This window comes from Ruegeria sp. 6PALISEP08 (genome assembly GCF_001238295.1).
Classification (GTDB): Bacteria; Pseudomonadota; Alphaproteobacteria; order Rhodobacterales; family Rhodobacteraceae; genus Ruegeria.
This window is the reverse complement of sequence record NZ_LGXZ01000017.1, coordinates 57,672-98,911: the sequence shown is the minus strand read 5'-3', so window position 1 is coordinate 98,911 and position 41,240 is coordinate 57,672. Positions and strand designations below refer to the sequence as shown.

32 protein-coding genes and 1 pseudogene (1 of these 33 only partly in view) are annotated in these 41,240 nt (G+C 57.0%); 9 read left to right on the top strand and 24 right to left on the bottom strand.

The window, feature by feature from the left end:
• From ALB80_RS19730 to ALB80_RS19690, 9 genes are all read right to left on the bottom strand, one after another.
• A partial coding sequence (locus tag ALB80_RS19730; protein ID WP_050605818.1) for an FkbM family methyltransferase occupies positions 1-1,011 on the bottom strand: 1,011 nt, incomplete at its 3' end.
• 20 nt (positions 1,012-1,031) lie between these two features.
• Positions 1,032-2,186, bottom strand: a complete 1,155-nt coding sequence (locus ALB80_RS19725) for a glycosyltransferase family 1 protein (protein ID WP_050605817.1) — start codon at positions 2,184-2,186, stop codon at positions 1,032-1,034.
• A complete protein-coding gene (locus ALB80_RS19720) occupies positions 2,183-3,373 on the bottom strand; it encodes a hypothetical protein (RefSeq protein WP_157054282.1) in 1,191 nt (396 codons plus the stop codon). Before ALB80_RS19720 ends, ALB80_RS19725 begins: the two co-directional genes overlap by 4 nt.
• A 56-nt stretch (positions 3,374-3,429) precedes the next feature.
• Positions 3,430-4,683: a bifunctional 2-polyprenyl-6-hydroxyphenol methylase/3-demethylubiquinol 3-O-methyltransferase UbiG gene (locus ALB80_RS19715; RefSeq protein ID WP_050605815.1), complete on the bottom strand. Its 1,254-nt coding sequence runs from the start codon at positions 4,681-4,683 to the stop codon at positions 3,430-3,432.
• 303 nt (positions 4,684-4,986) lie between these two features.
• Positions 4,987-5,880 carry an NAD-dependent epimerase/dehydratase family protein gene (locus ALB80_RS19710; RefSeq protein WP_050605814.1) on the bottom strand — a complete coding sequence of 298 codons (894 nt, stop codon included), beginning with the start codon at positions 5,878-5,880 and terminating at the stop codon, positions 4,987-4,989.
• Positions 5,880-6,917 carry a GDP-mannose 4,6-dehydratase gene (gene gmd, locus ALB80_RS19705; RefSeq protein ID WP_050605813.1) on the bottom strand — a complete coding sequence of 346 codons (1,038 nt, stop codon included), beginning with the start codon at positions 6,915-6,917 and terminating at the stop codon, positions 5,880-5,882. Before gmd ends, ALB80_RS19710 begins: the two co-directional genes overlap by 1 nt.
• Positions 6,918-7,173: 256 nt before the next feature.
• Positions 7,174-8,646, bottom strand: a complete 1,473-nt coding sequence (locus ALB80_RS19700) for a glycosyltransferase family 1 protein (RefSeq protein WP_083445388.1) — start codon at positions 8,644-8,646, stop codon at positions 7,174-7,176.
• A gap of 212 nt (positions 8,647-8,858) precedes the next feature.
• A complete protein-coding gene (locus ALB80_RS19695) occupies positions 8,859-10,142 on the bottom strand; it encodes a glycosyltransferase family 1 protein (RefSeq protein WP_050605811.1) in 1,284 nt (427 codons plus the stop codon).
• A gap of 52 nt (positions 10,143-10,194) precedes the next feature.
• Complete coding sequence (locus ALB80_RS19690) at positions 10,195-11,613, bottom strand: mannose-1-phosphate guanylyltransferase/mannose-6-phosphate isomerase (RefSeq protein ID WP_050605824.1); 1,419 nt, start codon at positions 11,611-11,613, stop codon at positions 10,195-10,197.
• A 211-nt stretch (positions 11,614-11,824) separates the two neighbouring features.
• Here ALB80_RS19690 and ALB80_RS19685 point away from each other — a divergent pair.
• Together ALB80_RS19685 and ALB80_RS19680 are read left to right on the top strand one after the other, a co-directional pair.
• A pseudogene (locus tag ALB80_RS19685) lies at positions 11,825-12,502 on the top strand (IS6 family transposase).
• A 221-nt stretch (positions 12,503-12,723) separates the two neighbouring features.
• Positions 12,724-13,779 carry a site-specific integrase gene (locus tag ALB80_RS19680; RefSeq protein WP_050605823.1) on the top strand — a complete coding sequence of 352 codons (1,056 nt, stop codon included), beginning with the start codon at positions 12,724-12,726 and terminating at the stop codon, positions 13,777-13,779.
• A gap of 28 nt (positions 13,780-13,807) precedes the next feature.
• On the opposite strand, the gene ALB80_RS19675 is transcribed toward ALB80_RS19680, so the two are convergent.
• Positions 13,808-14,824, bottom strand: coding sequence for a ParB N-terminal domain-containing protein (locus tag ALB80_RS19675; protein ID WP_050605810.1), 1,017 nt, complete (start codon positions 14,822-14,824; stop codon positions 13,808-13,810).
• 77 nt (positions 14,825-14,901) lie between these two features.
• Positions 14,902-16,314 (bottom strand): AAA family ATPase, encoded by a 1,413-nt coding sequence (locus ALB80_RS19670; RefSeq protein ID WP_253276933.1) that lies wholly within the window; start codon positions 16,312-16,314, stop codon positions 14,902-14,904.
• A gap of 401 nt (positions 16,315-16,715) precedes the next feature.
• Here ALB80_RS19670 and ALB80_RS19665 point away from each other — a divergent pair, with 401 nt between their 5' ends.
• Positions 16,716-17,723, top strand: a complete 1,008-nt coding sequence (locus ALB80_RS19665; RefSeq protein ID WP_050605808.1) for a replication initiator protein A — start codon at positions 16,716-16,718, stop codon at positions 17,721-17,723.
• Positions 17,724-17,727: 4 nt separating this feature from the next.
• Here the strand turns inward: ALB80_RS19665 and ALB80_RS19660 are convergent, their stop codons facing one another.
• From ALB80_RS19660 to ALB80_RS19650, 3 genes are all read right to left on the bottom strand, one after another.
• Complete coding sequence (locus ALB80_RS19660; RefSeq protein WP_050605807.1) at positions 17,728-17,931, bottom strand: hypothetical protein; 204 nt, start codon at positions 17,929-17,931, stop codon at positions 17,728-17,730.
• A 393-nt stretch (positions 17,932-18,324) separates the two neighbouring features.
• Positions 18,325-19,695, bottom strand: a complete 1,371-nt coding sequence (locus tag ALB80_RS19655) for a nucleotide sugar dehydrogenase (protein ID WP_050605806.1) — start codon at positions 19,693-19,695, stop codon at positions 18,325-18,327.
• 172 nt (positions 19,696-19,867) lie between these two features.
• Positions 19,868-20,962 (bottom strand): NAD(P)-dependent oxidoreductase, encoded by a 1,095-nt coding sequence (locus ALB80_RS19650; RefSeq protein WP_157054281.1) that lies wholly within the window; start codon positions 20,960-20,962, stop codon positions 19,868-19,870.
• A 278-nt stretch (positions 20,963-21,240) separates the two neighbouring features.
• Here ALB80_RS19650 and ALB80_RS19645 point away from each other — a divergent pair, with 278 nt between their 5' ends.
• Complete coding sequence (locus ALB80_RS19645) at positions 21,241-22,293, top strand: Gfo/Idh/MocA family protein (protein ID WP_050605804.1); 1,053 nt, start codon at positions 21,241-21,243, stop codon at positions 22,291-22,293.
• A gap of 583 nt (positions 22,294-22,876) precedes the next feature.
• Here the strand turns inward: ALB80_RS19645 and ALB80_RS19640 are convergent.
• From ALB80_RS19640 to ALB80_RS19630, 3 genes are all read right to left on the bottom strand, one after another.
• Positions 22,877-23,821, bottom strand: coding sequence for a hypothetical protein (locus ALB80_RS19640; RefSeq protein ID WP_157054280.1), 945 nt, complete (start codon positions 23,819-23,821; stop codon positions 22,877-22,879).
• A gap of 14 nt (positions 23,822-23,835) precedes the next feature.
• Positions 23,836-24,729: a glycosyltransferase family 2 protein gene (locus tag ALB80_RS19635; protein ID WP_050605802.1), complete on the bottom strand. Its 894-nt coding sequence runs from the start codon at positions 24,727-24,729 to the stop codon at positions 23,836-23,838.
• Positions 24,730-24,908: 179 nt separating this feature from the next.
• A complete protein-coding gene (locus ALB80_RS19630; RefSeq protein ID WP_050605801.1) occupies positions 24,909-26,048 on the bottom strand; it encodes a glycosyltransferase family 1 protein in 1,140 nt (379 codons plus the stop codon).
• Between the two features lie 176 nt (positions 26,049-26,224).
• Between ALB80_RS19630 and ALB80_RS19625 the strand changes: the two genes are divergently transcribed.
• Positions 26,225-27,367, top strand: coding sequence for a glycosyltransferase family 4 protein (locus ALB80_RS19625; protein WP_050605800.1), 1,143 nt, complete (start codon positions 26,225-26,227; stop codon positions 27,365-27,367).
• A gap of 164 nt (positions 27,368-27,531) precedes the next feature.
• Positions 27,532-28,797 carry a glycosyltransferase family 4 protein gene (locus ALB80_RS19620; RefSeq protein ID WP_050605799.1) on the top strand — a complete coding sequence of 422 codons (1,266 nt, stop codon included), beginning with the start codon at positions 27,532-27,534 and terminating at the stop codon, positions 28,795-28,797.
• Positions 28,798-28,819: 22 nt separating this feature from the next.
• On the opposite strand, the gene ALB80_RS19615 is transcribed toward ALB80_RS19620, so the two are convergent.
• The 6 genes from ALB80_RS19615 to ALB80_RS19590 form a co-directional block, all read right to left on the bottom strand.
• Positions 28,820-30,349: a GMC oxidoreductase gene (locus ALB80_RS19615; RefSeq protein ID WP_050605798.1), complete on the bottom strand. Its 1,530-nt coding sequence runs from the start codon at positions 30,347-30,349 to the stop codon at positions 28,820-28,822.
• A 34-nt stretch (positions 30,350-30,383) separates the two neighbouring features.
• Entirely contained in the window at positions 30,384-31,355 is a 972-nt protein-coding gene (locus ALB80_RS19610) for an NAD(P)-dependent oxidoreductase (RefSeq protein ID WP_050605797.1), read from the bottom strand.
• 92 nt (positions 31,356-31,447) lie between these two features.
• Positions 31,448-32,191, bottom strand: coding sequence for a polysaccharide deacetylase family protein (locus tag ALB80_RS19605; RefSeq protein ID WP_050605796.1), 744 nt, complete (start codon positions 32,189-32,191; stop codon positions 31,448-31,450).
• Between the two features lie 3 nt (positions 32,192-32,194).
• Positions 32,195-33,634: an NAD(P)/FAD-dependent oxidoreductase gene (locus tag ALB80_RS19600; protein ID WP_050605795.1), complete on the bottom strand. Its 1,440-nt coding sequence runs from the start codon at positions 33,632-33,634 to the stop codon at positions 32,195-32,197.
• Positions 33,631-34,605 carry a lysylphosphatidylglycerol synthase transmembrane domain-containing protein gene (locus tag ALB80_RS19595; protein WP_050605794.1) on the bottom strand — a complete coding sequence of 325 codons (975 nt, stop codon included), beginning with the start codon at positions 34,603-34,605 and terminating at the stop codon, positions 33,631-33,633. The genes ALB80_RS19600 and ALB80_RS19595 overlap by 4 nt, the downstream gene beginning before the upstream one ends.
• A gap of 1 nt (position 34,606) precedes the next feature.
• Complete coding sequence (locus ALB80_RS19590) at positions 34,607-35,533, bottom strand: glycosyltransferase family 2 protein (RefSeq protein WP_050605793.1); 927 nt, start codon at positions 35,531-35,533, stop codon at positions 34,607-34,609.
• A gap of 307 nt (positions 35,534-35,840) precedes the next feature.
• Between ALB80_RS19590 and ALB80_RS19585 the strand changes: the two genes are divergently transcribed.
• On the top strand, positions 35,841-37,262 hold the full coding sequence (locus tag ALB80_RS19585; RefSeq protein WP_050605792.1) for a lipopolysaccharide biosynthesis protein: 1,422 nt from the start codon (positions 35,841-35,843) through the stop codon (positions 37,260-37,262).
• Positions 37,263-37,311: 49 nt separating this feature from the next.
• Here the strand turns inward: ALB80_RS19585 and ALB80_RS19580 are convergent, their stop codons facing one another.
• A complete protein-coding gene (locus ALB80_RS19580; protein WP_256364031.1) occupies positions 37,312-38,817 on the bottom strand; it encodes a PepSY domain-containing protein in 1,506 nt (501 codons plus the stop codon).
• A gap of 185 nt (positions 38,818-39,002) precedes the next feature.
• On the opposite strand from ALB80_RS19580, the gene ALB80_RS19575 reads away from it, so the two are divergent.
• On the top strand, positions 39,003-40,043 hold the full coding sequence (locus ALB80_RS19575) for a glycosyltransferase family 2 protein (protein ID WP_371256007.1): 1,041 nt from the start codon (positions 39,003-39,005) through the stop codon (positions 40,041-40,043).
• Positions 40,040-41,240, top strand: partial view of a glycosyltransferase family 39 protein gene (locus tag ALB80_RS19570; protein WP_050605789.1) — the 5' portion only. Its footprint extends 851 nt past the window's final position; 1,201 of the gene's 2,052 nt are visible here — the first part of the coding sequence; the start codon lies at positions 40,040-40,042; its stop codon lies beyond the right edge, outside the window. Before ALB80_RS19575 ends, ALB80_RS19570 begins: the two co-directional genes overlap by 4 nt.

The window sequence follows — 41,240 nt, the reverse complement described above, 5'->3', positions numbered from 1 at the left end:
ATCGTCAATGGCTTGTTCCTGAAAATGGGCAGTCTGACGAATAGCGGCACCAATCACGGCATCATTGCGATGGGTTACCCAGTATCCTCCCTCCACGCCGCGTGACATGACAAGATCCGAGTTCTGCACCAAAGGCTCTGAATATGCACTTGGTGTTGCCGTAACCTGCCGTTTCCCCACATGGCGCAGCAGAAGATTAGCGCGAGTCTGGGCAAAGATCTCATAAGTGTCACGCACAATGTCAGGCACATCAAGCGCATCCAGAGATTTGACCTGAAAGTCTTGCGACGCCTCGATGATGATGTAATCCGGCCGATAGTTTGAATTTGCCACGAGATCGGTCAGAACTTTGACGTCCTCACCTTCGATATCGAGCGACAGGAGGCCAAATTCCTGACCGATGCCATGCTCTTTCAACAGTTCAGGAAGACAACGCACATTGACCTGAACCGCACCCCTTGTTTCGCCCCAAGAGGCTGCGGCGGCGGGATCAAGTGAGGACACATCATCGTTTACGCCAATGGTAAACTCCGCGCTGCCATTATAATCGGACACAGCCGTGCCCACGATTATACAGTTCAGGCCATTAAATTCGGCCTGAATATTGGATAACAGCACCGGGTTGGCTTCAACCAACAGTCCGCGCCAGCCAAAATGTGCCATCAGGTCATATGAGTTGGAGCGGTCTCGACCACGGGCTCCAACATCCACCACCACCGGATCGGCAACACTATGACACGCCCACTCTTTCAGAAGCAGAGCTATTTCACCGAACTGGTCATGCGCGTTGATGAATGGGGCCGACGTTGAAAGAGCACGTTGCGCATATTCGTCCGAGGCAACAAAACGCTCGATCATCGCAGAGGCGTCTGCTTCTCCCGAAAGGAGAGATCTTACATGGCTGTCGATTTCTTCGGATGTCGGCGTTCGCCCAAGCAGCTGTTCATAGAGACTGGTTACGAAAGCAGGCGGGCTGTAGCTGAGAGACTTATTTGCATTGCGTCGAAACATATTTTCAGAAGCTTTCAATTCTAGGCAATTCCACGGGCAGCTTGAGCCAGGCGGCCTCGCACCAGTTTGTAGGTTTTATCATAGTCGAAGGTTTGCGCGCGCGCTCTAGCGGCCTCTACGACTTCTTCTAACGCACCGCTTTTAGCATCGGCCACGAAACGGCGGAAGGCGACATCTAGTGATGTGCTGCTATAAGGGTCGAAGTAATAACCGGTATCACCCAGCACCTCGGGCAAGGATGTCGACACGGTAGACAGGACCGGAAGATCAAAGCCCATGGCTTCAAGGGCAGGCAGGCCGAACCCTTCAAAAAGAGAAGGGTAAAGTAACGCAGAAGCCCCGACCAGAAGCGCGTTCTTCTGTGCCTCGCTGACGTAGTCCATATAAACAATCCGCCCGGATTGAACAGCATCCTCAAGACCCCAGTGCTTGATCTGGGATTGAAGATCTGGCCCCCATCCCTGTCGACCGGCGAATACGACACGGTACGTATCCAACACATCGGAATGCGTAGAGAGCCATTCCAGTACCAGTCCAATATTCTTGCGCGGTTCGATCGTCCCAAGCATCAATAAAAACGGTTCCACCTCGGCTTCACCCAGCAGACTACGGGCAGCCCTGTATGCTATTTCGTCTGTACTGTGCCCCAACAGACAAACCGTAATATCGTCACGCGGTACATCGAAAACCCAATTCAAGTCACGAGCAGTTGCCTCGGAAATGCAGAACATGTGATCACAGATGCTTACCTGCTGGGAAATCCCCTTCGAATGGTATTCCACCGTATGCGAAGTATGACATTCCGGCGTCAGAAGAGGCGAGAAATCGTAAAACATCATCGCCTCCCAATCGAATAGCTTCTCAAGTGGTCGCGCATTCAGAAAAAGCCCGACGGTGCCATCAAAACGTCCCTGACCGCGCAGGATATCCTTGATTTTTTTTGCTTTGGGCAATCTGGGAACGGCCGCCTGAAGCGACTTGCCGCTGCGTTCCGCTATGCATTGATCCACAAGCGCCCGCGGGATCACGTGATCCACAGCGAGGATATGTACCTCTGCATCAGGGTCGGCGACAGCGCGGCGAACAATTTCATAGGTAACGTTTGAAATACCCGTATATTGAACTTCCCAGAGTGGGCTGGCGTCGATCACCCAGGGAACGCGGTGGCCGGTCATGCCAGAACCTCCTTTGCTAGCCTATGGAAGTCCGCTTCGAAACGGGCCTGCCCGAACCTAGAATCGATCGCATGTCGACCTTTCCGCGCAAGTTCCTGGCGTGCATTGCCATCCAAGGATAAAGCCTCACCGATAGCTGAAGAAATGGCTTCCGGTGTCGCGGGAAAATGAGTGAAACGCGCATGTTCAGAGAACGCATTGATTGAACTATCTGCCGTTTCAGGCGCGCATTCGATCCAGATCGCATCGTCTGGGCCAAGATAACTGGCCATGGCGGTATTCCTGGTGGTTATAACGGGGATGTCCTGCAACGCTGTTTCAACCAATGGCAGGTTAAGCCCTTCTGCAGATGGCGCTCCCACGTGGAAATCAGAATGCGCGCGAAGGGCAGCCATGGATTGGTCGTCCAGATGTCCGGCACAAAATAGCACGGCATCGCTTGTTTCGCGGAAAGAATATACCTTATTCAGGATCTCGTTGATGTTACAAATTGTCGTCGCCTTGCCATCAATTACGAGTTTGACCACCAGCAAAAAGTCATGCCCTGCAGCACGCGCCTGCAATACACCTTCCAGCAGTTTGTCGATGCGCTTACGCTTGTCGAAGGGGTTGAGCACTGCAAGCAGTACAGGTTCGGAACGCCCCTGTATCGCATCCCCAAAGGTGGTGACCTTCGATGGGTCGCTTGTATCTTTGCCGGCAAGGAACACGGCGGGCATAGCCATAACTTCCGCATCATCTCCAGGTTCCGTCGGTTTTATCGGAGGTGGTAAGGTTATCGCCTGAGACAGACCCGCGGCATGAAGGTTATCGCGCGTGAAATCAGTCCAGCACAGAATGCGGTCCGCCCGCTTCAGAACTGCAAGTTGATCATAAAAAGGTGAAATATCCGGTGTTCCACGAAAGAACTCGGGGAATTCCCAGCCGCAAACAAACAGATTTGGAAGATTGTAAAAGGGCCGTAAATGCTCAACTGGTTTGACGGCAATATGCAGGTCTTGCGGTGTGATGTTCATGATTTCTCGCGCAATCGGGGCCTGATAAATCTCTGGGCGCGCAATATTCTTCGAAGAATACCCAGCCTGTACCAGCCCTTCTTCATAGAGACCAGCAATGAGTTTCCATGAATAGTGCGCCTGCCCCAGGGTCAGTACATGAGCCTGAAAAGGCAGACGCTCTTCGTCCAACAAAGAGCTCAGAAATACCGTAGCGGATTGTCCTTCAGGAGTGTTTGGCAGCAAGTTCAGGTGCCTCTCTTGGTCGAATCGTCAGCTTTGGCGACAAGTTCTTCGATTGTCATGACATGCGCAGGTAAATCAGTCGAGCGCGGTCTGTGAGGATCAAAAACAAGAATATTTTCCTCAGGTTCAGGCACTGTGCCCAGATGCTGGTTCGCAGGCCAAGGCAACATCAGATAATCCGGGCTGCTCATCCACTGTCGGAACAGACGCCGAGGGGTTCCATCACCATCAACGATCCATTTTCGGAACATTCCACGCGGTTTACCATTTGTGTGGAACAGTAACCTCCGCAAAGCACGCTTTGGACGGCCACTCACGGGCCGGAACAGCAGACGTTCCAGAATACTACGCTTGGATTGATTTAGGAGTTCCTTCAGTACCTTTTGCTGTTCCTGGGCTTTGCGGCGCAGGGCCGGCAATTCCGCGGCCAAAGGTGCGACCTGCTTCAACTCTTTTCTCAGTGCAGTGATGGCCTTATCCTGGTTGGCCAGCACCTGATGAATATCAGACATGCGCGCTGAAAGGGCCGCATCAAACCGGTGTAAGCCATGGTGAAGGTCCATCCCAAGCTGGAGTGCAAAAGCCTTATCCAAATCGCCGATCTTTGGACCATCGACCTGTGCCACCACTGCATAGTCCAGCGAAACATCTGTCAAAAGACTGATCAGATGGGCAGCCGTTTCGTCTTTTGGCTCACTGCCCTGAAGCCGAAGAACCACATTACGAGAGAATCCGGCGTGCTCAGTGAGAAAACTGGTCAAGATTGGGGGCAGCGGCCGTACATGAGTGGGATCGAGATGGAAGTTTACCAGGCCAACAAGCGGGTTTTCCGGATTGGGCGTTTCCAGAATTAAAAGCCCCCCCGGACGTAAGACACGGCGTGCTTCTTCTACCAGCTCGCGCACTTCATCAAACGGCAAATGTTCAATCAGATGAAAAGCTGAAACGAGCGCAAGCGTGTTATCTGGAAGCGCCCGTATTGCTGTCAACGCCTCCATGCTTTCAACGGCCAACCCCTTGTCGCGGGCAACATCCAGCATGGCCTTGTCGATATCAACGCCACGCGCACTAAGGCCGGCTTCCTCCAGGATTTCAAGCCATTCACCTCGACCACACCCCAGGTCAAGCGCCTGTGCGCCCCCCTCCTGACAGGCAAGCGGAGTCAAAAACGGTTGATACACCCGCAAACGGCTCAAAATATGAGAAGGATCGCCACGAAACTGCGCTTCCAGATCGCGATAGAAGGTGTCCGTCATACTTCCATACTTTCGTCGTTCACTTAGCTTTGTCGAAGATGATTGGCCCTGCTTCAACAGCCCAATCCAATTGTTAGTGCATGATCAGCCGGAGTTCATCCCGGTTCTCATCCAGATTTCGTTCCACTATATTGGCTCTTCCCGCTCAGGACTAAGGCGGTGCAGCTCTGAACAGAGGTTGAGCACTCACACGCCATGGAACGGGCCGGGAACCGATGAGCCCCACAGTATAGCGAAGGCTACAACCTAGGCGCATCCGCTCATAGCTCAAACCGAAAATGGTGCCAGGGTGGTTGGTTCAGGTTACTCATTCAGCATCCATCTCAGCGTCTCTTCCAAGCTGTGACGAACGCCCACCGGGATCAGACTTTCCAGATGCGATGGATCGCCCATCAGAATTTTTATTTCCTGAGCACGCGCAAAGGAAGGGTTGGATACCACTTCGATCTCATGGCCGGTGATGGTTCGGCACATGTTCAGGATCTCTCCTAGCGCCGTTGCCTTGCCCGAGCAGATATTCACGGTCTCACCCCGAGGCGCGTTTTCAAGCAATAACCTGTATATCCGCGCCACGTCGCGCACATCCGAAAAGTCCCGGGCAACATCCAGATTACCCAGTTCCAACTGCGGCAGCTTTTGACTAAAATGAGAAACGATCTTGGGCACAAGGAATTTAGGATCCTGCCCGTGGCCCGTATAATTGAATGGCCGCGCGATCACGATAGGCAGGCAGTCATCAAACAGCCGGGCCATGTGCTCCATGGCAAGCTTTGAAACCGCATAATCATTAACCGGCGCCGGGCGGGCAGTTTCCGGGATGGATGACTCTGTGGCGTTGCCATAAATATTTGCGCTACTGGCCAGAACAACGGCCTTGCTTCCGTGCCCGGTGTTGGCAAGTACTTCAAGCAAGCAACGCGTTCCCATCAGATTGACCTGATAAAAGCTCTCTGCTGTCCCATGCGCCACAAAGGCGACCCCCGCCAAATGCAGCACCGCGTCCGGCGCGACATTTGTGATAACCTGCTCGAGGCTGCGAGCGTCGGTCAAATCCGCTTCTAGGTAATTGGGATCGGGTTCAGGAGCCGGGTGTGTCCCGGTCCCCCAAACATCCCATCCCGCCCTTTCAAGCTCTTTTGCGGCGTAGTGTCCGGTAAACCCGTAACGCCCGGTTATCAGAACTCGCGGAGCGGACATTAGAAGGACACGCCTTTCTCGTTGCGCGCAAGATCTGCTTCGACCATCATTTGGCAAAGATCTTCCAGAGACGTTGTCGCTTCCCAACCAAGCTCCTGCTTTGCCTTGTTTGCGTCACCAATCAGCAAATCAACTTCGGCAGGCCGATAGAATTTGGGGCTGATCCGTACAAGAACACGATTACTTTCGGTGTCCACGGCCACTTCCTTCTCTCCTTCACCTTCGAAACGCAACTGGATCCCCGCACTCTTGAATGCCATGGAGACAAAATCCCGTACGGTCTCGGTGCGACCGGTTGCCAGCACAAACGTGTCAGGTTCATCGGCTTGCAGCATACGCCACATGCCGTCCACGTAATCCCGGGCAAAACCCCAGTCGCGTTTCGCGTCGAGGTTGCCCAGCTCAAGGCAGTCAAGCTGGCCCAATTTGATTTTGGCAACTGCATCAGTGATCTTCCGGGTCACAAACTCCAGCCCCCGCAAAGGGCTCTCGTGGTTGAAGAGAATGCCCGAGCTGCCAAACATATCGTAGCTTTCGCGATAGTTTATGGTCATCCAATGAGCATAAAGCTTGGCGACACCATAAGGGCTGCGCGGCCAGAACGGGGTCGTCTCGCGCTGTGGCACTTCCTGAACCTTGCCGAACATTTCGGACGTGGATGCCTGATAGAACCGGATATTGGGGTTCACGATTCTGATGGCTTCGAGCAGATGCAACGCACCAATGCCGGTAATCTGCGCGGTCGTGTGCGGCTGTTCGAACGAGACGCCCACAAAACTTTGAGCAGCCAGGTTATAGATTTCCTCCGGCTCTACCCGCTGAATAAGCCGGATCATCGTCCCCATGTCGGTCAGATCGAGTTCTGACAGAACCAAATTGGGGTGATTGCGAATTCCCAAATCTTCAATGCGCCAAAAATTCGTGGAAACAACCCGGCGGAAGGTGCCAACGACCTTGTATCCTTTGTCCAGCAACAGCTGTGCGAGATAGGCACCATCCTGCCCAGTAATACCTGTGACGATCGCAGTTTTTGTCACTTCTAATCCCTTTCTGTTTTGTCGATTACCCGTCGGGTGAGACACCTCGACACGAGCAATACTCTTTTTTCTCAACTGCGCCATATGTACATGGCGTTTGTGGTATGATTTCGCTCACTCTTGCTGCTGAACAAGCTGTCTGCAAAGTCCTGGATTGGCGGTTGAATGTTCTGTTCCGAGCATTGAATGCTGAACACAAGCGTTTGATCACAGGTTGTAGTGCCGAAACTCCTGAAATTCTCAAGTACGTATTGAATTATTTGGGTGCGTACATAGCCTGTCCCATATCCTGAGCCACATCGGTCCAACTGCGCAAATGCGCGGTTTGTATTTTGTCTTCCAAGGTTGCACGGCGAGAAGGATCGTTGAGCCTTAAAACAGCTTCTGCAATGCTTTCGATACTCATTGCATCACAGTATTCAACCAGATCCATTCCAACTTCGACAAGCGAACTGTTCTGGGCGACAACCCCCGTCTTTTTATAAGCTAACGCCTCGCCCACAGGCAGACCCCAGCCCTCGTAAATACTGGGCATCAATATGAACTGGCAATTCTTGTAAAGGGCGCGAAGCTCTTCATCTGTCGGGCTCTCAACGATGTTTACATAACCATATACATTGCCAGTCCCCTTCATCAGAAGGTCAAACTCCGCCGTCAACCACCCCCTGCGACCAGCGAATACCAGCTTTGGTATATCAAGATGGCCCTGATCCACCAGATATTTCCATGCCATCGCCGTGCGCCATACATTCTTGCGTGGTTCGATTGTGCCAACACATAGGGCGTAGGGTTCCCCGGTAACTTTCCGCAGTTCGGCACTCAGTTGGCTGGTGTCCTTGAGGTGCGGATATGCGTCAAACGAAATCCGGGACGACACGGGCCCCTGCGTCTGGGTTTCCTCTTCTGCTGCCTCGGTTTTGGACAGCCCAGCCTGCGCCAAAGGAACAGTCGTTGCTGTATGCTGGATATTATGTGCCTGGAAAAAGTGCAAAAGATCGCATCGGGTGGCTTCGGAGATCGTCATGTAGCGGCTCGTATATTCCTGAGAGGTCAAAAGCCAGTCATAGAATATGTAAGGCATGGTCCCAGCCGTAAGCTCCGGGGTCACGATTGGAACCAGGTCATAGACAAGCGTATGCACTTCCATCCCATGCGTCCTGGCCATGCGGAATCCTTGACTCTGGTGCGCCTGCCAGCTGCTGTCCAGAAGAACAAGATGGTCCCCCTCTGTGGCCAATTCGAATAAAGGCAGCTCTGTGCGGCGGGACCCTGAGATGCTTTTGGGTGTTTTCTTCCATCGGGCTGTACGCCACGATTTTGATGACATATCCTTTTTTCGAAAGGGAGCTTCCCTCCGAAGCAAGCTCAGCACATCCAGCTTGGTACGGTGAAAGAAATACTTGGCAGGACTATTTCTGTATCTATCCAGCACTGGAAGATTCGAGTGTGCCGCCTTCCAAGGATGGAAGAGTTGTCTCAGTTTCACCGGTGAGGCGAGTGTATCCTGCCCTATCTCGCTCAGACGCACGCAGCGTTGAACCCCGGACCGCGGATCACACCAACTTAGGTAAATTAGCTTAGGATCACTGAGTTGGGCAAACTCAGTGATCAATTCTACTATAACGCGTTGAATGCCAGAGTAGCGGTCAATTTTTTTGATATAAGTGATCAACCCAGAGATATCGAAAAAAACTCTGTTGCCATCTGTGTTAAACATAGGGGTATTCATAGTTACTCTCCACGCATTCAGCCAGATGAAATGGCTTCATCTTGATGGATAGCCTCGCAGCTTTTCCAAGGTGTATTGGGTTTAACAACTTTGCGCGCCCGCGACTAACACCTCACGAACAAGCGCAATCTGGCCCGAACTCCGGATTTCATGGTGTCGATGTGGCTGCCCTGACCGACCGCATATGGAGGTGAGCAACAGCATTGGCGATTTCAGTATCCCAGTTTTTGCAATACCTCTCGCAAATCCGCAGCAACATCTGTCCAGGTGCGAAGTTGCGGCTTGCGCGCGGCAATGCGTGCACGCAGCTGCCCGGTGAAATCCGGATCCGACAGCAACCTTGTGATGTGATCTGCAAGCTGATCAGCTCGATCCGGATCGAAATAGATACCAAGGTCTCCGCATACCTCTTTCAGAGCCACCGCAGTAGAGCAGAGCGCTGGTGTGCCTAACCACAAAGCTTCGCCCGCAGGCAGCCCCCAGCCCTCCATTCGGCTGGGCAAGATAAGCGCCAGCGCATTCTTGTAGAGATTTACCAAATCCGTCTGGTTGGGGTTTTCGCGAAAGACCACATGCTCGCGGATTGTGCTGCATTCGTCCGACTGCAGATAGGCGGTGGTCTTGTGGCGCAACGCCCCCGCCAGAACCAGCGTGGGAACGTCTTTCCCATCCCGCTTCAGAAGGCGCATCGCCTCGAAGACCACATCCAGATTCTTACGGCCCAGCATTGACCCAACGGTAAGAATATACGGCTGTTCAGGCGCGTCCTGCTCAGCCTGCTCGGTTCCCTCTGGACATTCATGCACAAGAGGTACGGCAAAGACTTCTGGCGCTTCGGGTAGAATACCTTTTTTGGAAAAATCCAAAATCTCTTGCCGTGTGAATTCGGAATTGGCCAACAACGCCTTGGCCCGAGATACCAGCAGCTGGTTGTCCCCGATGAAATTGCGCGGGAAGCTTGCAAGCTGGTGTTCGAAATCGTGCATAGGGATCATGTCATGCAACAATGGTATGATATCGCAAGACACTCCCTTACGATCCAGAGCGCATAGGATTTCAACTATCAGCTTGGGCCGCCCGCAACTCACCAGGGTTTTGCCGGCCATGTTAATGGGCGTCATGCCAGGCGCTATTGCGTCCCAGGCTTTGCGATTCCTGCGCTGGACGAACGGACGAACGACAGCAAGCACCAAATCCCGCAACAGGGATTTGGTGTGATGGTAACTACGCACACGCAGTTGCCGGATTCCGACCGGAACGTTCAGATCCACCCCACCGTCTGCCCGCAGACTCGGGTATATCTCCAGCAGTTCGTCATGACCTTGTGAGAAAACGGCGAACCTGACAGAGGTATCTTGTTTCTTCAGTTCCGCGCCGATCTCGGCAACAACCTTGGCAATCCCATAGTAGCGCAACTTGCCGGTCGAAGCCAAAAGAACCTCTGTAAGGTCATAGACAACCTGCCGCTTTTCAGCTGCATTGAGTTCTTTCACCATTCCCGGTTCCGTTCAGTCATCTGGTCAGTTAAAGCTGTCTCCCCGGATCATTCTAAGTCCGGGAATAGACATCCTCATAACGGATGATGTCATCCTCGCCCAGATAGCTTCCGGTTTGCACTTCGATCAGCACCATGGGCACTTTTCCGGGGTTTTCCATGCGGTGCACGGCACCAAGCGGGATGTATACAGACTGGTTTTCAGTCACCAGTTTAACGTCGTCGTCGACCGTGACCTTCGCAGTCCCCTCGACCACGATCCAATGTTCGGAGCGGTGGTGATGGCTTTGCAGGGACAATGCCGCGCCGGGGTGGACATGGATGCGTTTGACCTGAAAGCGCCCGCCAACGACCAGACTTTCAAACCAGCCCCACGGGCGGAAATCTTTTGGAAATATGGTGGCCTGGTTTGCGCCTTTGGCCTTGAGCGCTTCGACGGCCTTCTTCACGTCCTGCGCGCGGGATTTATCCGCTACCAGAACCGCATCAGGCATTGCGACAGTGATGACGTCCTTCAGGCCGATGCCCACCACTTGCAGATTGTCCGCCTCTGAACGCAAAAGCGTGTCACTGCACTCAATTGCCGTAACGCTGCCTGTCGCCACAACCCCGTTTTCATCCGGACCCGCCTCACGCCAGACCGAGTCCCAATCCCCCAAGTCAGACCAGCCGGCGGAAAACGGCACGACGCTCAGGTTGTCAGCTTTTTCCATCACGGCATAGTCGATCGAGATATCCTCGGCCTGCCTCCAGGCCTCCGGGTCCAGCCGCAGGAAACCCAGATCGGCCTTGGCCGCTTCGCAAGCTGCCTTGACCGGGGTCATCAGCGCTGGCGCGTGGGTTTCAAAGGCGGCGATGATATCGCTGGCCCGGAACAGGAAGATACCGCCATTCCACAGATGTTTGCCATCGGCCACCATCGCCGTGGCAGTATCTACATCGGGTTTCTCGACAAAGCTGTCGAGCTTGACGGGTGTGCTGCCTTCAGGCGCCGCCGCCAGCTTGAGATACCCATAGCCGGTCTCAGGCCGGTCCGGTGTAATTCCAAAGGTCACCAATTGCCCGGCCTGGGCCGCTGACACGCCCGCAACCACAGCGGCGCGGAACGCGTCTGCATCTGGCACAACATGATCGGACGGTGCGACCAGCAGCAAGGCCTCAGGGTCGGACGCAGCCACATGCAAGGCTGCAGCCAGAACCGCGGGCGCGGTATTGCGCCCTTCGGGCTCAATCAGAATCGCACCTGGATCAATGCCCGCTGCCTGCAGCTGTTCGGTCACGATAAACCGGAAATCAGACCCGGTCACCACCACGGGCGCAGCATAACTCTCGCCGGACAGACGCCTGGCCGAAGCCTGAAACAGGGTCTCTTCCCCGGCAATGGCGGCAAACTGCTTTGGATAGGATTTCCGAGACAGCGGCCAAAGACGAGTGCCGGAACCGCCGCAGAGAAGAACAGGAGTGATGGACACGATCAAACAACCTTTGCCAGTAAATAGAGGCTCTCTACTCTCAACTTAACAGCAGTTTTTCAAGGTGGTTCTTTTATCGTGGGATCAGTTTTCTGCAATAAACCGATAAACGCAGGTTCCGTTGTGGGATCTGTTGCAAACTTTTGACCCTTGACCTTCATGGCGTTAGCGCCTGTGTGGCGAACGGCATTATACAGTTGAAGGTTGGCCTATGATTTCTTTCAAAGGTGCGCAATATCCGAAGGATGTGATCCTATTCGCGGTCTTCTTCCACGTTCGATATGGTGTTTCATATCGTGACCTGGAAGAAATCATGGGTGAGCGCGGTGTTTCGGTGGATCACACTACGCTGAACCGCTGGGTGACAAGATACTCTAGCACGATTGCTGAGGCCGCGCGTCGCCGCAGATAATCTTGCGACCGTTCTTGGAGAATGGACGAGACCTACATCAAGGTGAAAGGCGCGTGGGTTTATCTCTATCGAGCTGTGGACAAGCACGGTAAAACGATTGATTTCAAGCTTTCGCAGCGCTGAAACAAACCCGCCACCAAATTCTTTGCCCGAATGCTGGAGGTCAACGGCCCTCTGAAAAAGAATGTCATCGACAAAAGCGGGGCGAACACGGCCGGCATCAAGGCCATAAACAAGATGCCGAAAGGCTTTGGTTGCCCAGTCCCAATTGAAATAGTCAGGCGGAAATACTTGAACAGCATTGTGAAACAGGATCACCGTTTTATCAAAAGACGCACGCGGCCAATGCTGGGGTTCAAGACCTTCGCTTCAGCGGCGGCAACGCTCGACGGAATTGAAGTGGCGCACATGATCCGCAAAGGTCAAATCACACTCGGACTCAGTCCGTTGCGCCAGTTCGCGGAACTTGCCTCTTAAACCTGCTGCTACAGCGCGTTCTCTTCTTCCAACTGAAACTTCGCAACAGAACCGACATCATCATGTTCTGGAGTAATAAGAGACCAGAAATCCATTTACGCGCAAAACTTGATATTTTTGCTCGTTACTTTCAGCATATCTTCAAATTACGACCATACGCGATAAGTATCCCTTATCAGGTGTGATTGATTTCCCGCGGAAACGCGCGCAGAATGGCTGCCATGACAGCCCCTGCACCCTATCTGCCCAGCCCCTCCCCTGCCCTGTCTCAGGCCGATCAGGAGGCGCTGACCGATCTTTATGTCCGAGGCACCCCGGCCAACACGCTGCGCGCTTACGAACGTGACCTGCTTTACATCACCGCCTGGGCCGATGCGGCCTTCAAGAAATCCTTGGAATGGCCGGAGCGCCAAGACATTGCCCTCGCCTTCATCCTCGATCATGCGCGGGATCTGAACGATGCACCACCAGAAGATCGTGCTCGGCAGGCGGCTGAATCTCTGATTGAACAAGGGTTGCGCAAGTCCCTCACCTGCCCTGCCCCGTCGACGCTGGACCGGCGCGTCGCCTCCTGGCTGGCCTTTCACCGGATGAAGAACCTCGCCAGCCCGTTTGACGCCCCACAGGTGAAGCAGGCCCGGGCCAAAGCCCGTCGCGCCGCCGCCCGGCCCCTTGCCCCAAAATCGCAACACCCGATCACCCGCGACGTGCTCGAACAGCTGCTGGCCACCTGCCGCGGGAGCCGTCGGGACTGCCGCGACCGGGCGTTGCTGATGCTGGGTTGGGCCTCCGGTGGCCGCCGCCGGTCGGAACTGACCGGACTGAGGCGCGAAGATGTGTCGTGTAAGGAATTCGACGACAAGGGCTTCGTCTGGCTGTCCCTGCTGGAGACCAAGACCACCCAAAAGGGTGAGACTCCGCGGCTGGTGCTCAAGGGTCGCGCAGCGCAGGCGCTGGTGCATTGGATCGAGGTGGGTCGCATCGAGAATGGTCCCCTTTTCCGGCCGATCTCCAAGGCCGACCGAGTATTGAAACGCCGCCTCAGCCCGGATGCCATTGCGCAGATCGTCAAGCACCGGCTGAAACTGGCCGGGCTGCCCAAAAACTTTGCCTCACCCCACGGTTTGCGCTCCGGTTTTCTAACCCAGGCCGCCCTCGATGGCGCCCCAATCCAGGCTGCCATGCGCCTCTCCCTGCACCGCTCCATGGCACAGGCGCAAAAATACTATGACGATGTGGACATTGCAGAGAACCCGGCGGCAGACTTGTTGGGGTGAAAGAAGGAGCGGTTTCGCGCGCGAAACATCAGGTGTCGCGCGCGTGCAGCCAGGTTTTCAGCTCCGCAAGAAATGCCTCAGACAGTCCCTGGCCGGACAGGGTGACCTGTGCGCCGTTTCGACTCTGTTTCAATTGAATGCTGCCAAATGTCTCTTTCGGGGGTGTCTTGGCAACAGGTGGCTTTCCCCCTTTCGACCCCAAGTTGTTTAATACACGTATCAGAGCTGAAATTTCAGCTTCCCCGCTCTGAGGCTCGGCCTTCAGCAGAGCCTTGGCGATTAAAGAAGCTGCTTTAGCCTCCTCTTTCACGATCTTCGCAATCGACAGCCCCAGCCGCTCAGGAATAACCGAAGCAAACTGCAGATGGTCATCCAGCGCGTGATAGATCGTAACGAACGATCCGATCTTGGATCGTTTAGCCCGGCTGGCTGAAGCGAACAGCCCGCGCAAGGCAGCGGCCTCGTCCGGATAAACCCCCTGCTCGGCGGCCCGCGCCACGATCCGGGCGCGTTCATAGTAGCTCAGCCCGACACGGATTTCGTTTTCCTCGACCATGGCCACATACGCGTCCGACGCGCTCTGCGGCTGTCTGAGGAACGCGCGAACGGTTGCGAAGCGCGCCTCACCCGTCTCCTGCACCAGCGCCCGCAGCGCAGTCATGCGCCGCCAGCCCGAGATCAGGCCATACCGCCCTTCGGTCAATTCCACGACCTCGATCGGTGTTTGCTGCCCGCGTGCCTTCAGGCTTTCCTTCAGCGCCTCCATATCCACGTCATCAGCCGCCATCCGGTCGCGCACCAGATAGGTTTCTTCGATGGCATCCAGCGGCAGATCCTGCACCAGGCGACCTTCGGCCCGAGCGGCACGCAATTCTCCGGACAACTCCTCTAGCGCAGCCTGGGCCGCCGTGGCCCCGGCCACCTGTGCAACCGGCGGCGCGGCGCGGGGTGCCTCTGCAGGGAACATGGATGTCAGACCGGGGGCAGGGCGATTGTCTTCCAGATAATCCGGCCGGGCTGGGGTCAGTCGTTTGCGTTTCGCCATTACTTTCTCCTTCTTCGGCGCGGGTCAGACTCTGTATCGAGGCACGGCAGACGTGTTTCGCGCGCGAAACATCGCGCTCAGAGCGGCAATTCCGGTGTTCCCGCCTCTTCGGCCTGCTGGGCCCGCTCTTCACCCCGCCAGACGCCGATCAGCAGCTTCTTGAACGAAGCATAGGTGGCATCAAAGGTTTCCCGCCCGCGCACATAGGTCTCTCGGTTGAAATCGCGGTAATCCGCCTCGTAGATGCCGTTGACCTGTTCTCCGGCTTGTCCGATCAGCGCCGTGTATCCCTGCCAATGCGGCGACAGGGTGCGGCCCAGATAGGCCTGCATCAGTCCGGCCAGCTCGGCCTGCTGGCTGCCGTCATAGCGGGTGATAACCGTGCGCACCGCATCCCATTGAAAGGCCATCTCGGGCCGCCCTAATGCGCGGGCCGCCATGTTCTCTCCGTCTTCGATGGATTGGAAGGTGGAATGCAGCATGTCAAAGAACCGGCCGGTGGAGTCGAACTCCAGAAACGATGCCCCCATGGGCACCAGCAGAATATCCGAGGCCGAAAGCCCATTGATCGTCAGATAGCCGAGGGCAGGGGGGGTATCGATGAAGATGATGTCATATTCGTCCAGCACCCCATCCTCGTCCAGCGTGTCGGTCAGCGCATCCCACAGCTTCCAGCTGCGGCCCTGCATCCGCCAGACGGGGATCTGGAACTCGGCCCAATAGAGGTTCAACTGAGCGCCAATCAGATCAATATTCGGCCAGTGGGTAGCCTGGATCAGATCGCTGCTACGGACCTTCAGCGCCTCGGACAGGGTGTCATCAATCGGGTGCGGGGCCTCACCCCGGTCAAGACGTCCTTGATTGTCGCGGCGCAGATGGGTGGCGTAATGGCGAGCCAGCAAGGGGAACACCGTCTGCCATTCATCGCTGACCTTGCCGCCGAAGATCGAAGTCATCGAGCCCTGGCTGTCCAGATCAATGACCAGCACCTTGTAGCCATCCAAAGCGGCGGACATGGCAAGATGCGCGCAGGTCGAGGTCTTGCCAACACCGCCCTTGAAATTGGCCACCGAGACAATCTTGGCTGGCAACCCTTCAGGACGGTAGGGGCGGTATTCTTTTGCTTTGGATCCTTCCGAGGCAAAGTGTGTGCGCAGCCGCAGAACCTCATCCAACGTGAACCACTTGGCGCCGCCTTCCGTCTCGGACTGTCCTTGTGGCAAATCCGGGTTACCCTTCAACACCCGCCGAAAATGGGCCGGTGCAACAGGGATCAGATATTTGGTGATCTCCCAGGTTGAAAACAGGCGCAGCATTTTCTGGCCACCTTCTTCCAGACCCCGGTTCGCCAGATCTGCCCGCCCTCGGGCGCAGGCATCCGAAATCTGCGAAAATTCATCGGTTCCGGTTGGCTCACCCAGCTCTGCATAGGCCAGGTCAGGATCAATATTGAAATAGGGAGGAAGCCCTTCGGACGGTGCTACTCGCATTGAAAATCTGCCCATGTGCTATGTTTTGATCAATATACCACAAAATGAAGCATATGGAAGCATTGTGAGCATAAAATCGAATTTTCTAAGCAAAAATAAGGGGTAAAATTTCTTTGAACGGTGTGTTTTGGGCGTGAGGTGAAAAAATATCCAGTTAGAATTCTGTTATCTTATTAGTTACGGTGGAAATCAGTTCCATGTAAGTATAAGAAAAAAAAGAGCTTTTAGTCACTTTTGAACTTAATGGTGAATCTGATCCCACGATAGGGTGACTCTGAACCCACGTTGCAGTGACTCTGAACCCACGTTCCGGCGGCTTTACGCCCCCTGTGGATAACTCTACGGTAAGCGTCAATAAAACCACGAACAAAGATTCGGGCAGGACATATGGGCAGGGCAGTATGAGCGGGTCGGGGGCGTTGTTGCCTGACCGGCACCCAACGGGCGATTTTTTTGTATGCGATATCTTCGATGCGCTGCCCAAGACAGATATGGGCTCGATGGAGCATCCGATGTTTTCGCTCTCGACCCGACCGGACCGGCGCATCCTTAATTACGAACATAACGGGGTCGAGATCACGGTGACGCCGTCGGTGCGCGGTTTGGCGACGATCCACGACAAGGACATCCTGATCTTTTGTATCAGCCAGCTGATGGCGGCGATCAACGCGGGACGGACTGTCAGTCAAGTGCTGCATCTTACGGCGCATGATCTGATGGTGGCCACCAATCGCGAGACCAGTGGCGACGGCTACAAGCGCCTGCGCGAGGCGTTCGAGCGGCTGGCAGGGACCCGGATCACCACCAATATCGCGACCGGCGAGAAAGAGACCACCACCGGTTTCGGTCTGATCGAAAGCTGGGAAATCGTCCGCCACACCCGGGCGGGCCGGATGGTCAGCGTCAGCGTGAAACTGTCAGACTGGCTGTTCCGCGCGGTGCTGGCGAAATCGGTACTGACGCTCAGCCGCGACTACTTCCGCCTGCGCAAACCGCTGGAGCGGCGGATCTATGAACTGGCACGCAAACATTGCGGCCGCCAGCCCGAATGGCGGATCTCGGTCGAGGTGCTGCTGAAGAAATCGGGCTCGGCTTCACCCCGGCGGGTGTTCCGCAAGATGATCCGCGACATGATCGCAGCCGATCACCTGCCCGATTACGAGATGACCGAAGAGCCTGGCGACCTGATCCGCTTCTCGCGCCGCGATCAGGTGGTCGAGGGGCCGGACAAACCAGTCCTGCCGTCAGGTGCTCTGGAAGAAGCCCGAGCAATGGCGCCGGGCCGCGATGTCTATGCGCTGGAGGCGGATTGGTTGGCCTATTGGGCCGCGTCGGGCCGCCCACAGATCAGAAACCCGCAACGGGCGTTTCTGGGCTATGTGGCCAAGAGGGTCGCCGGGCGGGACTAGGCGCTTAGCTGGAATAGGCGGGTTTTTGTTTTTGCCCGCGTGCCTTCACGGCTTTGACAGCGACAACAACGATGAGGGCCGCAATGATGAAGAGCCAGCCAAAGAGGATGTAGCTGCCCAGTGCCATAAGAATGGACGCACCGGAGAACAAAGCAATCCCAGCGGCGCACAGGCCGACAAGAATGGCTATTCCGATAACTCCGATCATGTTCTCCAAGTCCTCCAACTCTGGTCTTGGTCTGGCTAGTCCCCGAGCGGCTGTAGCTATGCCATTGGGTAGATACCCAAGATGATTCCGCGATGAAATCATGGCAAAACTTTGGACCACTAAGGGTTAAAATTTGGTTATTTTTACCTGATGGAGCTTTGCTCCACTACTCGCGCAACACTGCTTATAATTTATTGAGACATGAATATGTCTGAGCAGATAGTTCCTTAAAACTTTTGTGACAGCAATATAGAACGTCCACGCCCCCTGAAAATGTGCAAAGGTCCGCCTATGGCACCGCACTGTCAATCCGCGATCATTTGGATGAAATGGCAGACGAGCGTGCGCTTTGGCCATTGAATGATCAAAGGTTAGATGGATGACCCCGGAGGGTCACATCTTGACCAAACGCCCGCCCGCCACCTTGATCCCGGCTTTTTCAAAAACGTTGCGCGTGTCGAAGACCAGCGCCGCCTCGCGCGCAACCAGATCGTAATCCGGCGCGCTGTGGTCGGTGATTACGGCCACGGCGGCATACCGTTTCAGGTTGTCCGCCGTCAGTGGCTGCGAGGTCCGCCCCGCCAGCTGCGGGTATTCGCCGCCTTCGGGCAGGCGGGGGAAATAGGGGTCATGATACTCGACCTCGGCCCCCAGCTTCTCCAGCTCGTCCAGCAGCACCAGCGCCGGGCTGCGGCGGGTATCCTCGACATTGCGCTTATAGGCGATGCCCATCAGCAGGATGCGCTGCCCGGTCAGGGGCTGCCCGGTTTCCGCCAGCGCGGACCCGTGGCGCGCGGCCAGCTCTGTCGCCATCCGTGCCGCCAGCGTCTCTGGCACCGCGTCATTGCTGGAACGGGCCAGGTTGATCAGCGGCGTATCAGATCCTGCATCCGCGGCGCGCCAGGCCAGATAGGCCGGAGACACCGGGATGCAGGCCCCACCAATTCCGGGACCAGGATAGAAAGGCATGAAGCCAAACGGCTTGGTTGCCGCGGCCTCGATCACTTCCCAGACGTCCACGTCCATTGCTTCAAGTGCGGTCTTCAATTCGTTGACCAGCGCAATATTGACGGTGCGAAAGCTGTTTTCGACCAGTTTCACCGCCTCGGCTGTGGCGGCTGAACTGACCGGCACAGCGCTGGTGACGATGGCGCGATAGAAATCTTCGACCAGTTGCCGCGACAGCGGATCGTCGGCACCGACCACCTTGGGAATGCTGTGTGTGTCGAATTTGTCATTGCCGGGGTCTTCGCGCTCGGGCGAAAACGCCAGGAAGAAATCACTGCCCGCGCGCAGACCGCCCGCCTCGAGGATCGGCTGAACCAGTGTGGTCGTGGCGCCGGGCCAGACGCTGCTTTCCAGCACTACCATCTGACCGGGGCGCAGATGCTGTGCGATGGTTTGTGCGGCAGCCGCGACAAAACGCATGTCCGGATCCTGTGCATCGGTCAGCGGGGTTGGTACGCAGACCAGCACGATATCGGCCTCGGCCAGCGCGGCAGCGTCCTGCGTGGCGCGGAACTTGCCGCTGGCCACCGCCTGCGCGATCCGGTCCTGTGCCAGGTACGAGATGACCTGATCACCCTGATTGATCCGCGCCACCCGGTCGGGGTTGAGATCAACGCCGGTGGTGTCGAACCCTTCGTCATAGGCGGTCAGCGCCAGCGGCAGACCGACATAGCCCAATCCCACCACGGCAACCCGCGCATCGCGCGTGGCGATAAGCTGTTTGAGAGACTGATGGTGTGAGGTTTCGCAGTTCATAATCTATCCTGATCGTACAAAGTCAGACTGAAATCAAAGGCAGGACGGGCAGCAGGAAATCATCCTTTCTTTACGGATAGGGAGGAATCTGAGCGAATCCAACTAATTTATCGGCCCTGTATCGGCGGGTCGTATAGTGTTTCAAAAAATGCCTCAATTATTGATATCTTGATTAATTGTTCATTTTTTTAAAGTTGGCTTCCAGATGGGGTCGCGTGGCTTCAAGCCCGGCTTTCAGATCATAAGCGGGCTCATATCCCAGCCGTATACGGGCATGATCGATCTGGCATTGTCCCGTACCCGAGAATAGCTCCAGCATATAACGGTCAGGATACAGTTCGTTTTGCCGGGGCAGCCGTTGTGTGGCTGTTTGGACCAGTTTTTCGAACCGGTCCCGACCGATCCAGGCGCGCGCTATGGTGCTGACCCGTGCGGCCAGCGACTGTGTGTCTGGTATTTCGCCCGGCTCTTCATCGGGCAGCCGTTCGCGGAGTGTTTCCTGCGGAATGTACCTGATCTGCCCTCGGCCAATGATATCGGCATAGCCGGACAGCAGGGCCGACCAACTGACGGGGGCGGGCCCCGAGATAATGAACCGCTCTTGCTGCAGATCTTCGGGTGCGGCAGCGCACAACATGGCCTGTACCAGATCGTCCACAAATACAGCATTGCACAGCCCTTCGGGTTTGGGCAGCACCACGGTACCAGCGGCAAGCCAACTGGTCAGCTTATCCGTCCAGAGCATACTTCCAGGGCCATAAACCAGTGTCGGCTGCAGGATCGCAGCGGGGCAGTTTCCCTGTAACAGAGCCTGCTCCATCGCAATCTTGGCCCGCCGATACGGGTCAGCTTTGCCGTTCGAGGTCGGACAGCTCTCTGTCAGGCTTTGCTGTGGCCATCCGTCATAGACAACGATAGAGCTGGCATGAACGATCCGCCCAACCCTGGCTTTTTCTGCGGCGGCTCTGAGGGCCTCGAAGGCGGCAAGATTATCCGCTGCTGTGGCGCGCATGTCATAGGCAAGATGGTATAATACATCCTGATCGCGCAGGGCCTTGTCGTGCAAGCTGCGATCCCCTGCCGTTCCCTGTATGACCCGTGCTCCCATCGCGCTGAAGGCTTGCCGACCATGGCGGTTGCGCAACAGGACGGTGACCCGGGCACCGGCATTAATAAGGGTCGGAACAAGCCGCTTGCCGATAAATCCTGTCGCTCCTGTCACGAAGACGGACTTGCCGCCGAGATGATTTGGTCCGGTGGCTGTCATGATCTTTTTCTTCGTCTCAAATTCAGGATCCGGAACAATGTGTTTCAAAGCAGAAGCCTAGCCTAGGGTGGGCGCCTGTGCTACTGCGCAGAGGACGAATTATTGTCATAAGTACGGGGTACGCTGTGCCCCGCGTTTGTTAATGAGGAATTCGATGACGATCGGTATAACCGGCGTGCAGATGTCACCGTGGCGCATACTCCTCAAGAGAATATTGCTATGTGAAGCCGACAGTTCGGGTCCGGGCTGTTCGTGGTCTGTTTTATGAGGAGAAAACCATGCGTATAGGGGTTGTTGGTGGGGCCGGGAAAATCGGCAAACTGCGGGTCGAGACCATTCAGGAATGCCCGGACACAACGCTGGCGGCCGTTCTTGATCTGTCTGAAGAAGCTGCGCGCGGTGTTGCGGGGGACGCTCCCGTGTTCACTGACCTGAAGCGGTTTTTGGAAACGGATATGGATGCGGTTGTGGTATCAACCCCTCCGCATACGCATGAAGACCCATGTGTCAGCGCCCTGAAACAAGGGATGCATGTGCTGGTCGAAAAACCCATGGCCAACAGCGCCGAAACCTGCCGTCAGATGCTGGCCGAGGCAAAGGCCGCAGATCGGGTGATCGCTACGGGCTTCAATATGCGGTATTACCCCTCATTCGCTTATGTGAAAGACACCATAACCAGCGGGGCGATCGGGGACATTACTCATATTCGCGCCTTTGGTGGGCATGACGGGCTGGCCCATTTTACCCATGACTGGGAATACAGGGTGCCGGAATCCGGTGGCGGAGCAATGTGGGATATCGGCATTCACATGACCGATATAGTGCGTCACATGCTGGGTGAAGTGACCTCGGTTTATGGTGTCGCCAGTGAACGTGTCTGGAACCTGCCGGGTTCTGAGGATACCGCTCTTGCCGTGTTCAAAAACTCCGAAGGCATTCCCGCCGTCTATCACGCGACATGGGGTGAATGGCGCGGGTATGATTTCGCAATCGAAGTTCATGGTACGCATGGCATGGTGCAGGGTGCCTATGCACCGATGAAGAATGTTCTGATCACTCTTCCGGAACCCGGCGGCAAAGCGACAACCACAAAACGCCAATATTTTGATATTGCGGTTCGCGAGAAACTGTTCTCGTGGAAAACCACTGCAAAAATTTCGTTTGCCGAAGAGCTTCGGGATTTTCTGAAGCTTTGTGAAGGTGACCTCAGCGTAAGAATTGCGGATGGTAATGCCGGACTTCGGTCGATCGAAATTGCGAATGCCGTTGTTGAAAGTTCACGCACCAACAAGGCAATTGATCTGCCCGTCCTGAAACCTGTACGCCCTTAGGTAGCGTTGAGCGGTTAGCTTACGGCCTGTTCCTCGATCAGGTTGCATATTGTCCCTATCTGGGCGTCAGATGGGCCCGTGAAAGCTGGCAGGTTGAGACCCGTTGCCGAGAGGTGTTAGGATTGAGGCAGGCGCACATTCTGCGTGGCGGCAAGCTTCAGATATGGCGGTTGTTGATATATGCTTGGGAAGAAAGGCCTAGTGTAGACGGAGTCGACTCCGGCTCAGTGCAGAATAGGGCGTTCTTATGAGCGTTTTTTACACTTCTCGACACGACGAGACTACCCCGCTGGTGCGGATCATTTCCCTGGCTGCGCAGCATTTTGGCCTGCTCCAGCAATGCAGTGGTCGGTCTGACACGCGTTTGCAAACTCTTTTTCGAAACGATCGAGAAATGCGCCGCTTGAAGAAATTCAGGTTCCTTTGATCGCTTCTACAACCTAACGCTCTTCATTACCCGAAAGGTCCAGAACCGCGATCTGTATCATGGTTTCACCTTCAAAATTATCACCTGCTAAATCACAGCGCTTTGTCAGGAGGCGCTAGCTCCGGTCGGGCGTCATGAAAATTACGCCTGACAGTTTCACAGTGCCTCAGGCTCTTCTCCCTGAAAATATCCCACCAGTTCGCCACATGCCCACATGCTTACGATCATGAAAATAAGCGGTGAGGCTAGCCAGAACTTTCGAAGATAAATCCGCTTGCGGCGCTGATTTCCAAGATGCCGGGTAAACAGAACAAATGGCAACAGGGGGCTTATGGCGGCGCGGAAGACACGTAACCCGAATGAAATTTCGCCAGACCGGATGCGGGCATATTTACGGCCCCAGTGAAACCACTCGCCCGCCAGCGTGAAGGTCGGGATACGCGGACGGTATTGGGTTGTTCTGGGGCGATCTGACAGAACCATTTTGTCACCGGCAGCCTGCAGGGCGGCATGGATGGAGGGTTCATAGAACCGATGTTCATACAGATGACGCAGTGCGTGCAGCTTGTCGGCCCGGTAACACACATTGGTTGCTGACAGAAAATCGGTCTCACCGGTCGGCAGGGGGGCCATATAACGCCCGAAGTCGCAGATATGAACAGCCCAGTTCCAGGTCGTGTCATACCCGTTGTCGGAACACCCCCCGACCGCTGCGGCCCCGGTCTCATCCATCAGGTCCATCACCGAGGCAATCCAGGTTTCGGCCGGAATGCCGCGATCTTCGACAAGGCCGATCCGGCGCCCGCGTGCAAATTTGATGCCCTCGGAGCGGCGGATGTCCCAGAACCGGTGCAGATCAAGGGCGTTTCGCGGAGTCATGCCACCTGCGAGTATCCCGAGATCGATAAATTGGAAGCCCGGGAAGTCATCTGCCATTTTGGCTTCTTCAAGCGACAGCTGATCATATGGCACGATGACTTCCACCCTGTAGTCACCAACCTGATTGGCAAGCGCATTCAGACATGCCCGAAGCGCGACGCCCCCATCAACGATAGCCACAACGACAGAGATATCGGGGAGTGAAAGATCTGGATTGTTCATCACAGGCATTTCCCTCATCGAACCTTGGACAGAGACCGGCCGGCCCCGAACCAGTATCCGGCAACCTCACCCAGTCCCCAGGACAGTGAAAACGGGATCAGCAAAGGCAGAGAGGGCCATAGCCGGTGGACATGACGCCCTTTGGTTATGACGTTTCTGACCACGCGGTAATAGACGATCGGCGGCAACGCAAAAGCAACGAGCCCCATAAGCAGTCTTTTTCCGCTCGACTCCTCGCTGACCCGAGCTCCGGCGAAGCTTTTGGAATACAGGTATCTCTGGGTCAGATAGAGACCGAATGTGTAGTGCATCTTATGCCCGGAAACGATGTCGTTGCGCAGGGTCATAGAGACACCATCTGCGCGCATATGATCATGCAGGTGGTTTTCCCATTTGCCATCATCCAGCAGGGTATCGAACCGTTCCAGAACGTCGCGCCGGTAGACCGTGTTATTGCCCGGAAGCCAGTCCGAAGGGCCATCATTCAGAGGTGGTAGAACAGCACTGTATTCGCATAGGAATGCCGCCCAATCGACTAGGGTCTCTTTGGCTTCGTTATCGACAGGCCCGGCAACTACATCCGAACCGTCCGCGATTTCATCCAGCATTCGCAGTGTCCAATTCGGTGGAACCAGCACATGATCTTCAATGACCCCGATGGCATCGGCTGTTGCGGCCCGGATACCTGCGGCGCGCATCTGAGGGATTGTAGCTTCTTCGGCGGCTGCCAGAATGTGTACATCCGGAAATTCTGTCTCAACATCCCGAATGAAGTCCGGGCCGAGGCGTATGACGGCGATAATCTCGGGTTGGGGGCCGGTCTGCTCCTGCAAAGCCGCGACGCACTCCCGAAAATCAGACAGAGAATTGACACATGGAACGACGACCGAAATTTGATGCTGCATCATGTGTTTTCTCCGGCGTGACGTGTACCGCTCAGGGTGATCTGATCACAGTCGATCATGGAAACGGAGCTGTGTTTGCATCCGGGTTTAAAAACCCCAGAGCGTGTCGATGTTTGTGGCTTTAATAGCATCAATGAAGGCCTTTTTGATAAACTGTATCCGTAGCTTGGATGGTTTCAACGTCACTTTTCAAGCGCGTTCCCAAAACTGATCTCGGTCATTTCGGCAGCACGATCCCAGGTGAACTTTGCGGCTTGGCGTATGGCCTGCTTTGACAGTCGCGCATGAAGATCGTCGTCACTCAGCAGCCTGTTTGTCTGATGGGCAATCGAGGACGCATCGGTCGGGTCAAACAGTAGCCCGCCATCGCCGACAACTTCGGGAACGCTGCTTGCATCAGAACCCAGAACCGGGGTGCCGCAGGCCATTGCTTCGAGAGGGGGGAAGCCGAAACCTTCATAGAGCGAAGGGTGCACAAGTGCATGTGAGGCATTGATCAGAAGCGCAAGCTTTTCATCCGAAATCTCGCCGGTGAAAATGATCCGTTCTGACGCAATCACATTGGCACGGGCCGAAGCCTGTAAATCCTCGACATTATCCCAGAACCGGTCCCCGGTCGTACGCCCGACAATGGCTAGAAAAGCATCTGGATGTTGTTCCAGAATCATTGGCATCGCATGGATAAGGCGCAGCACATTTTTGTGTCTGTTAAAGCCTCCTACATAGACAAGGACACGGGCCCCGGTGGGAATACTGTATTCCGCCCGAATTTCGTCTATTTTGTTGTTATCATTTATCTCTTTGAAAACGGGCGCGGCGGCCATCGTGGTCAGATCAACCTTGTCGCGTGGAATGCCCAAAATGGATTGCAGGTCCCGGACCGACGATTCAGATCCGGTGATAAACCGCGTTGCCTGCAATTTGGCGAGCGTGGTTTTTGCTTTCCACAGCGCAACATTCAGTTTTGACGGGAAGATCAGATCCGGAAAGCGCTCAGGGATTGTATCATGGATACAGATGACCTTCGGGACGCGCGACAGTAGGGGGTAATACGAAAAAACGGTGGGGCAAAAGAACACGTCGCATCCCAGTCGGAGTGTTGCTTGATGCATCTGAAACCGGTTTGCCACGTCTGACCCTTCCGGTTTTGACGCAACCACGACGTCGACACCCTGAGGAACCGGGTAAGACGGTTCCTGATCACAGATCAGGGTATAACGAAATCTGCTGTCCCGAGCTGCCAGAGCTTCGAGCACACCTCTTGTGAAGCGCCCAAACCCGCGCTCATTTCGCCAAGTCGTTCCGTCAATCCCGACATGCATGGCGATACTCCGTTCCTGCGAAATTTTTTTGTCTCAACCGCTTCGAGCAGCGACGGAGGATTGAAATCCAAATCATGGGCTCACTCTACGGCAGGCAGAGCGCGGCCCACAATCATTTGATATCTCTGTATCCCTGTTGCTAGATCATTGGGGCCAATTGAGGGGCGGATTCGTAAATGCACGCTGTAACGGAACCAGATGATCGACGGCATCTTCGGATCGCTCAGATGTGCACGGATTTCGGAATGGGCGGGATCGCCAGACATGCTCTTGACTTGGGTATCTGGCTGGAAGGTCATGGTCATGGCGTTTTTCTTGCCGGAACGCCGGGCGAATGGGCAGGGCAAAGGGCCGAAGATGGCTTTCTGTCCATCCCGACACGCTATGTTGGAGGGGATGGTGGCGGGCTGGTTCGCAGGCTTGCCAATACTGGCCGTGGGGCGATTGCCCTACGTCGCTGGCTTGCGGCGTCGCGTATCGACGTCATTCACGCCCACGAATCTGCTCCGGCATTGGTGGCGTTGCTGGCGCGGATGCGTCTGAACATCCCTCTTGTCGTGACGTATCACGGATCTGACCCGCAGCGGATAAAAGGGTTCGGGACGATCGCGCGCCATGCGGATCTGGTGGTGACCCCCAGCCATCGGGCCGCTGAGGATCTGGCGGAAATCGCAGGGGTTCCAAGGGATAAGTTGCGGGTCATTGGTCTTGGCATCAAGCCGCCGCCCGAAGACAGCTCCGAAGACGTGGCGGCGCTGCGCAGCAGCCTGTTGCGCGGGGGCAGCCACCTTATTGTGACACTCGCCCGGGTTGCTTATCAGAAAGGCATCGACGTTTTGATCGACTGTGTCGCGGCGATGAAAGACCAGCACCCCGGCTATCGTTTTGTTGTTGTTGGCGACGGGCCGTTGGATCAGCAGATGCGGGCGTTGGTAAAACAACGCGGTCTGCAAGAGCATCTGCATTTCGCCGGGCGGACCGAGGTCCCGTATCGGTATCTGCGCGCAGCTGATCTTATGTTGCTGACATCCCGGTGGGAGGCGCTTCCGATCTCTATTGCGGAATCCCTTCAGACCGGAACACCGATTGTTGCGACGGATTGTTCCGGCGTTCACGAGTTGGTGGATGACACCGTTGGTGCCTGTGTTCCGATTGGTGACGTTGCGGCGATCACGCAAGCTGTGGAACGTATTCTCGAGGATGAGCAGAAACGGTCTGACATGGCGGCACAAGCGCTGGAGCGGTCGGGGGCAAACCGTTTCGATCCCGATCATATCAACCAGCAGATTGAGGCGCTTTATCTTGGCTTGGTAAGCTGATGGCTCGGGTGCAAGATGTGTTTGATACGGTGAAACGAACCGAAATATGCCACGTGTTTGCAACACGGAATATGAACCGTTCCGCAAAGTGATTTGCGTCCTTCGATTGCTGTGGGGATCGTGCTTTCATAAGGCACGGTCATTGGTAATCTGGTAAATTTCCTATGCAGTCATTACGTATCCTGATGTTCACCACATTTTATCCTCCCTATTCCTTTGGCGGTGATGCCATTGGCATTCAGCGCATGGCCCGGGCGCTTGTGGCGCGGGGCCACGATGTGACGGTGGTGCATGACGAAGACAGCTATCTGATCCTGGGCGGCAAACCACAGCCGGAAGGTGCCTCCGATGGGGTGCGCCGGATCGGGTTGCGCAGCCGCAATGGCATGATGTCGAACCTGCTGACCCAGCAGCTTGGCCGCCCCGTTGTTCACGCCGCCCGCATCCGCGAGATCCTGGCCGGGCGGCAACCGGACATCATCTGGCATAACAACACTTCGCTGATCGGCGGGCCCGGCCTGTTGCCGATGGGCGAAGGGCTGAAGGTTTATGAGGCGCATGAGCACTGGCTGGTCTGCCCCACCCATGTTCTGTGGCGGCATGGGCGCGAGCTGTGCGAGGATCGCCAGTGCCTGCGCTGCGTACTGAATTACAAACGCCCGCCGCAGCTGTGGCGGTATACCGGGGCGTTGGACCGGGCGCTGGACCACATGAATCTGATCATCGCCAAAAGCGAATTCAGCCGCGCCAAGCATCGCGAATTCGGATTGCGGCAGGACATGCAGGTGCTGCCCTATTTCCTGCCCGACCTGGATCAGAGCGCCCTGCCGGAACCGGCGGCGCATGAACGCCCCTATTTCCTGTTTGTCGGACGGTTGGAAAAGATCAAAGGATTGCAGGATGTCTTCCCCGCCTTTGATCGTTACCCGGATGCCGATCTGCTGATCCTGGGCGATGGTGATTATGCGGATGAGTTGAAGGCACAGGCCGCAGGCAATAACCGGATCAAATTCCTGGGCCGCAAGACACCTGACGAGTTGAACGCCTATTATCGCGGCGCACTGGGGCTGATTGTGCCCTCGGTCTGTTATGAGACCTTCGGCATCATCCTGATCGAAAGCTTCCGCCTGGGCACACCGGTGATTGCCCGGCGGCTGGGCCCGTTCCCCGAGATTGTCGAGCGGGCAGGGGGCGGATCCCTGTTCGAAACCGAAGACGATCTGATTGCGGCCATGCGCAACCTTCAGCACCAGCCCGACCAGCGCGCGGTTCAGGGTGCTGCGGCGCGTAAGGCATTTCTGGGGGTCTGGCACGAAACACCCGTGCTCGAAGCGTATGGCGCAGCGCTTGCGCGCGCGGCCCATGGTGCAGGAAACCAAAGGTTGGCCACGGTGCTGGAGGCCGGGGCCTTTGAAACCGGCACTGGATAAACACCCCGGAGCGGCGCTACTGTCAGGGGGCCAACGTTCCGATCCGGTGGGCGTTGGCCATGACCGAAAAGGTGATGGTTGTGGCCGGAATGCTGGGCAGGCTTGAGGCATCGACAAGGTGCACCCGCGACAGCCCCTTGGGCCGACCCAAAATATCCGACTGTCCTGTGCGGGGCGTTTTGGCCATGGGCACCGAGCCGCCGACATGAAAGCTTGATCCTGCATCGCCGGGACGGCGGGCAAAGCTGAGCGGTATCAGCCCGGCCAGCTTCAGCACCTGCGCCAGTCGGGATGTGGCCCGCGCCATGACCTGCCCGGTTGCATCATTGTTCCGGACTGCGGACACAAGCCGCCCGTCAGGGGCCAGGGTCAGATCGATGCGGGCGGAATGGTCGGAATGCAAAAACGCCTGCGCCACGATCAGCCGTCGGGCCAGCATATGCCATATAGGGGCAGAGCCGGGCAGCTTTGCGCCATAGCTGCGGATCAGATCCTGGGCGTAAAACTCATTCCAGGTGTAGATCTGGCTATGCACCAGATGGGGCGAGATATCTGGGTCATCCAGCTCGACGAAAATCTGCGGCAGAGTGTGATAGGGGATTTGATCAGGGCGGCGCGGGGCGCGCCAGCGGTGCAGGCTAGGCAGGAAAAAATGCTGGCTGTCCTGCAATTGCAGACGGGCAGCGGGATCCGCAGAAGACAGCAGCAGCAGGCGCGCCGTTTCCAGTACGCCTGCGGCGACAAAAACGCGATCAGCCTTCAGGCTCTCGCCGCCGTCCAGTCGTACCGTGACATGATTGGCCTGCTCTACAAATCCATGGACAAGACCACTGCGGTAGCGAAACGCCGTATGGTGGCGCAGCTCTTCAAGTGTTTGTCTGGCCGAATAAATATGCCCCCAGGGACACCCGTGCAGACACTGGCCGCAATAACGGCAGCCCGGATCCACAGCCAGCCGAGCCATCCCGGCAGAGGCCCCCAACCCCGCAAGGCTGGTGCTCTGTTGCTCCAGGCGGTGCAGGATGTGCTCGGCCTGTGGCGACGGGGTCAGCGGAACCCGGTTCTGCATCGGGAAGGCAGGGAACATGGCCTGCAATACATCCTCTCGCCCGCTGACCGGTAGAAATTTGGCAACCGCCCGGTAATGCGGGGCCAGATCCCGCGCGCTCAGCGGCCAGTCGGTGATATCTGCATCCCGGTTGGGCAGAATCGCCGACCCCCAGAGGTTGGACAGGCCCCCCGCCGCATGTGAGGCGCGCAATCCGATCTGATCCGGCGCAACCAGTGTTTCTGCACCTGGCACCATGGCAAAGTCGGACCCGAACCGGCGCACCTGTCCGGGCGGCGTGTCGAATTGAGGGGCCTGCCAGGCCCGAATATCATCCGCAGACCAGCTCTCAGGATCCGAAGCCGCCAGCCGGTTGCGGCGGTCCTGCGCGGAGGCTTCAAGCCCTTCCCCCCCGTCAATCATCAAAACCTGACGGCCGCGGTTCAGAAGGGCAGTGGCCACCGACACACCTGACGGCCCCGATCCGATCACCAGATCGGTCACGGGGCGCAGCCCGTCTGTGCCGGGATATGCGCCTTCATGCGGGAACCGGGCGGGTCATCTCGGCCACGATGTCATCGATGATCTGCTGCAGCGTCCGCATCGGGCGGAACCCGGTGACCCGTTGCAGTTTCGAGACATCGGGCAGGCGACGCTGCATGTCCTCGAAGCCTTCGGGATAGACGGTGTCATAAGGCACGAATTGGATTTCCGAGGCTGAGCCGGTTGTTCGAATGACCTGTTCGGCCAGTTCGCGGATCGTGACCTCTTGATCGGTGCCGACATTGAACACGTCGCCGCGCGCCTCGGGCAGGGTCATCAGACGGCACATAGCCTCGACCACATCCGCCACATGACCGAAACAGCGCGATTGCTCGCCGGTGCCGTGCACCATCAGCGGCGCGCCTTCCAGCGCGGATTTGACGAAATTCGGCAGTACCATTCCGTAACGCCCGGTCTGACGCGGGCCGGTGGTGTTGAAGAACCGCAATATTGTGACCGGCAAACCGGATTCACGCGCATGGGCCAGTGCCAGAAACTCGTCCAGCGTCTTGGCGCAGGCATAGGACCAGCGCAGGTTGCGGGTGGCGCCGATGGTCAGGTCGCCTTCTTCCTGAAACGGGAAGTTCGTGCTTTTGCCATAGACTTCGGAACTGGAGGCGATGAATGTGTGTGTCTTGTCCACCAGCGCGGCATCCAGCACATTCTCGGTGCCCGCAACATTGGTCAGGATCGACCGGCTGGGTTCGTCCATGATCAGTTTGACCCCAACGGCTGCTGCCAGATGGAACACCACATCCGCCGGCCCAACCAGATCGGCGACCAGTTGGCGATCCAGGATACTGCCCTTGACGAAGGTGAAACCCGGGTGGTCCGCAACGCTGCTCAGATTGGACCTGAGCCCCGTTGACAGATCGTCCAGAGCTGTGACGGTATGGCCATCCCCGATCAGTCTTTCCGTCAGATGAGAGCCGATAAACCCGGCTCCGCCGGTTACCAGAATATGCATATCTATATACCTGTCACTTGTTCTGAATCACTGTGCCGGAGTGTACAATCTGTCCCGCGCCTCCGGCTATAGTCGCGGATAAAAAGGTTTGCTCACCATGGCTTCCCCCGAATGGCCGCCCGCACGCCACGCATCATCTTGCGCGCCGCAAGATAGGGCCCACCGCGCCCGGCGAGATGGGCCTTCCAGCGGGCGATGTCGGTGAAATAGAACATCTCGAGCCGGGGCAGATCGTGGATGTCATCCCCGGGTCCGGCCACGCCCAGCCTTGTTCCGACCGAGGTGTCGTAATGCTGCGCGATCTGTCTGATCACGCTAGTGTTCGACGCGCCATAAGGCGGTGCGAAATGCCGGACAGGCTGGCCGAGCCGGGCGGCGATATCCTGACCGGATCCGGTGACTTCTTCCTCCAATGTCTCTGCTTCCAGCGTGGAAAGATCGGGGTGGCTGACACTATGCGCCCCGAAGCAAACCCCTTCACCGGCCAGTGTTTCGATCCGGTCCCATCCCATCAGCAGGCGCGGGGGGACATTTCCCCCGGCCCAGCTGTCGGTGCCGCCCATCAGGCCCGAGGGCAGATAGATGATCGGGCAGAACCCGTGATCGCGCAGGATCGGCCAGGCGGTATCGGCAAAATCTTGGAACCCGTCATCGAAACTGATGATAACCACGCGAGGGGCAGGCGGGTTGGCCAGCGCATCCGGCGTCACCACCGGCAGTCCGGAGGCCGCCAGTGCCTGCATCTGTGCCGCAAAGATGTCGGGCGCAATCGAGGTCGGCCCAGGCGCATCCGAAATCGAATGATACATCAGGATATCGGCCTGCCAGGCGGGCATGGGTCAGTCTTCCACCACATGGGTGGCAAAGACCTCGCGATACCTGTTCCATTTCGCGCGGTCGACATTGCCCTTGTCGTCGATGCAATCTGCCGCACCATAAGCCATGGCAAAGGCGTGGTGCGTATTATCATGGGCAAACAGACCCTGCCGTCCAAATACGAGCAATCCGTCCATATCTGAGAGCCACTGATCCACCGTATCGAACCGCTCTTCATAGCCCATATCGTACACCGGGTAGGCATGGCTCAGCCGCCGGGTTTCGCAGCGGCGCACCGGGACCGTGACGGGCAGGCCCAGTTGACCCAGCCATTTGGTAAATTCCTGTCCCAGTTCTTCGTCGGACATGGACCACCATTTTTCATCCGGGTCGCAGGGCAGTTCGGCGCACAGAACGGTGACGCCTTTTGGCGCGCCACTGGCGTTATAGTTCTTGGGCTCTGACATGCGGCTGATCGGGATCGACAGTTCCGGGAAGTAATGCGCATCGAACTCGGTGAACTGGTCGGTTTCCAGAACCAGATACAGCAAGATCATACCCCGAAAGCGGATCGCGCGAGCAGCCTCAACCACCTCCGCCGGAGGGTCGCTGATCAGGCGCGTCAGCCCGGTCAGCGGGATGGTCGACAGGATCAGATCTCCGGTCAGGTGCCGTTCGCTGTCGCCCTCGCGGATCGTCAGGCCGGTGATGCGGTCACCCTCCCGGTCAATCCCGGTGATTTCTGTGTTGAACAGGAAGGTGGCCCCGTTGCTTTCCGCGCTGTTCCGCATCGCATCCGAGATTTGCCCGAACCCCTTGCGTGGATAAAAGAACCGCCCCCCCGTTTCGCTGCGCAGCCCCGGCAACAGGCGCAGCATCTTCATCAGGATCTTGCCGACAGATCCGCTGCCGACCCGGCGTTCTGCCAGCTTCACCGCCAGCTTGTCCGGGTCCAGACCCCAAAGCTTGCGCACGTAAGGGAAATAGAAATTATCCGAAATCGTCGGGCCCAACCCGTCATAGAGCACGGTCGAGAATGTCTCGGGGCCCGTGCTTTTCTTGCGGAAGGGCTTCAGCGCCATGTCCCCGATCAGTGACGCGGCAAAGGGTTTGGGCAGGCGCATCAGCGCATCGGTCAGTTTCAGCGGAAAGTGAATCCACTTGCCGCCCAGCCGAATGCGCCCATGGCGCGGGCGCAGCAGCAGATCGTCCCCCAGCAGCGCTTTCACATCGGCCAGAACCTCAGGCTCTGCCGCCGGGTGAAACCGGTGCGAGCCATAATCGCAGATCACGCCCTCAATCGGGAATGAGGCTGAATTGCCACCCGCGATGGGCGCGCGTTCGATTACGGTCACTTTGGCCTGCCCTGTCAGGGCATGGGCTGCCGCCAAACCGGCGGGGCCAGCCCCCAGTATGATGATTTCAGGCTTGTTGTCGCCGTTGGGTCGGGAAACATCCGTCACTTGCACTCTTCCTTTTGGGAATTTGCCGGGGCGCTGAACCGCATTCCGGACATGGTCAGAACCAGCGCGCCAAACCCGCCCGCCGTAAACAACACAACCTGCCAGACCAGCCCGGCGGCCACGACAGCCGGGGCGCTGGCGCCGAAGGGGGCCAGAAAACCGGCCAATGTGGCTTCGCGCAGACCAAGCCCGTTCAAAGATACCGGCAGAACCGCAATGATCTTGGCCAGCGGCCAGGCGAAGATCCACGGCCCCGCAGCCACATCAACGCCCGCCGCGATGGCCAGCCACCAGGCCAGCAGGACCAGTAACAGCTGGATCAGCACTGATGCGATGAACGCGATTGCCAGCGTGCCGGGTTTGCGCCCCATTCCGGCCAGTGCATCGGCCAGACGATGGGCAAATCCCTTTCCGGGCAGGGACGGGATATAGCGCCAGGGCAAGGGCAACAGGCGCGGTAATGCGACCATACCCGCCAGCGCGGCCAACAGGATCAGCGCCACCGGCCAGATCATATGCCCGCCCGCAGCACTTTCCCATGTCAGGACCAGACCCAGACAAGACAGGGTCAGCAGCGCCACCATGTCGATCAGTCGGTCAACGGTTGCGCCCGCAACAACCTGCGCGCCGTCTTTCATCGCGGCCTGCGCCAGACCGGCCCGCACCGTATCGCCGCCAATTGCACCGGGCAGGCACAGGTTGGCAGCCAGCCCGGCAAAATGCGCCCGGATGGCCAGCGAGGCGGAAAACCCGCGCCCCAGCAGCAGCCACCATTTCAGTGCCGCAGCCACATGGGCCAGCAGGAACAGGACCAGCACGCAGGCAAAAACCCAGATCGGGATGGCTTTCAGCGCTGCCAAAATCGCCTCAGCAGGCAGAATCCAGAACAGGATCGCCAGTATCAGCGCCGACCCGGCCAATCGGATTAGCCAGCGCCGTTGACTTGGATCGGAAAGCCGTTTGCCGCTCATGTCAGGGTCTGAGATGCAGCCGCGAGATCATGTCGGCGATCAACCCCAGTGACCAGATCATAATCGCCGCCAGGAACGAGAACACTGCCGTTTCGCTGAGGTTCCAGTAGAACATGTCGATAATGAACTTCACCGTGCCCAATGTGAAAAACGCCAGCCCCAGCGGAATGAACACCCGCAGCGGATTGAACAGCGTGCTGATGCGCAGGATCAGAATGATGAAGTTCAGAAAGTCGATCGGCTTGATCTTCGATTTGCCCACCCGCTTGCCGTATTCAATCGGCGTATAGATCATCCGCTTGCCGTTCGAGGTCATGCACAGCGTGATCGTGGTGGTGAAGGAAAAATTCTGCGGCAGCAGCGGCAGGAACGGGATCAGCTCGGATTTGCGGAACACGCGCAGGCCCGAGTTCAGATCGTTGATCTTGCGCTCGGCCAGGAACGACGCAAAGGCGAACAGGAATTTCTTGGCTGGTTTGCGCAGCAGCGGCACGTTTTTCATCGCCGCGCCCCGGTCGCCCACGACCATGTCCTGATCGCGGCACATGGCCAGCATTCCGGGCAGATAGCGTGCGGGATAAGTGCTGTCGGCGTCAAGAATGGCGACATATTCATACTGCGCCATCCGAACGCCGCGCTTGAGGCTGGCGCCATAGCCGGAATTCACGTCGTTGAAGGTGACGGTTGCGCCGCTGGCCTCGGCCTCGGCGCGGGTGTTGTCCTGGCTGGCATCGTCCACCACGATAATCTCGTAGGGGATGTTCAGCGGTTCAAGATGGCTGCGCACATCCTCGACCGTGTGGCGCACGGCGTTTTCTTCGTTGAACGCCGGGATGACCACGCTCAGGCTCATGCCGGCGGTTTCCGATGCGATCAGCTCTTCGGGTGTGGCGCTGTTCGTCTCCATCGGCTCTGCGACTTTGTTCATGAAAATGAAAACCTTTTATTCACTCAATAATCCCTGTCCCGGACCCCGCTGCAAGATTTGCGTGGCGCATGGAACGTGAGGGGCATAATTCCCTGTATTGCGTATAGTATTCGAACACGTACAGACTGAACATAGACAATAAATTTGACCAAATTCGACCGTTAAGGCGTCAAGTTTGTAATTACGTATACTGTGCGCAGCAGGTGTGAGTGTTTGGGCCATGTGCCCATCGGCACTTGGCGGGGTTCGGGCAACAGGAAGGAAACGGGTGTCAGGGCGGCAGAGTTTCAGCAGCGGAGTTGCCTGGATGTCGGCTGGTATCTGGGTCGAGCAGGCGTTCAACTTCATCATTTTTGCCATTCTTGCCCGTATTTTAGGAGTCGAGGCCTTTGGCCTGCTGGCGATGGTGGCGGCCTTTGTGCTGTTTTCCGAATTCCTGGTGCGCGAAACGATTTCCGACATTCTGCTGACCCGTGATGCGCTGTCGTCCGGGCGGTTGAACTCGGTTTTCTGGCTGTTGGCGATGCTGGGAGGCGTGTTGACGATCGTGTTGTATCTGGGCGCGGGGCCAGTCTCGGATTTCTACAATGAGCCGATTGCGCGTGAATTGTTGATCGGATTGTCCCCCACAGTGCTGATGATTTCACTGACGGCGGTGCCGGTGGCGATCCTGCGCCGGGAAATGCGGTTCCGCGTTCTGGCCATCCGGGCCGCGCTTGGGGCGGCGGTCGGCGGGGTCGTGGGCATCACCATGGCACTGACGGGATACGGGGTCTGGGCCCTGGTCGGTCAGCGGCTGGCGATGACGGCCACCAATATCGTGATGGCCTGGGGGGCGGTCTCCTGGCGCCCGGCCTTTGACGTGTCGCGCGACCACATGCGCGCAATCCTGCATTTTGGTCATCGGATTCTGGGTTTACGCGCTGCAGAATTGGCTGCGGTGCAGTCACCTGCAGTGATCATCGGTGCGATGCTGGGGCCGGTGCAGGCGGGGTATTATGCAATTGCCTGGCGTGTGATCGAGACGGCCGCGTTTCTTATGATCACACCGCTGCGCACTGTGGCGCAGCCCGCCTTTGGTGCCGCAGCGCGCGATGGTGGTCAGGCGGCAGAATTGCTGGTGGATGTTGTGCGCCTGACCGGGTTTCTGGCTTTTCCGGCCTTTGCTGGGCTGGCCGTTCTGTCGGAACCGGCGCTGGTATTGCTGTTTGGCCAGAAGTGGGCTCCGGCGGCCCCGGTTCTGAGCCTGATGTCGGTGTTCGGCATGTACCTGTGCGTCGAAAAGGTGCAACAGACTTTTTGTTTGGCGGCGGGGCAGGCTGGTCGCTTGGCAGTTCTGTCCTGGGTTGAGGTGGCGCTGGCAGCGGCAGTGATCATGGCACTGGCCCCCTATGGGCTGCCGGTCGTCACAGCCGGTTTTGTGGCGGTCTTTTTACTGATCTGGCCGTTCAAGTTTGCCAACCTGGGTCAGATTGCAGGGTTGCCCAACCTGCTTTTGATGCAGCAGCATCTTGCGCCGTTCTTGTTGTCGGTGGCAATGGCGGCGGTGGTGCAGGGAGTCGTTTGGGTGCTGGGTGACACCGCGCGGATTCTGGTTCTTCTGATCGGTACGATAACCGGGGGTGTCGTCTATTGCCTGCTGGCGTTTCTGTTCCAGCGGGGCAGGCTGCGCCTGCTGATATCGATGGTCCGACCTCGGGGCACCAACATGACACGAACCAGTACCTGAACGCGCAGAGGTCTGACGATGCGTCTTGTGCCCGGCCTTACGCTGGCGCTTACCAGATGGGGTGTCCCAGGCGAAAGATGACAGCCTCTTCCTTGCCATCCGATTTTTTTAGATTGGCTGTGATCTCGTTTTGCGTCTCAGCGGGGGTCAACTGGAAATAGGCTGTGGCTTTTGCATCGTGCCGGGTCAGCTCGACGGAACGGGCCGGACCACTATCAATTTCAATCGATACGGCTACAACGTCCGGCGCGCCGATCCGCATTTCAACATCAAGCGGGGTTTCGTGCCGCAGTGGTGCGCGCAAGATCAGTCGGGCGACCGACCCATCAGCGTTGACGGGATAAGCTCTGGTCGCATCATAGGCGCCGGGGTTGAAGCGGTGATAAGCTGTGAACAGCATGCCCGCCAGCAACAGCAGATAAATCCACCGGGTCCAACCCATGCCGCGCCAGATGCGCCTGAACGGGCCATGGCGCGCAGCGTCCGGACGTAGCCGGGCAGAAAAGATCATGGCGCCGGTTACGGCAACGCCGGTCGCGATTAACCCGAACACAATCCAGAGCGCCATCGAAAATGCCCCGGCCCAGGTGCCAAAATGCAGCATGTTCATCAGGTCTTTCCACTTCGCAAGCCCGCCCAAACCATCTGGCGTCATAACCCCCAGAACTTCGAGCGTCGCGGGATCCAGTGCAACGGAACTCATGCCGCGAAACTCTGCGACCCCTTCCACATGCCCGATAAAGACAAGGCTGTCGGCTTTGCTGCCGGGTATAAGCATCACAACGGGATCAAAACCGGGCAGGGCCGCATGGGCGCGGGCTTCGGCGGTGTCTATCATCTCTGGCCCAAAGCCTGAGGGCAGAGCGGAGTCGCGGGGAGATGAGGATGGAAGCTCTGGCGTTGTGCCGTTCATTCCCAATCCACCCAGCATGAAATAAAGGCTGGTCAGGGCGATCAGGATCATAACCGGTGCGGACCAGAGAGCGGTCAGCCGATGAACTCCGCCTGCCCATGATCGCAACCCGTTCGAACGGTTGGGCCACCGGAAAAATCCTTTCCAGAACCGCCGATATGTCACAAACCCGCTGATGATCTGTCCCAGCAGAAAAACCGATGTGGCTGAAACCAGGATGAACACGACCCGTTTCTCGGTCAGAAGCGTATCGTGCAAATCTCGCAGGATATTGCGAAAGCCCAGGTTCCGCGTTTCTTCGACAATCCCTCCGGTGACCGGATCTGTCCAGAATGTCACGGCTTCTCCCCAACCTGTGTCGCCAAAGGTCTGGTCCACGAACCACGGAGTCGAGCGTTTGACGATCACGAAAGGCCGGCTTTGGGGATGGGTTTCTTTGACACCTTCATAGATCATGCCAAAACTGGCGGTGCGATCTTCTTTGGCCATCATGGTCCAGATGTTCGGGCGACCGACCGATTCAAGCTCGAACCCGGCGACAAGCAGCGTACCAGTCAGAAACATGAACACGAAGAAAAGCGAAAGATGCAGACCCATCCAAGTATGTATCTTAAAAAGTGAATTACGGATTTTGCGGTTCATATGAATGTTCGTCTGTCTACAATCTACGGACATATTAAACGGAGTAAATGTAAAGGAAACAATGGCGATACGGCATTGTTTTGCAAGAAAGGCGGATTTGGCTTTCCATGATGGCGTGAGGCACGTTATTTCATGATATTCCTGCAGGTTAAGTGTTGTGCGAATCCCGAACTTCGCGGGATGTTATGATTATACCCGGGTATTGGTGGGGTAAGCGGTGCTGTTTGATGTTAAATAGAGCTATGAAAACAATTTCCATTGTTTCGCCATGCTTCAATGAAGAAGACAACGTGGCGAATTGTTATGAGACCGTAAAGGCGATTTTCGACAAGGAACTGCCGGGCTACAGGCGCGAGCATATTTTTATCGACAATGCCTCTTCGGACCGAACCGTGGACATCCTGCGCGAGATTGCCGCACAAGATCAGGGCGTGAAGGTCGTGGTCAACGCCCGCAATTTCGGGGTGTTCCGGTCAACCTTCAATGGGCTGCGCTATGCATCCGGTGACGGGGTAGTTGTGATGCTGCCTGTCGACCTGCAGGACCCGCCCGAACTGATCCCGGAATTCGTCGAATTGTGGGAAAGCGGCTATGACGTGGTGGCCGGTGCCCGCAGCATCCGCGAGGAAGGGTTCGTGATGCGCAATGCGCGCGGAATCTTTTATCGCCTTGTCAACGGGCTGTCCGATGTGTGGCTGGAACCGTCTGTCGGAGAGTTTCAACTGATTGATCGCAAGGTGCTTAAGGCAGTTCTGGCACACAAGGATCACTATCCCTATATCCGCGGCATCATCGCAAGTTGCGGCTTTCGCCGGATCATCAAGCCATATGTCTGGCAAGCGCGGAAAAGCGGGTTGACCAAGCACAGCTTGATGGCGCTGACGGATCAGGCTCTTAATGCAATCTTTTCCTTTACGCGTGCACCCATGCGGTTCTGCACGATCAGCGGGCTGGTGATCGCAACAGCCTGTATTCTGTTTTCTCTTATTTCCGCAGTGCTCTTTTTCGTCAATCCCGATCAGGCACCGCGCGGGACGACGACCATCATCGTATCCCTGTTCTTCCTGTCGGGCATTCAGATGCTGTTCATTGGGATGCTGGGGGAATACATCACCTCGATCCATAATCAGGTGCGCGGCGGGCCTATTGTGACCGAGCAGGAACGTATCAACATCGAAGGTCCCGCTCGGGACCCAGCTCTGGCCAGAGAAGAGCATCTGGCATGATCGCGCAGACCAACCGGTGGCAATGGCGCTGCCTTGCTCTTGTGCTCTGCACATGCGCAGGTCCTGCCTGGGCCGCGGATGCGCCCGTCACCAATGCCACGCTGGCCGAGTTGCGCGTGTGGTTTACGGTTATGGCCGCGGTTGCAGTGGTTCTGATCGGGGTCTTCTGGTCGCGCGGATTATCTTGGTTCGGGGCGTTGGCCGCTCTGGTTCTGCTGGGTAGTTCCGCCCGGTTGTGGTTGACTCAACCGCTCTGGTTTCCACGGCTCGAGATTTCCGCCGACCCGCCTGAAAACCTGATTATGCTGATGATACTGGCCGCACAGGCGGTTCTGACGGGTGTTGTTCTGGTGCGTCCTGCAGGCCGGGAGGCTGTCAGGGGTCTTTTCGCCAGGGCGGGGACTGTCCGCCTGTTTCTTCTGATGGTTCTGGTCGCGGTTTTCTGCCTGTCCGCAACACCTTATGTGGCCTATGGCTATTTCATGGCCTTCGGACTGCAGATCGGTGTCGGCGGTGCATTATCTCTTGTTCAGATGGCCACGCTGGTCGCCATGTTCGCCGTGGCAGGTCCCGATCGCATGCCGCGTATCCCGGTGTCCGCTTTGGCGGTTTTTGCGGCGGTGGCCAGTGCCGTTCTTGCCTGGACGGCGTTCGACCGTGCTCCCCATGTCGAAGATGAACTGGCCTATCTCTTTCAGGCACGGACCTTTGCGGCTGGTACGCTCTGGGCTCCGGTCCCGCCCGAAGCAGCACAACCCGCGCTGGAATATTATCTTCTCGAAGTGCATGAGGGCAAATGGATCAGTGTCCCAGCGCAAGGCTGGGCTGTTGTTCTGAGCCTTGGAGTGCTGATCGGGGAGCCCTGGGTGATCAATCCGATCCTGACCGGGATATCGGTCTGGCTGGCGCATGACATTGTCCGGCACGCTGTCAGCCGCGAACGCGCGGATATGGTCGCGTTGCTTATGGCGACTTCACCCTGGGTGCTGGCTGTTGGGGCCACGCTGATGAATCACGCGCTTATGCTGGTGACGGTCTTACTGGCTTGGTGGTGCCTGCTCCGGGCCGGAGAGGGGTCTGCCCGTAGGGCGGTGTTGCTGGCATTTGCCGCTGGGTTGGCCTTGGGGTGGGGGTTCTTCACCCGACCGCTGGACGGGTTGATCGTAGGCGGCCTGACGGGCCTGTGGCTGCTGCGCC

Coding starts and splice junctions, on each gene's coding strand:
- ALB80_RS19665 (WP_050605808.1), top strand. CDS start 16,716: ATGAGCGGGTCGGGGGCGTTGTTGCCTGACCGGCACCCAACGGGCGAT.
- ALB80_RS19630 (WP_050605801.1), bottom strand. CDS start 26,048: ATGCATGTCGGGATTGACGGAACGACTTGGCGAAATGAGCGCGGGTTT.
- ALB80_RS19620 (WP_050605799.1), top strand. CDS start 27,532: ATGCAGTCATTACGTATCCTGATGTTCACCACATTTTATCCTCCCTAT.
- ALB80_RS19625 (WP_050605800.1), top strand. CDS start 26,225: ATGCACGCTGTAACGGAACCAGATGATCGACGGCATCTTCGGATCGCT.
- ALB80_RS19605 (WP_050605796.1), bottom strand. CDS start 32,191: ATGCCCGCCTGGCAGGCCGATATCCTGATGTATCATTCGATTTCGGAT.
- ALB80_RS19575 (WP_371256007.1), top strand. CDS start 39,003: ATGATTATACCCGGGTATTGGTGGGGTAAGCGGTGCTGTTTGATGTTA.
- ALB80_RS19715 (WP_050605815.1), bottom strand. CDS start 4,683: ATGACGGACACCTTCTATCGCGATCTGGAAGCGCAGTTTCGTGGCGAT.
- ALB80_RS19595 (WP_050605794.1), bottom strand. CDS start 34,605: ATGAGCGGCAAACGGCTTTCCGATCCAAGTCAACGGCGCTGGCTAATC.
- ALB80_RS19580 (WP_256364031.1), bottom strand. CDS start 38,817: ATGAACCGCAAAATCCGTAATTCACTTTTTAAGATACATACTTGGATG.
- ALB80_RS19725 (WP_050605817.1), bottom strand. CDS start 2,186: ATGACCGGCCACCGCGTTCCCTGGGTGATCGACGCCAGCCCACTCTGG.
- ALB80_RS19695 (WP_050605811.1), bottom strand. CDS start 10,142: ATGGTGAAAGAACTCAATGCAGCTGAAAAGCGGCAGGTTGTCTATGAC.
- ALB80_RS19660 (WP_050605807.1), bottom strand. CDS start 17,931: ATGATCGGAGTTATCGGAATAGCCATTCTTGTCGGCCTGTGCGCCGCT.
- ALB80_RS19650 (WP_157054281.1), bottom strand. CDS start 20,962: ATGACAGCCACCGGACCAAATCATCTCGGCGGCAAGTCCGTCTTCGTG.
- ALB80_RS19585 (WP_050605792.1), top strand. CDS start 35,841: ATGTCGGCTGGTATCTGGGTCGAGCAGGCGTTCAACTTCATCATTTTT.
- ALB80_RS19675 (WP_050605810.1), bottom strand. CDS start 14,824: ATGGCGAAACGCAAACGACTGACCCCAGCCCGGCCGGATTATCTGGAA.
- ALB80_RS19640 (WP_157054280.1), bottom strand. CDS start 23,821: ATGAACAATCCAGATCTTTCACTCCCCGATATCTCTGTCGTTGTGGCT.
- ALB80_RS19655 (WP_050605806.1), bottom strand. CDS start 19,695: ATGAACTGCGAAACCTCACACCATCAGTCTCTCAAACAGCTTATCGCC.
- ALB80_RS19590 (WP_050605793.1), bottom strand. CDS start 35,533: ATGAACAAAGTCGCAGAGCCGATGGAGACGAACAGCGCCACACCCGAA.
- ALB80_RS19610 (WP_050605797.1), bottom strand. CDS start 31,355: ATGCATATTCTGGTAACCGGCGGAGCCGGGTTTATCGGCTCTCATCTG.
- ALB80_RS19645 (WP_050605804.1), top strand. CDS start 21,241: ATGCGTATAGGGGTTGTTGGTGGGGCCGGGAAAATCGGCAAACTGCGG.
- ALB80_RS19670 (WP_253276933.1), bottom strand. CDS start 16,314: ATGCGAGTAGCACCGTCCGAAGGGCTTCCTCCCTATTTCAATATTGAT.
- ALB80_RS19710 (WP_050605814.1), bottom strand. CDS start 5,880: ATGTCCGCTCCGCGAGTTCTGATAACCGGGCGTTACGGGTTTACCGGA.
- ALB80_RS19635 (WP_050605802.1), bottom strand. CDS start 24,729: ATGATGCAGCATCAAATTTCGGTCGTCGTTCCATGTGTCAATTCTCTG.
- ALB80_RS19700 (WP_083445388.1), bottom strand. CDS start 8,646: ATGAATACCCCTATGTTTAACACAGATGGCAACAGAGTTTTTTTCGAT.
- ALB80_RS19680 (WP_050605823.1), top strand. CDS start 12,724: ATGACAGCCCCTGCACCCTATCTGCCCAGCCCCTCCCCTGCCCTGTCT.